This is a genomic window from Pseudomonas helleri (assembly GCF_001043025.1).
GTDB lineage: Bacteria > Pseudomonadota > Gammaproteobacteria > Pseudomonadales > Pseudomonadaceae > Aquipseudomonas > Aquipseudomonas helleri.
This window is the reverse complement of sequence record NZ_JYLD01000005.1, coordinates 345,416-388,921: the sequence shown is the minus strand read 5'-3', so window position 1 is coordinate 388,921 and position 43,506 is coordinate 345,416. Positions and strand designations below refer to the sequence as shown.

32 protein-coding genes are annotated in these 43,506 nt (G+C 51.3%); 27 read left to right on the top strand and 5 right to left on the bottom strand.

Annotated elements, in window-relative coordinates:
- Window positions 1-831: 831 nt before the first annotated feature.
- The 7 genes from TU84_RS11005 (at window position 832) to TU84_RS10975 (ending at window position 11,304) form a co-directional block, all read left to right on the top strand.
- Complete coding sequence (locus TU84_RS11005; protein ID WP_082148678.1) at window positions 832-3,471, top strand: LuxR C-terminal-related transcriptional regulator; 2,640 nt, start codon at window positions 832-834, stop codon at window positions 3,469-3,471.
- Between the two features lie 182 nt (window positions 3,472-3,653).
- Window positions 3,654-5,741: a hydantoinase/oxoprolinase family protein gene (locus TU84_RS11000; protein ID WP_048369078.1), complete on the top strand. Its 2,088-nt coding sequence runs from the start codon at window positions 3,654-3,656 to the stop codon at window positions 5,739-5,741.
- Window positions 5,742-5,743: 2 nt separating this feature from the next.
- Window positions 5,744-7,405, top strand: coding sequence for a hydantoinase B/oxoprolinase family protein (locus TU84_RS10995; RefSeq protein ID WP_048369077.1), 1,662 nt, complete (start codon window positions 5,744-5,746; stop codon window positions 7,403-7,405).
- A 52-nt stretch (window positions 7,406-7,457) separates the two neighbouring features.
- A complete protein-coding gene (locus tag TU84_RS10990; RefSeq protein WP_048369076.1) occupies window positions 7,458-8,348 on the top strand; it encodes a hypothetical protein in 891 nt (296 codons plus the stop codon).
- A gap of 18 nt (window positions 8,349-8,366) precedes the next feature.
- Complete coding sequence (locus tag TU84_RS10985) at window positions 8,367-9,188, top strand: aspartate/glutamate racemase family protein (protein ID WP_048369075.1); 822 nt, start codon at window positions 8,367-8,369, stop codon at window positions 9,186-9,188.
- A gap of 17 nt (window positions 9,189-9,205) precedes the next feature.
- Complete coding sequence (locus tag TU84_RS10980; protein ID WP_241486401.1) at window positions 9,206-10,531, top strand: MFS transporter; 1,326 nt, start codon at window positions 9,206-9,208, stop codon at window positions 10,529-10,531.
- Window positions 10,528-11,304 (top strand): avidin/streptavidin family protein, encoded by a 777-nt coding sequence (locus TU84_RS10975; RefSeq protein WP_053225212.1) that lies wholly within the window; start codon window positions 10,528-10,530, stop codon window positions 11,302-11,304. The genes TU84_RS10980 and TU84_RS10975 overlap by 4 nt, the downstream gene beginning before the upstream one ends.
- Before the next feature lie 455 nt (window positions 11,305-11,759).
- On the opposite strand, the gene TU84_RS10970 is transcribed toward TU84_RS10975, so the two are convergent.
- Window positions 11,760-13,550, bottom strand: coding sequence for a putative bifunctional diguanylate cyclase/phosphodiesterase (locus TU84_RS10970; protein WP_048369074.1), 1,791 nt, complete (start codon window positions 13,548-13,550; stop codon window positions 11,760-11,762).
- 612 nt (window positions 13,551-14,162) lie between these two features.
- Here TU84_RS10970 and TU84_RS10965 point away from each other — a divergent pair.
- Entirely contained in the window at window positions 14,163-14,513 is a 351-nt protein-coding gene (locus TU84_RS10965; protein ID WP_048369073.1) for a DUF6124 family protein, read from the top strand.
- A gap of 61 nt (window positions 14,514-14,574) precedes the next feature.
- Here TU84_RS10965 and umuC read toward each other — a convergent pair whose 3' ends face one another.
- Entirely contained in the window at window positions 14,575-15,849 is a 1,275-nt protein-coding gene (umuC, locus tag TU84_RS10960; protein ID WP_048369072.1) for a translesion error-prone DNA polymerase V subunit UmuC, read from the bottom strand.
- Complete coding sequence (locus TU84_RS10955) at window positions 15,839-16,267, bottom strand: LexA family protein (protein WP_048369071.1); 429 nt, start codon at window positions 16,265-16,267, stop codon at window positions 15,839-15,841. The genes umuC and TU84_RS10955 overlap by 11 nt, the downstream gene beginning before the upstream one ends.
- Before the next feature lie 998 nt (window positions 16,268-17,265).
- Here TU84_RS10955 and TU84_RS10950 point away from each other — a divergent pair.
- The 18 genes from TU84_RS10950 (at window position 17,266) to TU84_RS10885 (ending at window position 38,787) form a co-directional block, all read left to right on the top strand.
- Window positions 17,266-17,706, top strand: a complete 441-nt coding sequence (locus tag TU84_RS10950) for a low molecular weight protein-tyrosine-phosphatase (RefSeq protein WP_048369070.1) — start codon at window positions 17,266-17,268, stop codon at window positions 17,704-17,706.
- A 38-nt stretch (window positions 17,707-17,744) separates the two neighbouring features.
- Window positions 17,745-19,973, top strand: a complete 2,229-nt coding sequence (locus tag TU84_RS10945; protein ID WP_048369069.1) for a polysaccharide biosynthesis tyrosine autokinase — start codon at window positions 17,745-17,747, stop codon at window positions 19,971-19,973.
- 278 nt (window positions 19,974-20,251) lie between these two features.
- On the top strand, window positions 20,252-21,379 hold the full coding sequence (wecB, locus tag TU84_RS10940; RefSeq protein ID WP_048369068.1) for a non-hydrolyzing UDP-N-acetylglucosamine 2-epimerase: 1,128 nt from the start codon (window positions 20,252-20,254) through the stop codon (window positions 21,377-21,379).
- Between the two features lie 68 nt (window positions 21,380-21,447).
- On the top strand, window positions 21,448-22,725 hold the full coding sequence (gene wecC / locus TU84_RS10935; RefSeq protein WP_048369067.1) for a UDP-N-acetyl-D-mannosamine dehydrogenase: 1,278 nt from the start codon (window positions 21,448-21,450) through the stop codon (window positions 22,723-22,725).
- A 165-nt stretch (window positions 22,726-22,890) separates the two neighbouring features.
- Window positions 22,891-24,126, top strand: coding sequence for a flippase (locus tag TU84_RS25540; RefSeq protein ID WP_082148677.1), 1,236 nt, complete (start codon window positions 22,891-22,893; stop codon window positions 24,124-24,126).
- A 3-nt stretch (window positions 24,127-24,129) separates the two neighbouring features.
- Window positions 24,130-24,900, top strand: coding sequence for a glycosyltransferase family 25 protein (locus TU84_RS10925; protein ID WP_053225211.1), 771 nt, complete (start codon window positions 24,130-24,132; stop codon window positions 24,898-24,900).
- 78 nt (window positions 24,901-24,978) lie between these two features.
- Window positions 24,979-25,392, top strand: a complete 414-nt coding sequence (locus TU84_RS25535) for a serine O-acetyltransferase (protein ID WP_082148676.1) — start codon at window positions 24,979-24,981, stop codon at window positions 25,390-25,392.
- Window positions 25,393-25,532: 140 nt separating this feature from the next.
- On the top strand, window positions 25,533-26,873 hold the full coding sequence (locus TU84_RS10920; protein WP_082148675.1) for an O-antigen ligase family protein: 1,341 nt from the start codon (window positions 25,533-25,535) through the stop codon (window positions 26,871-26,873).
- Between the two features lie 11 nt (window positions 26,874-26,884).
- Window positions 26,885-27,883 (top strand): glycosyltransferase, encoded by a 999-nt coding sequence (locus tag TU84_RS26050; protein WP_157403795.1) that lies wholly within the window; start codon window positions 26,885-26,887, stop codon window positions 27,881-27,883.
- Between the two features lie 100 nt (window positions 27,884-27,983).
- Entirely contained in the window at window positions 27,984-29,165 is a 1,182-nt protein-coding gene (locus TU84_RS10915) for a hypothetical protein (RefSeq protein WP_048369064.1), read from the top strand.
- Window positions 29,166-29,196: 31 nt separating this feature from the next.
- Window positions 29,197-29,892 (top strand): WecB/TagA/CpsF family glycosyltransferase, encoded by a 696-nt coding sequence (locus tag TU84_RS10910; RefSeq protein WP_277620856.1) that lies wholly within the window; start codon window positions 29,197-29,199, stop codon window positions 29,890-29,892.
- Between the two features lie 848 nt (window positions 29,893-30,740).
- Complete coding sequence (locus TU84_RS10905; RefSeq protein WP_048369102.1) at window positions 30,741-31,856, top strand: polysaccharide biosynthesis/export family protein; 1,116 nt, start codon at window positions 30,741-30,743, stop codon at window positions 31,854-31,856.
- Window positions 31,857-31,869: 13 nt separating this feature from the next.
- Window positions 31,870-32,529 carry a YjbF family lipoprotein gene (locus tag TU84_RS10900; RefSeq protein ID WP_048369063.1) on the top strand — a complete coding sequence of 220 codons (660 nt, stop codon included), beginning with the start codon at window positions 31,870-31,872 and terminating at the stop codon, window positions 32,527-32,529.
- Window positions 32,526-33,308: a capsule biosynthesis GfcC family protein gene (locus tag TU84_RS10895; RefSeq protein ID WP_082148671.1), complete on the top strand. Its 783-nt coding sequence runs from the start codon at window positions 32,526-32,528 to the stop codon at window positions 33,306-33,308. The genes TU84_RS10900 and TU84_RS10895 overlap by 4 nt, the downstream gene beginning before the upstream one ends.
- The gene (locus TU84_RS10890; protein ID WP_048369062.1) at window positions 33,305-35,395 is read left to right on the top strand and encodes a YjbH domain-containing protein; all 2,091 of its coding nucleotides are present in this window, start codon (window positions 33,305-33,307) and stop codon (window positions 35,393-35,395) included. Before TU84_RS10895 ends, TU84_RS10890 begins: the two co-directional genes overlap by 4 nt.
- Window positions 35,396-35,707: 312 nt before the next feature.
- A complete protein-coding gene (locus tag TU84_RS25525; RefSeq protein WP_241486400.1) occupies window positions 35,708-36,565 on the top strand; it encodes a helix-turn-helix domain-containing protein in 858 nt (285 codons plus the stop codon).
- Between the two features lie 96 nt (window positions 36,566-36,661).
- Window positions 36,662-37,138, top strand: coding sequence for a winged helix-turn-helix domain-containing protein (locus TU84_RS26450; protein WP_241486399.1), 477 nt, complete (start codon window positions 36,662-36,664; stop codon window positions 37,136-37,138).
- Window positions 37,139-37,470: 332 nt separating this feature from the next.
- Window positions 37,471-38,787: an undecaprenyl-phosphate glucose phosphotransferase gene (locus tag TU84_RS10885; RefSeq protein WP_082148668.1), complete on the top strand. Its 1,317-nt coding sequence runs from the start codon at window positions 37,471-37,473 to the stop codon at window positions 38,785-38,787.
- A gap of 97 nt (window positions 38,788-38,884) precedes the next feature.
- Here the strand turns inward: TU84_RS10885 and TU84_RS10880 are convergent, their stop codons facing one another.
- Together TU84_RS10880 and TU84_RS10875 are read right to left on the bottom strand one after the other, a co-directional pair.
- Complete coding sequence (locus TU84_RS10880) at window positions 38,885-39,787, bottom strand: GGDEF domain-containing protein (RefSeq protein ID WP_048369060.1); 903 nt, start codon at window positions 39,785-39,787, stop codon at window positions 38,885-38,887.
- 305 nt (window positions 39,788-40,092) lie between these two features.
- Window positions 40,093-42,078 (bottom strand): FUSC family protein, encoded by a 1,986-nt coding sequence (locus TU84_RS10875; protein WP_048369059.1) that lies wholly within the window; start codon window positions 42,076-42,078, stop codon window positions 40,093-40,095.
- A gap of 337 nt (window positions 42,079-42,415) precedes the next feature.
- On the opposite strand from TU84_RS10875, the gene adhP reads away from it, so the two are divergent.
- Entirely contained in the window at window positions 42,416-43,432 is a 1,017-nt protein-coding gene (gene adhP / locus TU84_RS10870) for an alcohol dehydrogenase AdhP (RefSeq protein WP_048369058.1), read from the top strand.
- Window positions 43,433-43,506 lie beyond the last annotated feature (74 nt).

The window sequence follows — 43,506 nt, the reverse complement described above, 5'->3', positions numbered from 1 at the left end:
CGGCCGCTGCGCGCCCGGACGTAGCCTCGCAAGGCTCGTCAACTGCTACAGGTTGCACGCAAAACATCTGTAGGAGCGAGCTTGCTCGCGATCTTTTGATCTTTCGCAGCCTTCGTGCCTCGTCAGCGACTACAGGCGTACGCGGTAAAAGCGTAGGAGCTGCCGCAGGCTGCGATCTTTTGATCTTGGCCTTTTTGCGGCCGCTGCGCGCCCGGACGTAGCCTCGCAAAGCTCGTCAACTGCTACAGGTTGCACGCAAAACATCTGTAGGAGCGAGCTTGCTCGCGATCTTTTGATCTTTCGCAGCCTTCGTGCCTCGTCAGCGACTACAGGCGTACGCGGTAAAAGCGTAGGAGCCGCCGCAGGCTGCGATCTTTTGATCTTGGCCCTTTTACGGCCGCTGCGCGCCCGGACGTAGCCTCGCAAAGCTCGTCAACTGCTACAGGTTGCACGCAAAACATCTGTAGGAGCGAGCTTGCTCGCGATCTTTTGATCTTTCGCAGCCTTCGTGCCTCGTCAGCACTACAGGTGTACGCGGTAAAAGTGTAGGAGCCGCCGCAGGCTGCGATCTTTAGATCTTGGCCTTTTTGCGGCCGCTGCGCGCCCGGACGTAGCCTCGCAAAGCTCGTCAACTGCTACAGGTTGCACGCAAAACATCTGTAGGAGCGAGCTTGCCTCGCGATCTTTTGATCTTTCGCAGCCTCGTGCCTCGTCAGCGACTACGGGCTGTAGGGCAACTTCTTACGCGGAACTCGGCAATGGCCGACTTGGCGGTGCTGGCCGAGGGGGACAAGCTCTGGATGCTCAGCCCTTGAGATCGGCCTTCTCACCATGAGCATTCAGCCCACTTCATCCAGCACCTGGTGCTGGATCGGTAAATTGACCCCGCCGCATACTCTGCTGACGTCTAAGGTGCGCGAAACCCTGCTCGCGTCATTGCGCCAGCAACCTTCACCCCCTTTGCTGCTGGTCGTCGCACCCGCCGGCTACGGCAAAACCATTTTGTTGATGCAATGGCGCGAGGAACTGCTGGCTCGCCCTGCCCCTGCGCACCTCGCCTGGCTTTCGCTGGATGAAGCCGACGCCGAACCCAATCGCTTTTTGGCCTACCTTATTCTGGCCCTCGAACGCGCCGGGTTGGAGCTGGGGCCGCTGTCACACCTGGCCGCCACTCAATCGCTGGACGCCCAGCCGCTGCGAACCCTGTCTGCGTTGCTGCACGCGTTGTCTCACGCTGACCACCCTATCACGCTGCTGCTGGACGACTATCACTACGTGACCTGCAAAGAAGTCGATCACATTGTCTGCACGCTGCTTGAACAGGCAACACCCTGGCTGAATCTGGTGGTCGCCAGCCGCACCCGCCCGGCCTGGCCCCTGGCCCGCTGGAAAACCAAAGGCTGGGTGCAGGAAGTGTCTGCCCACCAACTGAGCCTGTCCGAGGACGAGACCCGCAGCATTCTCGGAGCACACGCCCAGACCAGCGATGTTCAGCACATCCATCGCACCACCGAAGGCTGGGCCGTCGCCGTGCAGTTGGCGCGCCTTTGGCGAGAAAGCCATGAAGGCAATGTGTACGGTTTGGGGGCGTTTTGCGGTTGTGTTACCGATGTGGCTGACTACCTGGCCGAGCAAGTGCTGGACAGCCTCTCGCCGCAATGCCAGCTTTTTTTGCTCGAAACGTCATTACTCGAACGCTTCAATGCCGAGCTGGCCGATGCCGTACGTGAACGCACGGACAGCGTGCAATTACTCAGCCAGCTCGGCCACCTCGATGCGCTGCTGATGCCACTGGACGCCGAGCGCCAATGGTTTCGTTATCACGGCCTGCTGCGTGATTTTTTGGGCCCGCGGGTGCGCCTGACGCAAGCCCGGCGCATCCACCGCGCCGCCGCTCATTGGTTGGCGCAAGCCAGCGATTGGGTACAAGCCGTGGCCCACGCCCTGAAAGCCAAGGACACCGCGCTGGCAATCAACCTGGTGGTGCAGGCGGGCGGCTGGGCGCTGGTACTGCGCCAGGGCATTCGCTACGCACAAAGCCTGGTGCAACAGTTTGATGAGCAGACCCGGCGCAATGCGCCCGACCTGTTGCTGCTGCAAGCCTATTTGCACGCCAAACTGGGTAAGCATGCCCTGTGTACGCAACGGCTGGAACTCGCGCAAAAGTCGCTGCAAGGAGAACCCCGCCTGCTGCGCGATTTTTATGTGATCCGCACCTTGTCCAATGCGTATCTGGACCGCTTTACGCATGACGAGCTGCCCCCTGGCCTGGGCGAGCACCCCGAAGAACTGCTCGCCCAAGCCACGCTTGAATGTGTAAACACCCTGCATCTGCTGACACATGGCGATATACCAAATGCTCTGCGCAGCATCCGCACAGCGCAGGTACAAATGCAGTTGGTGGCCAGCCCGCGCGGCGAAAGTTACTGCTGCCTGCACGAGGCGCAACTGCTGGCCCTGAGCGGGCAAATGCAGGCATCCAGCGCCTTGATCAACAGCACGCTGGCCTTTGTCCATAGCCACTTTGGTGGCGAAAGTTCGTTAAAAGCACTCATCGGCTGTTTAAAGGCCCGTCAGGATTATTGGCAAGGCCACTGGGAGCAAACGATGCCGTGGCTCAACGACGGCTGGGCGGCGCTGGAATATGCCGACGGCTGGCTGGAAGTCGTGGCAGGCACCGCCGAAGTCACGTGGCGCACCACCTTGCAGGCCAAGGGCTTGCACCCTGCTCTACTTGAGCTGGATCGCGTTTCACAACTGGCCAGCATCCGTAATTGGCCGCGATTGCAGCAGTTGATCAACGCCTGGCGGGTCGACGCGCTGGTACAGGGCGGGATGCTGACCCAAGCCCGCAAAGAGGCGCAGCAAGCGGACCTGCACACCCAAAGCCCCCAGCAAGACTGGCGCAACCTCGAAGCGGCCAGCCTGGCGCTGAGCCGCTTGCACATCGCCACCGGTGCCTCACAGGTTGCGTTCAATCGCCTGCAACGTGACGCTGCGCATTTACATGACAAAGGGTTGCTGCTGCCGAGTTGGCGCTTGAAATTGCTGGCTTTGGTGGCCTTGCACAAAGCGCAAATCCCCCAGCAGACAGACGACGTACTCACTACCCTGCTGCCGCTGTGTGAAAACGCGGTGCCCGGTTTGCTGCTGGAGGTCGGGCCGTGCCTGCTGCCCGTGCTGGAAGACTACACAGAGGCGCTGCCGGTGCTGCAACCCTTGATTAGCCGGCTGCGCAGTTGGCGTGCGCAGCCGTTGCGGGTAAAGATCCCGTTCAGCCCTAAAGAAACCCAAGTCCTGACACTGCTCGCCTGCGGCCAGCCCAACAAAGCCATTGCCCAGGCGCTGGACGTGTCTGAAAACACCGTGAAATTCCACCTAAAAAACATCTACACCAAGCTGTCGGTGGACAACCGCACCAGCGCCATCAACATGGCCCTGCGCCAAGGCCTGATTGCCCCACCGTTGTAATCGGTATTCAAACGCCAAACCTACCCGTTGGGGTAGCTCATGGCAGAACATGCGGCTGCCCTACCCTTCGGCTCCGTAGCCCCCCGCCCACACGCCCCCCTAGCATCGACCCCGGTACAACGCCGGGCAGGCCTTGCGCTGCCTCCAGCAAAAACAATCACAACAGGAGATGCCCTGTGGGTATGGACGGCAAAATCGTACGGGTTGCAACGGATGTCGGCGGCACGTTCACGGATCTGGTGTATTTCGAAACCGACACCGCCACTGGCCAACAACAGATTCGCACGGCCAAGGTCGACACCACCGCACCAAACTTCGCCGAAGGCGTGCTCAACGTGATTCAAAAAGCCGACGTGGCGCTGGAAAAGGTTGATTTTCTCGCTCACGGCACCACGGTGGTGATCAATGCCTTGACCGAGCGCCGGGGTGTCAAAACGGCGCTGATCACCACCAGCGGTTTTCGCGACATTCTGGAGATTGCCCGGGCCAATCGTCCGGATTACTTCAACCTCAAATGGGTCAAACCCGCCCCTTTCGTGCCGCGCTACCTGCGCCTGGAAGTTAATGGCCGCTTGCACACCGATGGCCGCGAGCGCGAGCCACTGGACCTGTCGACACTGCCCGACCTGCTCAATACCTTGCGCTGTGAAGGCGTCGAAGCAGTAGCCATCTGCCTGCTTCACGCCTACGCCAACCCCGTTCATGAACAAGCACTGCTGGCCGAAGTCCGCAGGCTCTGGCCCGACGTATCGGTGGTTGCTTCACACCAGATCACCCGCGAGTGGCGCGAATACGAGCGCTCCAGCACCACCGTACTGTCGGCATACGTACAGCCCATTGCGGCGCGCTATCTCGATGAATTACAGGCCGGTTTACGCAACGCGGGGTATCAGGCGCCGCTGTACATCATGCAGTCCAACTGCGGTGTCGACAGCCTGGCGCACGCCCGTGAAACCCCCATCACCATGGTCGAATCCGGGCCTGCCAGCGGTTTTTGGGCGGCAGCCGAACTCGGGCGTTTGATCGATGAACCCAACCTGCTTGGGCTGGACATTGGCGGCACCACCGCCAAGTGCGCCTTGATCCAGAACGGTCAGGTCAGCATCAAGACCGACTACTGGATTGAGCGTGACAGCACCCACGCGGGCTATCCGATCATGGTGCCGGTGGTGGATCTGGTAGAGATCGGCAACGGTGGCGGCTCGATTGCCTGGGTCGATGATTTTGACAAACTGCACGTAGGGCCACAGTCCGCAGGGGCTTTGCCCGGCCCGGCCGCCTATGGCAATGGCGGTGAACACATCACCACCACCGACGCCAACCTGGCCTTGGGCCGGATCAACCCGGACTATTTTTGCGGCGGCGAACTGACCGCCGACCAAGGCGCAGTCGCCCGCGGGCTGGACCGGCTCAGCGAGCGTTTACAGCTGCCGCCCATCGAGATCGCACGCGGCATCGTGCGGCTGGCCAATGACAACATGGTCAACGCGCTAAAGCTGGTCTCGCTAAGCCGTGGCCATGACCCGCGCGAACTCACCTTGATGGCGTTTGGTGGTGGCGGTGCCCTGCACGCCGTAGCCCTCGCGCAAGAGCTGGGGGTTAAAAAGGTCATCGTCCCGCGCAGCGCAGCGGTGTTTTCGGCGTGGGGCATGACCCTGTCTGACCTGCGCCGCGACCTGTTTATCAACCGCTTCGTGGACACCACCCAACCCGCCGCCCTGGCTGACACCCAATGTGCACTTGAAACGCTGATGCACGCGGCCCGCGAGCAATTCGCGGCCGAGAACATGGCGCCAGCTCAGGTGCAACTGCAGGTGTTCGCCAAGCTGCGTTATCAAAACCAGGAGCACTCGGTCGAGGTTGCGCTAAACAGCCATGAAGCCATCGCCGAACACTGGCCCGCTATCGAGCAGCGTTTTCACGCGTTATACGAGCAGCACTACACCTACCGGCTGCAGGCACCGGTTGAAATTGTCGGTTTTCACCTGATAGCCGTGGCCGAGATCGGCAAGTTAATCCCCCAGGCCCTGCCCGTCACCGGCCGCACCTTGCAAGCCGCCAGCAAAGGCCAGCGCAACGTCGACTTTGCCCTTCAGGGCGTGCATCAGGCCGCGCTCTACGACTACGCCTTGCTCGAGCCGAACATGACCTTCTGCGGCCCGGCCATCGTTGAAGACTCAGGCACCACGGTGGTGATCCACCCCGGCAATCACGTGCGGGTCGATCACCTCGGCAACTTGCATATCACCCTCGATGGCAACGGAGCGTAAACATGCACAGCCTCGATATTTTTACCCGCGACATCATCCAGAACGCTTTGCAGGCCATCGCTGACGAAATGTTTGCCGCCATGCGCAAGGCCGCGATGAGCCCGATTATTTATGAAGTGCTCGACATGGGCACCGGCATTACCGACGCACAGGGCGACATCGCCAGCTCAGGCGCCGGAATCCCGGCCTTTGTCGGTGTGCTCGACAAGGCCGTGAAGCAAATCCTCAAGCACCACCACGCCGATGAAATCGAAGACGGCGACGTGTTTATCAGCAACGACCCACACGACGGCGGCGCAGTCACACACCTCAATGACGTGGTGCTGGCCATGCCGGTGTTTGCTGACGGGCAACTGGTGGCCTGGACGGCCAACATCGCCCACTGGAATGACGTGGGCGGCATGGTGCCCGGCTCGTTATCGACCGAAGCCGTTGATATTTTTCAGGAGGGTTTGCGCCTGGCGTCGGTCAAGTTGATCAGCCGCGGGCAGCCGATTCGTTCGGTGCTGCAAATATTGCGCGCCAATTCGCGCATGCCGGACTTTATGGAGGGTGATTTGTGGGCCGGTATCGCCGCCGTGCGCGGTGGCGCTCTGCGCTTGCAACAACTGAACAGCAAATACGGCACCGATCTGTTTTTGCAGGCCATGCGCGACTTTATGGACCTGGGCGAAAAAATCTCGCTCAAGGCCCTCCAAACCTTGCCCGGCACAACCCTCAGCCTGAGCGAACCGCAAGACGACGGCAGCGTGTTCAAGGTCGGTATTACCATCAGCCACACACAACTGCTGATTGATCTGCGCGACAACCCCGACCAGTGCGCAGGCCCCGTCAACCTCAGCCGCGACGGAGCCGTGGTGGCAGCGCAAATGGCATTCAAGGCGCTGACGGCTCCGCAGGGCGTAACCAATGGCGGCACCTTTCGCCCGCTCAAGGTACTGACGCGCCCCGGTTCCTTGTTTGATGCGCAGGCACCCGCCGCCGAGGGCTTTTATTTCGAAAACATGATCCGGGTCTACGACCTGCTCCTGCGCTGTTTGGCCACAGCGTTCCCCGAGCGCCTGCCAGCCGGCAATTTCGCCTCGGTGTGCGCCACCATCATTGGCGGCGTGCACCCGGACACCGGGCGCCTGTTCACCCTGGTCGAACCCGAAATCGGCGGCTGGGGCGCCGAACCGGGTCGCGACGGCAATAACGCCATGTACTCAGGCCTGCATGGCGAAACCTACAACTGCCCGGTCGAGATCTGCGAAGCCCGCTACGGCCTGTATGTCGAGCGCATGGCACTCAACGACGAACCCGGCGGCCACGGCCAGTTTCGGGGTGGCCGGGGTATCTGCATCGACTATCGGGTGCGCTCCGACGCCAGCTTCATGACCTGCGGCTACACCCGCTCGGTCGTGCCGCCGTGGGGCCTGCAACAGGGGGAGCCCGGCTCGCTCAACTACGTAGAAGTGATCCGCCAGCACAGCGGCGCGCACGAACGCTACGCCATGGCCAGCAGCATCCCCCTGAATGCGGGTGACCTGGTGCGCGTACGCACCGGCGCGGGCGGCGGCTTTGGCCCACCCGGCAAACGCTGCAAGGACGCGGTGCGCGATGACCTGAAAAACGGCTATGTCGACGCCGCCACCGCCCACGCGGTGTATGGCGTTCAAGGCTGACCTGGGCTGAAACACGGCTTCAAACAAAAACAACAATAAAGAGAGCTCAACCATGCACACACACTTTGCACGGCGCCTCAGCGTCGGTCTTGCACTCGCTTGCACCCTGAGTTCCAGCCCGCTGGCTCTGGGCGAGCAATTTATCGGATTCGCCCAACCCGGAATCCCGGGCAGCTGGGCGGTGGAGTCATTTCCGATGCTCAACCGCACCACCGACGGCGACCTCAGCGTGGCCGCCAATACGGTGCTGGCGTACTTCTCCGAAACCGGCTTCACCGGCACCACCCGTGATCAACTGCAATTTTGGGTAGGCGCCATCCCCGGCTACGCCAGCAGCAACGGCGCCCGTGACAGCAGCGCGTGGGGCATTGCCTCGCCCAATGTCGGGTTTTCGTACTACTACAACGTGGTCGAGCCCACCAGCGACATGGGTTCAGATGACTACACCACGTTCTGGACCAACCCTACGCTGATGGTCGAATTCCCCAACGGCAATGACGACCTGACCGGCCACGGCGCCTTTGCCAATCGTTATGCCGTGAGTTTCAGCGTCGCCAATTACCTGCGCGTGGGTCGTTTCGCCGTCACCTTCACCCCCGCAGGCATCCATTATGCCGCCCGCAACCGCCATTCGACCGACTTGGGCGCGGGCGATCCCGCCCAACTGCGCGGCGGGGTCAGCCTGTGGCTGGGCGACATTGCCGCCGGGTATCTGGTGACCGAAGACCTGTGGCTGGGCGTGCACCACGTCTACCACATCAACAACACCACCGCCTCGGACTTCAACGTGTCGCGGGCCGGCAAGATCGGCCCGTCCATGACCTACACCGGGTTTGCCGAGGACGGCCTCTTCATCTCCGCCAACCTCAATGTTGACTACTACCACAGCGCCAATCTCAAGCATTCCAACGCCCTGACCATGGCGCTGGTGAAGTTCTTTTAACCTTGCGAGGACACGCCCATGGACACCCCGACATTCCCCACCCCGGCACACGACGTGCCGGTCACCGTGCGCTGGCTGAACCCGATTGGCCGCCCCACCTTCGATGCGCCGATCAGTGAGTTGCTGCACGCCATCAAACTGCCTTCGACCCGCGTTGAAGTGCTGTCGCTGGCCATGGCGGCCAGCTCCACGCATCTCGAATACCGCGCGTATGAAGCGCTGACCTACGCGCCCATCGTGCACATAGCCCGCGACAGCGCCCAGCACAACATCGACGCATTGGTGCTGGGCTGCTTCTACGACCCGGCCCTTGAAGATGCCCGAGAAATCTCTGGCCAGACAGTGGTCATCGGCCCTTGCCAGGCCAGCGTACAAGTGGCTGCCAATCTGGCCAACCGGTTCTCGATCATTGTGGGGCGCAACAAATGGATAGAACAGATGCACGGGCGCATCCGGGCTTACGGCGCGCAAGACCGGCTGGCCTCCATGCGCTCGCTGGGCATGGGCGTTGACGAGTTCCAGCGCGATCACGCCCTCACCCGCCGAACCATCATTGAACAGGCCCGGCGGGCTGTCGAAGAGGACGGCGCAGAAGCCATCATCCTCGGTTGCACCATCGAGTTCGGCTTCTTCGAAGAGGTACAGGCGCAAATCGGCGTACCGGTCATCGACCCGGTGGTCGCTGCGTTCAAAGTGGCCGAGGCCGCAGCGGGCATGAAACGCCGCTTTGGCTGGAGCCCCAGCCGGGTAGGCAGTTGTGAGCCGCCATCCGAAGCAGAGATCAAGGCCTTCGGGCTGTTTCAAGAACCGGTGCCAATTGGCAACCGCATCAACGCCTAATCCTGGATGCAGCCCTTATGAGCATGACGCCTGACACCACAACAACCCGGCAGGTCGGTGATGTATTTCGCACCGTCCCCTTGACCCGCGAACATTTAAAAAGCTGCCTGGCGCTGTTTTTTGTCTTCGCGATTGAAGCGTGGGAAATGATGATCATCGTCTACACCTCGCCACTGATCGCCAACGACTTCGGCCTCGACACCATCGCCGTCGGCAACCTGATTGGCGCCATGTTTATCGGCATGCTGCTGGGGTCGCTGGGCTGGGGCAAAGTGGCCGAACGCATTGGCCGCAAACGCGCCATCATATTGAGCCTGGCGACCTATGGCGTGATCTCGCTGGCCAGCGCCTTTGCCCCCGATTACGTCACCCTGTACAGCCTCAGACTGCTGTCGGGTGTGGCGGCGGTGGGCATGATGGTCGTCACCTTTGCCCACTTTCAGGAGTTGCTGCCACTGCGCTATCGCGGCGCGTTGTCGGTGTACCTCGCGGCAGGCTGGCCGGTCGGCATGTTATTGGCGCTGGGCGCGACCGTGTGGCTGCTGCCATGGGGCTGGCGGGCGATTATCGTGCTGAGCTCAATGGGCAGTTTATGGGCGTTGGTGGTTGCGTATTGGGTGCCGGAATCGCCTTATTGGCTGGCAGGTGCCGGTAAACAAACCCAGGCCCGCGCAGTGATTGCCCGGCTCAGCCGGGGCGCGGTGCAAGTCCCGGAGCATTGCCGGCTGCACATCGACCAGACCAGCCGCGGCCATCAGCGTGAACTGTTCAAAGCCGCGCTGTGCAAAGTCAGCGTGTTGCAAATTGCCGTCAACTTCACCTTCTCGTGGGGCTATTGGGGCTTGCAAACCTGGCTCCCGACCTTACTCCAGCAGCGCGGCCTCAACTTGCCGCAAAGCTATGGCTTTATTGCCCTGTCAGCCCTGTGCATGATCCCGGGCTACATGGCCGCCTCCTGGCTGACCCACCGTTTGGGCCGTAAAAAAGTCATCATCGCTTTCATCAGCGCCTCCGTGGTGGCCGGGTACGCCTTTGCCAACGTCCAGAGCCTGGAAATGCTCTACCTCAGCAACTTTGCCCTGGCCTTCTTCAGCCTCGGCGCCTGGGGCGTGTGGGGCACCTGGATCGCCGAACTCTACCCCACCCCACTGCGCACCATCGGCTATGGCTGGGCAGTCTTTGCCCAACGCGTGGCCAACATCCTGGCACCGTCCATCATCGGCGTGCTGGTGGCCTACGGATCATCCTTCAACCTGACCACCACCCTTATCAACGGATTCATGTTAGTCACCGTGCTGCTGGTGGTGTTTATTCCGGAGACGCAAGGGAAGGCGTTGCAATGAGCCCGGTTGCAGGCCTTTGGACCAATGAATACGGCTCGCTGATGAGCCTGGTCGTTGAGGGTAATAAAGTGTCGGGGGTTTACCAGTCTTCAACGGGCTCCACGGGGCAGTACGAAGTCAGCGGTTACCAACTGGGCACAGCCGCCACGGCGACACAGGGCCAACCCGTGGCGCTGGCCATCGACTGGCATTGCGTTGGCAAGGGCACGGCAGACCCCAGCTGGAACTGGTCATCCTCACTTTGCGGGCAAATCAGTTTGCAGGGTAAGGAAGAGGTGTTGACCCTCTCGCATTTACTGGTCGCCAGCAGTGACTTTGCGGGGCTTGCCACGCAGGGAACCTACGTCGACAAATTGGTGTATCGCAGGCCCGGCCGTATGCAACGCGGGGTGCCGACAGGGGCTACGGCCATAGCGTCGAGCGTCGACAACCCGCTGACAGGCACATGGATCGCGCCGGACGGCACGGGTTTAAACCTGTGGGTTGAAGCCACCAAAGAAGGTCGAGTGGGCCGCGTGCAGGGCTTTTTGATCAATGCCGAGGGTCAGACACAGATAGTGGGGTTTACCGACATCAAAGCCATGGCCAGCGGGTTAGTGCTGCAATCAGTGGCACTGAGCACTGCACACTCATCCCACGTACAGTCGTTATGTGGAACCTTACAGATGCAGGATCAAACATTGGCGTTAGCGGTAATGACCAGCGCACCGACAGCGCCAGGTCAGACCTACGTACAAACACGTCTGACGGCATTAGTGTTTAAACGCGGGTAGCTTTTGATCTTTCGCAGCCTCGTGCCTCGTCAGCGACTACAGGTGTGCGCAATACACCTGTAGGAGCGAGCTTGTCTCGCGATCTTTTGATCTACAGGTGTACGCGGTAATAGCGTAGGAGCCGCCGCAGGCTGCGATCTTTTGATCTTGGCCCCTTTTGCGGCCGCTGCGCGCCCGGACGTAGCCTCGCAAGGCTCGTCAACTGCTACAGGTGTATGCGCTTGTCTCGCGATCTTTTGATCTTTCGCAGCCTCGTGCCTCGTCAGCGACTACAGGTGTGCGCGGTAATAGCGTAGGAGCCGCCGCAGGCTGCGATCTTATGATTTTGGCTATTGCGTAGCCTCGCAAGGCTCGTCAACTGCTACAGGTGTATGCGCTTGCCTCGCGATCTTTTGATCTTTCGCAGCCTCGTGCCTCGTCAGCGACTACAAGCGGGCGCGGTACAACTGTGCGTCTCACGTAAAACATCTCTGTTCGCGCAATAACGTCTCCAGCTCTTTTGTCGGCAATGGCCGGCTCAACAGGTAACCCTGGACTTGATCACAGCCGTTCTCTGTCAAAAACGCCAGTTGCTCACAGTTTTCAACACCTTCTGCAATCACCTGCAAGTTGAGGCTGTGAGCCAGTTCGATGATGGTGCGGGTAATGGCCGCGTCCTGGACGTTGTGCGGGACTTCGCGGATAAAAGCGATGTCGATTTTCAATTTATCAATCGGGAAACGACTCAAGTAAGCAAGGCTCGAATACCCCGTGCCAAAGTCGTCTATGGAGATCTTCAACCCGATGTCTCGCAACGCCAACAAACTGGCTATGGTCTCGGGGGTGTTGAACATCAAGGAGCTTTCGGTCAACTCCAGCTCCAGCCATTTAGCCTCGATTTGATGTTCGTCCAGCGAGCGCTGGATGTCTTGCACAAAATCCCCCTCGGCTATCTGCTGCGCCGAGACGTTGACCGCCACTTGCGACACGCCTAAACCGGAACGCTGCCAATAGGCAATTTGCTTACAAACCCTGGCAATCACCCACTGCCCCACCATGGAGATAAGCCCCATTTCTTCCAGAATCGGCACAAATACCGACGGCGGCACGCTCGCCAGCCCCGGGCGATGCCAGCGCAACAGCGCTTCAACCCCGCACATGGTGCCGTCGCGCAGGCTTATCTTCGGCTGGTAATACAGCTCAAACGCCTGCTTGCGTACCGCATCACGCAACGCCGTTTCGAGCTCTTGGCGTGCCTGCACTTCGACGTTCATTTGCGCGGTGTAAAACCGGTAGGTATCCCTGCCCGCCTGTTTGGCGCGGTTCATCGCGGTGCTGGCCTGTTTGATCAGCCCCTCGGCGTCGGCGCCATCATCGGGGTACAGGGCAAGCCCCATGCTGGCAGTCATGGTCACGTCTTGCTCCTGAACCCTGAACGGCTCGCGCAGCACCTCTCGAATACGGTCCACGATCTGTTTGGGCCCCGTCTGGCCTTTGCGGATCATCAAGATCAAGGCCAATTCATGACCGTCCATACGGCCCAAGGTGTCGGTAACGTTAAGGCAGTTGGACAGCCGACGACAAAACTCGGCCAGCACCTGATCACCAATCAAATGCCCCCACACGTCGTTGAAGCTTTTAAAGTCATTCAGGTCGACCGTACACACCGCCAGTTGCCAGCCTCTAAGCTCGGCCTGGGTCAGGCCCATTTGCAAGGTGGTGTAGAACAGATTGCGGTTGGGCAAGCCAGTCAGCGGGTCGTAGTTGGCCATTTTCAACAGGCGCTCGTCGCTGCCCATGGCGGAACGAAACCGCTCAACGTCGATGGTGCGCTTTTGCAATTGCTGCTCGAGCATCAAGCTGTGCACCACCTGATGATCGCCAAAGGCCTTGAGCCTTAGCAGGTTGCGCACTTTGAGCCACAGTTCATCATTGACCACCGGTTTGCTGAGCACCTCTTCGGCGCCCGCCTCCAGCCCTGAAAGCCGCGCGCTTTGCTGGCTGAGGCCCGACAACATGATGATCGGGATATTCGCGGTCGCCACGTTCGCCTTGATGTGGCGGGCCACCTGGTAGCCGTCCATGCCCGGCATCATGGCATCGAGCAAGATCAAGTCGGGCGGTTGCCTGGCCACCATGGCCAGGGCCATTTCACCCGAAGGGGCGCTGAGCGTTTGATAGCCCTGATCCTCCAGCATGATCTCCAGCAACTTACGGATGCCTTCGTCATCATCAACAATTAAAAGTGTGGCCGGCGTTGTAGGCATGAAGAGTCCTTAATTCAGTCGGCCTGGGTTTCCAGCCTTGATCGGCCTTCGTTCAGTGTATTCACCGTGTTGAACCCCTTACCGCCGGAGCTCTCGCTTTAAGTGGGTTGGAGTAAAGCACCCTTCTCAGGGTTTCTCCACGCGGGCGCTCTACAAAATCTATGCCAGCCACCACCGGGCCAAGGCATGCTTCAAATAAAGGCAACATTCAAACGAAACCGTTGCAAATTTAAGCAATGGCAAACAGCCACAAACTGCGATGAAAAACGTCAGCAGCACTTAAAAATCAGCCATTTCGTACGACAGTTCGCTTTCAATTGCGCGAAACTTCCGAGAAAATCCCGTTCGCTTGCGCCTGTCCAGTTCGAGGCATAGTCTCGGCCCATCGCTGTCCATCAGCGGTTGGGTTTAGTCGCCCGGCAAGTGATCAGGCGCAAGGCGCCACCTGTGCGAGGCGTTTTTTTTCGGCCGCGTTTTATGGTGGCCGTGCGCAGGGCGCCTTCGGGCGCGCCGGGTTTCCTGATCACCGGTCGACTAACCTGCGTACGGCTGCCACCCACTCGTTTAGTCGCGACAGGTGACAGCTCCTTTAAGTGATTAGGAGTTGTACCCATGAAAAAGATTGTCCCCGATCCACCCACCCTTCCCTTGCTCGATGCTGCCCAGTGCAACGATGTGCTGTTAGACCGTGCGGCCGCCGAGCGCGCGCTGGATTTTTACCTGCTCGAACCCAAACCTCCACGACACGTGGACCTGGCCACGTATGTCATCCCGGACAGCGTCAATTTAGAAGCGGCTTTGGCCCAAGCGTCAGACTTGTTGCGCTGCGCGGGTGCCTCCGCGAGTGAGGCAGGAAATGGCATGAGCGGGCACGCGCGCAGTTTGGTGTTATCGACCGTGCACCTGGTGGAGCTGGCCAGGGCGTACGTCGATAAGTCGCTGGATGGTTTAACCACGCACTAAAGCAGCACGCGCCTGCTTGGCGACAGGCGCGTCAGCCCAACCGTGTATTCATACAAACACCTCACCCCACCCGCCACAGTTGGTCCAGCCGCGTGGTATAGCCCTGGCTCATCAAGTCACGGCGCATGGCCCACTCCGGATGGCTCGGCACACTGGCCGTGCGTAACGTGCCACGCCCCCAGCGCCCGTTGATCTCGTCCAGCACCGCCATCACCCGCGACGCCTCCGCAGGCTGGTTAATCGCAAACAGATCATCGGTAAACTCGCCCGGCTGGCGCAGATCCAGCAACAGCACCTCTGCCTTGCTGTATTTAAAACCCGGCCGAAACACCAACTCCACCGCATCAACCGCGGCCTTGGTGAGCAAGCGCACGTCGTCGGTCGGGTACGGCAACGTCACCACCACACCATTGGCGTACTTGGCCTCATCGGGGTTGAACATCCCCGTACGAATACTCACCCGCACCTTGCGGCAATAAGAACGCTGGGCCCGAAGCTTCTCGGACGCGCGCATCATATAAGTCGCGACCGCTTCTTTAATAGGTGCCATGGCGGTCAGGCGTTTGCCGAACATGCGGCTACAGCAGATCTCTTGCTTGGGCGGATCTGGCTCATCCAGCTCCAGGCACGACGTACCGGCCAGCTCGCGAGCGGTTTTCTCCATCACCACGCTAAACTTTTTGCGCAGCATCCATGGGTCAGCACTGGCCAGATCCATGGCCGTCATAATGCCCATGCCTTGCAAATGCAGCGTCATGCGCCGGCCCACGCCCCACACTTCAGCCACCGGCGTATTACGCAGCACCCAACTGCGCTCACGCTCGCCACACAAATTAACCACCCCGCCTGTACGCGCCTGCAACCGTTTGGCCGTGTAGTTGGCCAACTTGGCCAGGGTTTTGGTCGGGGCAATACCCACCCCTACCGGGATCCCTGTGCACTGCACAATTTTGCTGCGCAACTGGCGCCCCACCTCGCTGGGGTCGGTAATACCGGTCAAGTCAGCAAAACACTCATCAATGCTGTACACCTCGACGGCGGGCAGCTGAGACTCGATCAGGCTCATCACCCGCTCACTCATATCGCCGTACAGCGCATAGTTGGACGAGAACGCAACAATCCCCAATGCTTCCAGCCGATCCTTGATCTGAAAATACGGCTCACCCATTTTTATGTGCGGCTTGGCGTCATAACTGCGGGCAATCACGCAGCCATCGTTGTTGCTCAGCACCACAATCGGCACCTTGGCCAAGTCCGGACGAAACACCCGCTCGCAACTGGCATAAAAACTATTGCAGTCAATCAGCGCAAACACCGCTGGCAACTTAATGGCCATGGCTGCGCACGCTATACGTAATCACGCCCCAAATAGACAAGTCATCGCCCTCCAGCACATGGTGGTCGGGGTACTTGGGGTTCTCGGAGCAAAGCACCACGCGCTTGCCACGAATACACAGCCGCTTACAGATCGGCTCGTTATTAAGCAGAGCCACCACCACATCCCCGTCTGCCGCCTCAATAGAACGATCAACCACCGCAAGGTCACCCGAAAAAATCCCCACCCCCTGCATGCTGTCGCCATCAATCGTCACCAGATACACATGCGGGGCACGCAGGCTTAGCACCTCATCCAGCGAGATGGGCTGCTCCATATGGTCCGTCGCAGGCGACGGAAACCCCGCCGGGATCTTGAACGTACACAGCGGCAAGCGAACGCTGCCTTCAGCAAGAGGACCCAAGAGAGAGAAACCCATGACACGCGCCTTTCCATAAACTGTACATGCATACAGTAGACTGTGGCGTAAGAGCCCGGTCAATTTTTATGTCAGAAATTTCGACAGGTGGAGCCAGCCGCATCCGAAATTGCCAAAAACGCATGCCCGGCCTAAATGCTCTGCTTTATCGCTGTGCGATATCTGGAGCAATTGCACTAACTTGAAGCGAATTTCAGATTCGCCCTACACATTTAGGGCGCATAAGTACTGTCAAACTCAGTGACAAAAGCGCGTAATACATGGCTATTTACCGCTTATCGCTTAATTTGATGTTTTGATATCAACATCAATATCACCGTGCCACTACCACTAAGTTTAGGTGAATAGTCATGCAACTTCTGAAGAGCCAAGCGGCAGTTAGCGCCAGATATAACTAAACAGTTCTACCGCAAAATTGCCCGTGCACCCTGCCACCGGCACCCGTGCAGCCAGGGCGATGAGCGGGCACCACCTTGCACCAGAACCGGGCACAGGTTGCCATCTAAAAGGATGGGCACCCGCGAAAGCACACCCAAGTGGGTGAGCGCAAACCCCAACCCGCACAACGTGCCCTGGAAGCCGCATAAATACTCATCTGCACCCTGAAAACTGCCCCTTAGGCCTGCTTGCCAGCGCAACGCAACAGCGCCTAAGGGGTTGATTTGACCGAGAAAAAAGGCCCTAAAATGTTATTTTTTGTCAAACTAAAATCGTTGAAAAAGGCTATATATAGCCCCCTACGTTACATCTTGTACATAAAGGTTGATCTGAGAGACCCTTCGCCGTTAAAATTTTCGGCACCTCCAACTTCACACCGGCCTTATCTGTAATTAAAACAGAGGGAACTGTTGCCTTGTGAAGGCCATGTCCACTTAGCAATTGCTGCACATAGGCTTTTATAGACAGGTACAACCATTGCCCAAACGCGGGCATGGTGGTCGTGACGATTAGTTGAATGCTCTCGCCGGCTGAGCATATTTGGCACAAAGGAAGCTGCCTTGTTTAAACGAATCTTGATTGTCTGCGTCGGCAACATCTGTCGCAGTCCTACCGCAGAACATATGCTGCGGGTTGCCCTCGCCCCCTCCGGCATCGCCGTGAGCTCTGCGGGCTTGGGCGCCCTGAAAAACCACGCCATCGAAAAAAACGCTCGTGCTGTCCTTGAGAGCAAAGGTCATGTCCTGGGCGACCACAGCGGTACCCAATTGAACTCTTCTCTGATAAATGACTCGGATCTCATCCTTGTCATGGAGAAGAAACATATAGACGGTGTACTGAAAATCGCACCGGAAGCACGCGGCAAAGTGTTGTTGTTGGGTAAATGGCAAAACAACCGTGAAATCGACGACCCCTATCGCCAGGGGAAAGCCGCCTTCGACCATGCGTACGCGCTGATTGAAGAAGCTGTAAACGCATGGGCACAGCGCCTCAAGCGCTGAGCAAATTCTCGAATACTGTGAAGAAAAAGAATCGAATTATGCAGCAAGCTCCCGTGACAAAGTCCCATGAACACGAAGACGATAACGACGAAATCGACCTTATGGGGTTGCTGGGTACGCTGATCGATCACAAATGGTTGATCGCAGGCGTGACCGGCGCATTTATGGCTGCGGGCGTGGCGTATGCGCTCCTGGCCACTCCGGTGTACCAGGCGAATGCGTTGATTCAGGTTGAGCCGAAGAAGAATGACCCGCTGGGGTTTTCTGATGTCAGCAGCTTGCTGGGTAAAGAGTCGCCATCGACTACAGAAATTGAATTGATTAAGTCCCGTAAAAATATCGGGGCCACCGTTGATAATTTGCAATTGGATATTGATGTTCGGCCCAACCGATTCCCGCTAATTGGGGAGTTTATCGCTCGTCGCTTTAAACCAGAGATAGATGGGGAAATTGCAAGCCCACTTCTGGGCTTGAATAGCTATGGATGGGGCGGGGAAGAGCTCAAGCTTGCACAACTCGAAGTACCACGAGAACTACTGGGAAAAAGCCTGACACTTATTAGTGGCGATTCTGGCGCATTTAGCCTTATCGATGATGAAGATAATCTTTTGATCAAAGGCAATGCCGGCAAGGATATAAATGAGAATGGTGTCAAACTTCAAGTAGAAACTTTACACGCCAATCCTGGAACTAAATTTACTATTATTCGTAACCCGCGTTTTAACACTATCGCAGACTACCAAAAAGCACTGGATGTTGCTGAGCGCGGGAAAGACTCAGGAATGATAGCCCTTGCACTTGAGGATCAGGATCCTGCCAAGGCAATTCTTACGCTGAATGAAATCGCACGTTTGTATGTACTGCAAAACGTAGAGCGCACTTCTGCCGAAGCAGCACAAAGTCTTGGTTTTTTGAAAGATCAACTGCCACAAGTACGCAAAGACTTGGAAAAGGCTGAAAACGCTCTGAATGCCTTCCAGATACGTAGCAAATCCATTGATATCAGCCTAGAAGCAAAAGCTATTCTCGATCAAATTGTGGCGCTGGACACAAGTATCTCTGCACTTAAATTACAAAAAGCAGAAATGGACCGGAAATTCACCCCTCAACACCCAGCTTATCGCGCGTTGATGGGACAACTTGCAGAACTCACCGCAAAACAAAGTCGCTTAGCTAAGCAGGTTGAAGGTTTACCTACTACACAGCAAGAGGTACTAAGTCTGACTCGCGACCTGAAGGTCAGCACCGAGATTTACACTCAGTTACTTAACAAATCTCAAGAGCTGGATGTGATGCGTGCAGGTGCTGTAGGGAACGTACGTCTGATAGATACTGCCGACGTAGATCTGCTAAGTCCGGTTAAACCTAAAAAAGCACTGATCGTACTTATTGCAACCTTTTTAGGTGCTATTTTGGCTATCGGCTATGTGCTGTTTCGTAAAGCACTTAACCGCGGCGTACAAAACCCGGATGATATCGAGAAACTTGGTCTGCCAGTATATGCCTCGATTCCATTCAGCTCACTGCAAAAAGTTGAGGATGATAAAAGTAGTGGTGGGCGCGGTACTCGCGTGACACCACTACTTGCGAGCAGCCATCCTACCGATTTGGCGGTTGAAGCACTACGCAGCCTGCGTACAAGCTTGCACTTCGCCATGCTGGAAGCTGACAACAACCGGCTAATGATCTCTGGTCCGAGCCCCAAGGTAGGTAAATCTTTTGTATCCTCAAACCTGGCCGCAGTTATAGCGCAATCGGGCCAGCGTGTGCTGCTTGTCGATGTAGACATGCGTAAAGGCTACATCCACAAAATGTTTGATATCCCGGTGGAAAATGGCTTATCAGATGTACTGGCCAAACGCTGCGATCTAAGTACAGCAACTCACAGCACAGAAGTAGAAAATCTTTTTGTAATTGGTCGTGGTCAAGTTCCGCCAAACCCTTCTGAACTGCTGATGCACAAAAATTTCAGTGAGTTCCTTGATGAAATTAGCTCCCAATATGACATGGTCATCCTCGACACCCCACCATTCCTAGCCGTGACCGATGCAGCGATTGTTGGGCGCCAATCGGGCACCAACTTGATTGTCACCCGATTTGAGCTGAATCCGGCACGTGAAGTTGAACTGACCATGCGACGCTTCGCCCAAAATGGGATAGATCTTAAAGGAGCGATTTTCAATGGCGTTGAAAAACGTGCTTCTGCTAAATATGGTTATGGGGCATATGGCTATTACAACTATGAATACAAATCCGACAAAGCATAACAATATTACTGCTTAAATAATACTCAAGCGCCTTGAAAATTAAGGGCGCTTTTTTAGTTAATTATTTTCAGACTAGACAACAGATCTAAGTAAATCCGCTTTCAGGGAGCAGCTACTAATCCTGGGGCGGTAGCATGTCTAATCAATACTAAAAAAAGAAATAACAATCAGATCTATGCAGTAATCACAAAAATTTTCATATTTAAAACTCAACTGAGTACATAGTAGTTATTAACGATTTCAAACCTTCAACAAACGAGTACAACATGAAGCGTTCTATGAAAACCCTGTGTGTTTTTGGCACGCGACCAGAAGCTATCAAAATGGCACCGCTGGTACTTGCTTTGGCGGCAGACGAACGATTTGAAGCAAAAGTTTGCGTCACTGGCCAGCATCGTGAAATGCTTGATCAAGTACTGGGCTTGTTCAACATAACTCCAGATTTTGATCTGAATATTATGAAGCCTGGTCAGGACCTGACAGATGTAACCACAGCAATCTTGCAAGGCTTGAAAAGCGTACTCAGTGAGTTTAAGCCCGACATCGTATTAGTTCACGGTGATACCGCAACTACATTGGCCGCCAGCCTGGCAGCTTACTACCAGCAAATACCAGTTGGTCATGTTGAGGCAGGCTTACGCACGGGCAACCTGTATTCGCCTTGGCCCGAAGAAGGCAATCGGAAGTTGACTGGTGCACTGGCCAAATTAAATTTCGCACCCACAGATACTTCGCAGATTAACCTGCTCCGCGAAGGCATCAACCCTGATAGCATCATTGTAACGGGCAATACCGTAATCGATGCCCTTCTGGATGTCGTCAAACGTCTAGATGAAGACTCAGAACTACTGGCTCAAGCGGCAAAGCCTGCTGAATTTCTGGATCCTACACGTAAGCTTATTCTAGTAACCGGCCACCGTCGTGAAAGCTTTGGAGATGGTTTCGAGCGCATATGCTATGCATTGATAGAAGTTGCGCAACAGCACCCCGAGGTTGATATCGTTTACCCTGTACATCTCAACCCAAATGTTCGGGAGCCTGTAAATCGTCTGCTAAATGGAATTAGTAATATCCACCTAATCGCACCACTTGATTATCTTCCCTTCGTTCACATGATGAGCCGATCTCATATTATCTTGACTGACTCTGGTGGCATTCAAGAAGAGGCTCCATCGTTGGGGAAACCGGTACTAGTTATGCGTGAAACAACAGAGCGTCCAGAAGCAGTATCTGCAGGTACAGTTAAACTGGTAGGAACGAATACAGTCGATATAGTCCGGGAATTGAACCGATTGCTAAAGGACAAAGACGCTTATCAGACTATGAGCTATGCCCATAATCCCTATGGTGACGGTAATGCTTGCAAACGCATTCTTGAAGCGCTGCTCGAGAACTATCTGAAATAGAGCAGTATTTTTATTGATATGCACTCTATCTAAAATTTAAGTAACATATTTTCTGTCAAGGAAGTCATATGCCTTTCACCACAATATCCGTAATAGGCTTAGGTTATATTGGTCTGCCTACTGCTGCAGTATTTGCATCCCGTAAAAAGAAAGTTATTGGTGTTGATGTCAACCAAAAAGCAGTAGATATTATAAATCGCGGTCAAATTCATATTGTCGAACCTGATTTAGACATGGTTGTACATGCCGCAGTTACCGAAGGTTTTTTGCGTGCAACAACCAAACCAGAACCCGCTGATGCGTTTCTGATTGCTGTGCCAACACCGTTCAAAAATGATCATGAGCCCGACCTAACCTATATTGAAACCGCAAGCAAAAACATTGCACCAGTTTTGAAAAAAGGCGACCTAGTTATATTGGAGTCAACTTCTCCTGTCGGCGCTACGGAACAAATGTCTGCTTGGTTGGCTGAGGCGCGACCGGATTTAACCTTCCCGCAAACTCATGGTGAAGATTCTGATATCCGTATTGCTCACTGCCCTGAACGTGTATTGCCTGGCCATGTACTACGTGAGCTAGTCCAAAATGACCGCGTTATCGGTGGCATGACTCCAAAATGTTCCGAACTAGCCATCTCCCTATACAAAATATTTGTACAGGGAGAATGTATTGTCACCAATGCACGCACTGCTGAAATGTGCAAACTTACAGAAAACAGCTCCAGGGACGTGGGCATCGCTTTTGCGAACGAATTGTCAATGATCTGTAACGAGTTGGATATCAACGTCTGGGAGTTGATCAGTCTGGCCAACCGTCACCCACGAGTTAACATTTTGCAGCCAGGACCAGGTGTTGGCGGCCACTGCATTGCTGTCGATCCTTGGTTTATTGTCAGCAAAACACCTGAACAGGCACGTTTAATCCGCACTGCTCGTGAAGTCAATGACAGTAAACCGCAGTGGGTAATAGATAAAGTTAAGTTAGCTGTTGCTAATTTTCTACAATCTAATCCAGATAAAACATCAAAAGAAGTAACAATTGCATGTTTTGGATTAGCTTTCAAAGCAGATATTGATGATTTGCGAGAGAGTCCAGCTGTAGCGATCACACAAAAAATTGCATCTGAACATCCAGGAACCGTTCTGGCAGTAGAGCCAAATATAGAAACACTGCCTGATAAACTTTCTCAAAATATAAATTTGGTAGACATCGATACTGCGCTAGCAGAGTCTGATTTGATTGTTCTCTTGGTTGACCACAGAGAGTTTAAAGAAAGTCAAATTCGCATCAGCAAGAAAAATCATGTTATTGACACTCGAGGAATAAATAAAAATACACAAAGCTAATAAATAATTTTAATACTCAAACCAAAGAATCAAACCTGAACATGCTTTCTCAGACTAAAAAATGTGCACACCTAAAAGCACATCGCTCATATTAAAACTCAAATAGAGCAAGCATGTTCAGCGCACATATATTTATAAGTCCCATCGTATAAAGGCTATTTAATTATGGACTTAAGAATATATCGAAATTTTCTTTCCATGGTTGCGCTTCAAAGTGTCAATTACATAGCTCCTTTAGCAACATTACCCTACCTAACAAAAACATTAGGTCAAGATAATTTTGGGGCGCTAAGCTATTGCATTGCATTAATTGCTTTACTAACGGTTATAACAGATTGGGGATTCAACTTAAGCGCCACAAGAAAAATATCACTTCATAAAGATGATGAATATAAAACAGCACAGGTTTTTTGGGGCACTTTGGGGGCAAAAATATCTATAGCTGTCACAACACTTTTTTTCCTGATAATTGCAACAGCTTCAATTGATACTGTCAGAGGTCTAAGCCATATACTATTCATAACATGGCTCATGGTTCTGGGAAATGTAATAACAGTAAACTGGTATTTGCAGGGTGTAGAGAAATTTGGCTTAGTCGCAACTGCAGGAATAATTGCAAAACTTCTTACGATACCAGCAATCTTTATATTCGTATCAACACCTGAAGACACTTGGATTGCAGCGCTCATAAACTCCTCTAGCACTCTACTCGTTGGATTCATATCCATTTTTGCAGTATTTAAACTAGAGAAAATAAAATGGTGGCGCCCTACAATTAAAAACATGATAGAGCAGACAAAAGATGGATGGGATATATTTATATCAGCCTTATCTGTAAGTCTATTTACCAATATAAACACAATAATACTAGGGTCCATCTCAGGAATGGGACAAGTAGCAATCTACAATGCGGCCGACAAAATCAAAACAGCGTTAAACATGCCATCCTCACAACTAACAAATGTAATATACCCCCGAGTATCAGCCTCTTTTAATGACTCAACTGAAACTTCAAAAAAGCTCATAAAAAAAACGCTGGCTTTCAATATCACAATAACTACAATAACATTGATATTTCTTTTGTTTTTTTCAGATAATATTGTGTCACTGATCTTTCCAAAAGATTTTTCTGAATCCGGCAAAATTCTAATAGTTTTATTTTCAGCATACTTATTTGGAAACATCGCATACCCTATAGGTCTTCTAGTGATGTTAAATATAGGTATAACGCGCGCTAGAAGAAACATAATGTTGACGGCAGGATTGTTGAGCATTCCAGTTAGTTATGTTTTGTCGCTTAATTATGGCGCTATGGGCGCTGCGTACTCCATACTTATAAGCGAAAGCCTTATTCTTTTAGGCTTTCTAGTAGTTTTATATTTTAAAACCCGGACTCATTGAAAGATGAAGATTTATATTATTTCGCTTGAGACTTCACTCCGCCGAAGCAAAATAAAAGAACGATTAAACGAAGTTAATCTCGATTTCGAGTTTATCAGTGCAGTTGATAAAAATAGCATAACAGAAAATGAAATAAATGCACTATACAATGCCGAGGAATGCAAGAGAAGACATGGCCGGGATTTAGTAAAAGCAGAAATCGCATGCTTCATGAGTCACATTAAAGCTTGGCACAAGATCGCTGACCAAAACGAATGTGCAATCATCTTAGAGGACGATGCAATTCTTACTAGTGAATTTAAACTTGCTACTGACTTTCTGAGAAAAACACAACACGATAATGATGTTGTACTTCTGGGTCGTTCTAAACAAAGGATAGACGACGAAAAAAAACATTACTTCCACAATCCGATATTCAACAAAATAGGAACTAGAAAATTTGCCATAGGCGAAGTATTCAAACTCTGGACATCGGGTATGGTTGGCTACTATGTGACAAGTATAGGGGCTAAAAAACTAATTAAAATTAACAACAAAATTAAGTGCGTATCAGATGACTGGAGCTACCACGCAGAAAACGGCATAATTATTAACGAAGCTAGACCATATGTTGTCTGGGAAGATTTTGACAACATGCCCAGCAATATTGAATCAGAAAGAAGCTCCGTAACAAAAAAACGAAATATTATTATTTCAACTGCATTACCACCAGCACGAATGGTAAGAGCATTATATAGAAACCTCATGGCCAACTTTAAGCAACACAAGCAATAACAAAAGAATAACGGCTGCGCATAATTACACAATACATGACTTCAACCAAAAAAAGAAACATACTAAGCAAGGTGAATTATGATAGCAACTCAGCTATACAGAGCTGGCAATAAACTACATAGCCTTGGTATTCCAGGATCCGCTTTTTTGTTTAAAGTTTTAATTCGTCTCATCTGCAACTGCGCAATTGACCCGAAAACTTCAATCGGAAAAGGTAGCTTTTTTGCCTATGGCGGAATTGCTGTAGTAATTCATAAAAATGCCGTTATTGGTAGAAATGTAACCATTTCACAATGTGTGACAGTTGGCGGAAAATCTGGAATAGCCAAAGTGCCAAGACTAGGAAACAACATTCACATTGGCGCTGGTGCAATAATTTTAGGAGATATAACGATAGGTGATGGAGCAATTATTGGCGCCGGAGCGGTCGTGCTGTCGGACGTTGGTGAAAATGAAATCTGGGCAGGAGTTCCTGCACGAAAAGTAAGATAGCTATAGAATATAATTCACCACAATATAAAACTAAACAACTTGGAACTTATAAATTAAAACATCAATTAGACACGGATATCGCAGCAATATAAAAAACCACTTCAGAAAGCCCGACATACAAGTGTGCATAACACGGGAACATGTATACGCTAAATATTTTAGCAGCAAATAAAACAGAACTTATTATTCCGGAGCTCTTCTTGAGTAGCCATACAAAGAAATCGGATTTATTTAGACTAGCAGGATATGGCTTGATAATTTGTGTGGCTTTAATGCCATTAGCAGACTTTCTTACGATATATGCTAGGAGCATTGAATCTTCGACTTTCGAGCGAGTGTCGCTAGCATACCGTACAGCAATTGTTATATTTGCATGCATCGTCTGCATTTCAACTGCAAAAAGAAAAAAATCTTATATACTTAAATCTTTTGTGTTATTTCAAATTACAATATGGCTATACCCTTTATTCACTCAGCAAATTGATATCTCATCTACAATAGAGAGCTCAATGCTTCTCTTGAAATTCTATGTGATTTTTTTATTTTTTTATGGCTTTACAGCCTTGTTAAATAGCAGACTAATAAGCAATGAACAACTAACTAGAATCACAACTTTTTTAATATACGTATATTCTTTGGCGATAGTTTTCGGCGCAGTATTTGGTGTTGCACTGATGCGCTATTATGATACAGATCGCTGGGGGGTTAAGGGAATAATCATATCGGGCAACGAAGCCTCTGGAGTGCTACTAGTGTCTTTAGCATGGTCCATGCTCCAATTTAGTCGCTCACAGAGCAGAACATTACTACCTTTGGTGATAGCCGCATTACTATTGAGCGGTACGAAATCCTCAATAATAGGCATGCTAATACTTTTTGTTGGTTATTATATAGCCAAAGGAGGAATTTCTAGCATTATTAAAATGTGTTTTTCAGCTCTCCTATTGATACTGGCAAGTGGATATTTTTACTTATACTTTGACGCTGTACAAGAAGCCGTAGCTAAATCCGCAGACTACTTCGAATATCAGTACTATAACTTCGCAAACAAATCATTAATAACACTTGCTCTTTCCGGAAGAGACTTAAAACTCTACACCGTATACAACGAAATAATAAATGATTACCCTGTGGCATTATTTATCGGGGGATTCCCTGTTGGTTCATACTCAACTGAAATGGATTTCTTTGACTTGCTGGCGCTCTCGGGCATATTTGGAGTTTTGATATATACATATTACTGGCTACGTATTTGGAAAAAACAATTTATATATAATAAGTTTGAATCTAGATTTCGTCTTGCATTTGTAATCACTTTCATTGCACTTGGGTTCTTAGGGGGACACATGTTCTACTCTGCAGTGACAGCCCCTCTATTAGCTTCACTCGCAATAAGCTTTCGAGAAAATCAAATAAGAAATAAAAGAAAAACCCAAAGACCTCTCTACATAAGAAGAGAAAACCTGTCACCCAGTATTTAGTAAGAGTGAATATGAATAAAGACGTAGATATCATTGGTCCTTATCCACCGCCATTCGGAGGCGTTTCAATTCATATTAGTAGAATTATTCCTTTGATGCGTGAAAACGGTCTAAACCCGATCGTATACAATCAATACAACTACGAAAATGAAGATTTAAAAATTTTTGCAACAAGAAAAAGCATCAAATGGTGGCTCACATATTTTTTTAAAAACAAAAGCCCTGTAGTACACTTCCATCAATTTTCAATATTACACTTCCCTTACTTACTACTACTATCAAGACTCTCTAGTAATAAAATTATCCTAAGCATACATAATGAGAAAATCTTAACCTATCCTCGTGCATTAAGGCTTGCAATCTTAAATACGTTAAAGCTTTCACGTTTATCCTGCATCATCATCGTATCTAAAAGACTTTGCTCTACGATGAATGATCATAAAATAAAAAATGTAACATGGTTGCCAGCCTACGTTCCGCCTCCTAAAACACAATCTACTCCGCTCCCAAATGAGTATGGTATAAAGGTCGCATACAATGCGGCTCAGCTTTCAGACATTAATGCTATAGAAACCTATGGAGCGGACCTTTTGCTAAGACTTGCAAGAGATAACCCATCAATTGGATTCTATATATTCATTGGCGAGCCTTCCTCGAAATTATTTTTTGAGGATTACATCTCTCAATATAATATAAAAAACTGCATGGTTTTTTATGGTAAACCACTTGTTGAATACTTGGCCTCAGCAAACATTTTTTTACGACTTAATCGAAAAGATGCTTATGGAATCTCTATTGATGAAGCACTTGATTTAGGCGTAATAGCTATAGCTTCCGATGTCTGCACTAGGGCAAAAGGCTGCATCCTTTATAAAAACAACGATTATGACGATCTCTCAAGCGTTTTCTATAATACTATTAACAAACCTTCTGAAGATATTCAGATATCACGTGAACCTTCAAAATACCATCTGCAACTAATAGAAATATATAAAAACCTACTATCGTAATATAGCCAGATAAAAATCTACCGATAATCGGAAACTTTTAATAAACGAAATCGCTCACCAACTCAAGAGGTGTGCCAGGCCTAGAAGCCTGACTCTATTTATGGCTGATACAATTTCTTTAAATCACAAACTTTTAGATTCGATCCGTGCAGATGATTATTCTGGTTTCGATCCTTTTGATTCATTAAACAGCAAGATATTAAAAGCAACGCCTTTATATAAGAGCGCATGGATCCGTTTGGCTTGGCTCCAATTTGGAAAACGTTCCCCCGTAAATTTTCGCCAACTACTAAGAGTGCCTAAAAAGCGCAATCCAAAAGGGGTAGGCCTCTTCATCTCAGGCCTAATACAAGACTATCTAAGAACAGGTTCACTAGAGTATCTCGAAGAGGCTAAAAAGCTTGCTAACTGGCTGTTAACAGAACGAAGTGACCAAAAAAAATGGCAACATAGTTGCTGGGGCTATCACTTTGATTGGCAGGCACGAGCTTTTTATGTCCCTGCTGGAAAACCTAATATTATTACAACGTGCTATGTCGCACGCGCACTGTATGAACTTGGGACATTAACTGCGGATAAACATTTAATAGAAATAGCTCTCGACTCTGCTTACTTCATCTCAAAAACCCTATTTACAAAATCTTCAGGCCGAAGCTTCTACGCTTACATTCCCGGGGAGACTGCATTCGTGCACAACGCTAGCCTCTGGGGGGCTGCCTGGTGCGCATTTGCTGGAAAACAGTTAGGTGATGATCAACTCGTGATTCAATCGTGTGAAGTTGCGCGCCAATCTGTTCAAGAACAATCGATGAATGGGTCATGGGTTTATGGTGCCCTTCATCATCATCAGTTTATCGATGGATTCCATACAGGGTATAATCTCGAAGCTCTATTATTACTAAGAGATGCAACTTCCAATGGTGAATTTGACGACTGTATTCAAATGGGCTATGACTACTACGTAAATACTTTTTTTACAGAGGATGGCACAGTAAGTTACTACAATAATCAAGTTTACCCTATAGATATGCACAGTGTTGCTCAGGCAATATTCACACTTCTCAAGGTAGGTGGAACTAAGAAAGACCTTGAGCTGTGCGAAAAAATAATAACTCGTGCCAAAGAAACTTTATACCTGCCTAACAAAGGGCAGTTCATTTATCAAAAAACGCGCAGATTTAAAAACAAAATAAACTATACCCGATGGACACAAGCTTGGGCTTATAGCTCTTTGGCTTTTTATAACCGATATCGCGCAGAGAAAAACCATGCAGAGAATTGATTTTTTGGGTTGCCCTATGGATGTAGCATCCATGAGCGATACTGTCGAAACAATCCGACATGCAATTTCAAAGGGTGATTTCACCCAGCATGTGGTTGTAAACGTGGCTAAACTTGTCAACATGCGCAATGACTCTCAACTTAGAGAATCAGTACATTCTTGCGACATTATCAATATTGATGGCATGGGTGTTGTTTTAGGAGCGCGCTTTTTAGGTCACTCCGTTCCCGAGCGTGTAGCTGGAGTAGATTTGTTTCATGAGCTATTAAAAATGAGCACTGTTAACAAACTTCCTGTATTTTTACTGGGCGCTGAACAAGAAGTATTAACTCGCACTGTTAACAATGTACTTGATTTATATCCAGAACTTATTCTCGCAGGTTATCACCATGGTTATTTTTGGGATGACGAACAAGCTATCGTAGATAAAATTCGAGCATCTGGTGCACAGTTGTTGTTTGTTGCTATTACATCCCCTAAAAAAGAGAACTTTATAAACCGTTGGAAGGATCAGCTAGGAGTTAACTTTGTCATGGGTGTTGGCGGCACTTTTGATGTAGTAGCTGGCAAGGTAAAACGTGCTCCTAAATGGATGCAACAATATGGCTTAGAATGGCTTTATAGAGTGATCCAGGAACCCGGCCGAATGTGGAAGCGCTACCTTACCACTAACGTCCGATTTGCCTATTTACTAATTATTGAAAAATTGAAAAAAAAGGAAAGTTAACCCAGCGCCATTTAAACATCACATATTATTAGCGAATCAGTCATTAGGGCGCCTACCCAAACACAATTTTAACTATCTTCAAGCAGCAAAATCATCCATACATGTAACTTTTCAGAACATGCATTACAACTTACAAACATTATTTGTACTTTCTCTTAGGTTTCAATAGTTGCTATTTTTATCTAGTCATCCCAAATCAAGACAATAAAACTCCTGCGTTTGCAAGATCTACTTGCCGGTCAAGTCTTGAAATGTTACAAAAGGTCAGCAATAATCAGGCCTTGACGCGGGTACTATTAGCAGGTTTTCGTGGCCTAAATGCCTAATTAGGAGTTCCACTCCAATCCAGACTCAGGTAATTTAATGCTCCTACCTCGAGTTAGGAACCGTGCAACCACGTCAATATCGACGATTTTTCAAAAGGATTTCTCAATGAACAAATTTCTTATCTCCGCACTCGCACTGGCTTTGAGTGCATCGGCATTCGCAGCTGAGACTCCTTCATCCGCATCGGCGCCGTCTGACGCAACCACAAGCGCAGAAGCAGGTACTGCAGGTTCAGCTTCAGGCACATCCCTCGCTACTTCTACTGGTGTATTGGGCGGCGTCAGCACCGCTACCGCCGTAGGCGTGGGTGTTGCGGTTGCAGCAGGCGCAGCAGCCATCTCTTCTGGCGGTGGCGGCGGTGGCGGCAGCAACGGCGGTACTACTGGTACCACAGGCACTACAGGAACCACTGGCACCACCGGTACTACTCGTTAAGTACCCGCCAGGTTGATCGAACTAAACCACCTGGCTCGCGCCAGGTTTTTGATTTTGATGTGTTTCTTTTACAAGTGTCCCCAATGATGATTCGTAGTTTGTCGCTCGCGGTACTTGCAGGGCTTGCCCTGCAAGGTTGTATGTTTTCGCCTGGTCAATACCTGGATACCAGTGAGATTGGCACAGAAGGCTCACCAGAAAGCAGTCGGGTTGAGTTGATACCCATCACCCCCAAGCTGATTGCTCAAAACGCAGCGACCTACGTTTCAAGCTCGGTGCCAGCAGAATTGTTGGCATTCAAGCCACAGGCTTACAGAATTGGCGCAAATGATGTGTTGTACATCACGGTGTGGGATCACCCCGAATTGACAGCGCCCTCTGGCCCGCAACAACAAATTGATGCAAACGGCCGTCTTGTAAGGCCTGACGGCACTATTTTCTATCCCTATATAGGCAATGTTGATGCCGCGGGCAAAAGCATTGAAGAGTTGCGCGCGATTATAGCCCAGCGCTTGGCTCAATACGTTGATAGCCCGCAAGTGGATTTAAGCGTTTTACGTTTTGCCAGCCAAAAGGCCACACTATCTGGCGCAGTTGTAAAAGCTGGCCCCATGCCCATTACCACCACGCCTGTGAGCGTTGTTGAAGCTTTGGGTGCAGCCGAAGTTGACCCTTTAAATGCAGACTTATCAGGTCTGACGCTGACCCGCGATGGACATGAGTATGTTCTAAACATGGACGCGCTCAATACAGCCAAAGGATCGCAACTGCATAACATCTACCTGAAAGATGGTGATCAGTTGTACTTGCCGTACAACGACCGTAAAAAAATATATGTCATGGGCGAAGTGCTAGCACCGCAAGCAATTAGGTTCAAGACCAAAAATATGAACCTTGCCGATGTAATCGGTTCGGTCGGCGGGATGAACCAAAGCACCTCCAACGGCAATGCACTGTATGTGATTCGTGGGGCGGAAAATCTTGAAACAGAGCCGGCCAAGGTCTACCAACTGGACGCCCAATCTCCGGTAGCGTTTGCCGTTGCCACGCACTTTGAACTGAAGCCCCAAGATATTGTTTACGTGGGCCCGGCACAGGTTACTCGTTGGAACCGCTTGATCAGCCAATTGCTGCCTTCAGCGACTATTTTGGGCACTGGTGCCTCTGCAACCAATAACCTCAGTGAAGCTAACAGCCGATAAGGTTTGAGCCGTTTTGAAAATTCTTCGTAACCGCTCTTGGCTATTGGTGGGCTTGCTGCTGTGTGGCTGCAGCCCACTGATGAAAGGCTCTATCGATACCTTCAAGGCTGCTGTTCAAGGCGTTCAACCTCTGCAAATAACAGAGGCAGACGTTGCAGCAGTCCCTTATGCGCAAATCAAGGTCACTACCCGCTCCAGTGAAGGGATTATGGCCAGGCTGCGCCAAGAGAGCGACCTGCAGTACTGGGTCGCCTCCGGCAAGCAAGTGTTGATTACCCGTGACGGCCTTGTTGAACGCACTGTCGGCCTGCCACCCAACCTTGAGAGCACCCGTTTTGACGGTCCCTCTCCGTTCAAACAAGGCTTACAGCACATCACTGATGGCGCTACCAGTACTCGACAGATTGATATCTATGACGGTCAGCGTGTCGGTGTAACAGTGCACAGCCGTTTTCGCCGTAAAGGCCTGGAGACGGTCAAGATCCTTGATAAACCCTATGCACTGCAACGTATTGACGAAGAGATCGTTATGCCGGCATTGGGGTTCAGTGGAACCAACCGTTACTGGGTGAGGCCGGATGACGGCGTGATTTTGCAGAGCGAACAATATGCAACGCCAGAGATTTTATTGCAGATCGTGCACCTGCGCCCAGACTGGGAGCCTGCAAGGTGAGTGAGTTAAAAAAACTGACCGCTGGACTGTTGTTAGGCGCATCTATATTTGGCTTCATTCAGCATAGCCAAGCAGCCGTGACTGTTAGCGGAGAGGTACGTAACCCGGTGAGTGTTGCCTACACACCGGGCATGCGTCTGCTGGATGTCATCAGCCAAGCCCAACCCAACCATAATGATTATTGGCTAGCGGCTGGGTGGCTGCATCAACCTCTGATTGAACAGCAAACGCGCTTGAAAGTCGGTGTACTGTTCGATTTGAAAATGCTGCAACGCGGGTCTTTGCTTAATAACAATGTCGCCCTAGCCTCTCTAGCTGAACGCTTGCATGAATATGTGAGCGGCTTACCTGTGACCGGACGTAAAGTTGCCAACCTGGACCCAGTCGCATTGGAAGTAAACTTTAGCCATAACTATTTGCTCAGCGATGGTGATCAGGTGATCTATCCGCCTCGAATCAACCGAGTAAGGGTTGTCGGGGCGGTGGCTGAACCTTGCAACCTGCCCTATCAGGCCATGCAAGAGGCGCGCGACTATCTGGACAAATGCCCCCCCTTGAAAGAGGCAGATGTGGACTTTCTGTGGTTGATACACCCAGACGGGACCTATAAGCAGGTACCCACTGCTGCATGGAACCGTAAAGACGGTGTTTATGCGGTAGCTGGCAGCACGATCCTGGTACCTGTACACAATGACAACCCGGATTTACCCACGCCTGATTTAAATGAGCAGCTGGCGCAGTTCCTCGCCACTCAACTGTTGGCTGAGGTTGCACCTTGAAGTTACGTTTTTTTATTGTAATTCTATTGCCATATGGCTTTGTCCATGCGGAGCCACGCTATACGCAGAATGATTTCGGCGGTGTTGGATTGTTGCAAACGCCAACAGCTCGTATGGCTCCTGCAGGTGAACTGAGTCTAAACGCTAACCGCACGGATCCATATTCTCGTTATAGCTTATCCTTGCAACCACTGGATTGGCTTGAAGGTACTTTTCGCTATACCACAATTAGTAATATCAAATACGGCCCAGAATCTTTTAGTGGCGACCAAAGCTATAAAGACAAGGCCGTTGATGTTAAAGCACGTTTATTACAAGAAACACATTGGGTTCCAGAAGTCGCGCTAGGCTTTCGGGACGTAGGTGGCACCGGGCTATTCTCAAGTGAATACTTTGTTGCTAATAAACGCTATAAAAATTTCGATTTTAGCTTAGGCATCGCTTGGGGCTATCTAGGAAATCGAGGGGACTTCGCAAACCCGCTGGGTTATTTAGACGATGGATTCAAGGACCGCCCATTTGAGACCAGCCAATCCACTCCCGGCGAAGTAAATACGACTTCATACTTTAGAGGTTCACCGTCACTATTTGGTGGAATTCTTTATCAAACACCTTTACCCTCGCTAAGTTTAAAAATCGAACTTGATGGTAACGACTACAAACAAGAACCACAAGGCAATAGATTCAAACAAGACTCGCCAATAAACATTGGAGTTGTATATCAACTCAATGAAAATGTCGACCTAACTGCTGGCTGGGAGCGCGGAAATACAGCCCTATTTGGTATAACACTTCATACAAATTTTGTAAGTCGCAAAGCCCCGACCAAAACTTTCGATCCGCCTGCTCAGCCGCTACCGACTCAAGAACCGGTCACCCCGTTAACTGAGGTCGATTGGGCTGAGGTTTCCAAGCAGTTGGATAAAAATGCTGGTTACAAAGTTGAACGTATTTCACAGCGCGACTCGGAGCTTACGGTATACGGCGAGCAGTCTAAATATTTTTACTCAGCCAAAGCCGTCGGCCGAGCCAGCCGGATCCTGGACAACAATGCGAATAGCGATATTCAGTGGTTCAATCTGGTTAACAAGCGATACAACATGCCTATCGAAGAAACCAGTGTTCCGCGCTCGACCTTTCGAGATGTTATCAACAATGAACAAGATCTGGTTAATCTTCACCGTACAACTGAGGTCAATCGCGCGACCCCGCGTATTGAGAAAACCCTGTTTCAACAGAAACCAGACCCTTTCACTTATGGTTTCGGCTTAGGTTACCAACAGAATATCGGCGGCCCTGATGGGTTCTTGCTCTACCAAATCAGCGCCTATGCCGAAGGGCAATATCGTTTCACCCCTGGAACTTGGGCAAGTGGCGGCATCAGTGCAAACTTGCTGAACAATTACGATAAGTTTAAATACGATGCACCTAGCGGCTTGCCACGTGTGCGTACCGATGTGCGTAAATACGTCACGACTTCAGATGTAACGATGCCTGCTCTGCAACTTAACCAAGCTCGCCAGTTGGATCAGGACCTTTACGGCATGGTTTATGGCGGTTACCTGGAGCCTATGTACGCAGGGGTTGGCGGTGAACTGCTGTACCGTCCAATGGGCGAACGCTGGTCGATTGGTGCAGACTTGAACTATGTACGCCAACGTGACTTCGAGCAAGATTTTGGTCTGCGTGATTACCGGACAATCACCGGCCATATCACCGCTTATACAAAACTGCCGTTTGATCTGGATGCCGCGGTAAGCGTTGGCCGCTATTTGGCGCGCGATTGGGGCACCACTATTGATATCTCCAGAGAGTTTTCCAATGGCGTAAAATTTGGCGGCTGGGTCACTCGTACCAACGTCTCATCTGAAGAATTTGGTGAAGGCAGTTTTGACAAAGGGATTTATATCTCGATTCCATTTGACGAAATGATGAGCGTCTCGACCATGAGCCGCGCCGGCATTGCTTGGGCCCCGCTAACACGTGACGGTGGCGCCATGCTGCATCGACAGTACTCTCTGCATACCATGACAGATGGCCGCAACCAGGATGCGTTTTATGAAAACTTTGGCAAGATTACGGAGTGAGTCAACTGGTTCAGCGCTGGTTTGAGCAAATCGTTACTCAAAGCAACGCGACTCAATGGTGGGAGCGGGCCTGCTCGCGATGGCATTCAGAGTGCCTCATTTAAAAGGCAAACACGCTAGATCGTTAGCGAGCATCGCGAGCAAGCCCGCTCCCACAGAAGCAGAAATCACTTAAGTGAATAGCATTGCAGTCAGGCGCTGATTTTTTGAGCTTTGTAAGCAGACAAGGGTTGTTCGAAGGGCTGCATTTGCAGCCCATGCCGAAGCCCTTTTCAGAAGATAGGCCACTCGGTGTGCACTTAGACGGCGATGATGCTCGACGAAGGCGATCGTTTTTTTGATCACCCAACGCTGTCAAAAATCCAATTTAAAAAATCAATACGGCCGCGCCGTTATAAAAAGTCGGCTTCCATACGGGCGGCTATGGCAAAATCTAGCCGCCTCTACGTACTTGGGTTAGGTGATATGCTTTTCGCAGGATACAAAGCAGACGCGCTGAGTTTTTCAGTGTTAAATTTTGCGCACACACCGGTGTTAATTGCCGATATAAATACTGTGGTCTCATCTGAGGTTTTGCATCTTGATTCCTTCAGTCCAGCATTGAGCCACAACCTTAACCTCTCTAAGCTTGAAGCAGTTTTTTTTGAAATTAATAGCCCTGATATAACAAATGATAGCCTCGAAGTTTTAAAAAAAATCCGCCAAACCAATCAGACTGCCTGTGTTTTCATACTAGTGACACACAGCAAGTCATTTTCCGGTACACATTTTTATATTTCGGGCGCCGACCATTGTTTAAAACTGTCCAGCGACACACAAGAAAGAAAAAAAAATCTATCTAAAACATTAGAAGATTCACATTGGAAATCACCGACACAGTTATACCTAGACCGTACACGACTACTTCTGTGCAGCACCACCTATAAACTTGATATTTCATATACCGAAATGACAATTATAGATGCACTTATAAAAGCACCTGAGCATGTCATGAGCCAAGATAGCATTGCCAAAACATTGGACCCCAATATTATTTTCTATGACCCTAGAGCACTAGAGAAAACTATCAGCCGCTTAAGAACTAAAATAAGAAAAGCCTACAATATTGAGCTTATCATTAGTGTCCGCGCCTATGGGTATCGTTTGCGCCGAGGGACTATCTCGAGATAAGTAGGTCGTTCAGCACACATACACTCTAAAACTTTTTATTTAAGCATATCTGTAGCTGCGCAAAAAATCACAGGAAATCCATGGAGGAACCTAATCATGAAGGCAGCGTTCAGCATCACTAACAGTTTCACATCTAAAACCACCAGCTTTAATTTATACGCTTCGCCAAAATGTTGCGTATCACGACCAAATACAATTAAAGCCCCAACCTCAAATAGAGTGTCGATTACCTACGTGCCAACCTCTACATCTCCAGACCCAGCCTACTCACCACTTTCGCAGACCTGGTTCTTTGATTTGGCTGCTAGAGAGCTGTGTAACACTACAGCCCGCATTCAACTCACGGCTATTGAATCGCTGCTTATTAATACGCTAGTACTCAGTACCGAGCGGATTTGTAGCAAACAAGAGCTGATTGCCGGCATCAATAAAGACCCCTTGGCTTACAGTGGGCTTGAAATGTGCTTGAGCCGTCTGCAACAAAAATTTCGAGCTGTCTTTGACGAACGTTTGTTTCGCTCAGTGCGCAATCGGGGCTATTGCTTGGTGCAAGACGTAAAGATCACGCACTGACACCCAGTTACGCGACTTCAAAGAGGTCTGCTGTGCTATCACGCCTGATAGAACCTAGTAGATTAAAAAAACATCAAACAGCATGCTCAGGACCGTTATAAATCGTCGAGCTCTAACGAACAATTTTCCTTATTATCGACATCTAGCTCAATATCGACAGCATTACCGCTGTGCGTCACACAGATATGAAGTGCGCCTAATTTAATCTTTCCATCATTAGCCACTTCTATATAATCAGAGACTTTTACAAGGCTGATACCTTGATACATACTCGCATAGATCGAAAATCCGTCGCCAGAGGGCTCACGTTTTGGGGACAGTGGTTCATCTCTATGAGCCTTGTCATTTCGACATTACTGATACTGGTGTACACCAAAAACGGCAGCATCGACTTCCACTACCGCATTGCTGGCATTTTAACATTATTTATTTCAGTACCCGCCTACTCTGCGACCAATACCTATTACAAAAGGCATGGGTATTTGAATGGATTGTTGCGTCTATTTATTGCTTGGACATTCACACTAACGTGCTTAAGCACTGTCGCATTTATAACAAAATCCAGCGAGTTGTTTTCACGAGAAGTTATCATTACTTGGGCATTAGTTAGCTATGCTATCCAAGTGCCACCCTACTTACTGCTCCATTACCTGTCGCGCCGCTATCATGAACGCAACAGCCATCATTACAACAGTCTTATTATTGGTTCTGACGGGGTTGCACTAAAACTGGCTGACAGTTTTATACAGCAAAATCAATTTCCATTGGTGGGCGTTGTTAGTGCCTCTCCGTTCGAAGATGCTGAAAACTCCCCCCTTGTTGTCGGAGAGTTGACACAGCTGCGAGCACTTATCACCGAGCACAATATACGCCGCCTGTATCTCGCTCTATCTCTGCAAGATGCGCAGCGGATTGAAGCTCTATATATTGATTTACTGGATTTGAATGTCGATGTTGTCTGGATCCCTGACTTGGACAGCATGCTGCTATTGAATCACTCCGTCAGCGAAGTGGGTGGACGCCCAGCCATTCATTTGAACGAGAGCCCGCTTACCAGCTATCCAACAGCTGCATTTAGCAAGGCTCTGATGGACCGTTCCCTTGCATTGCTGGCCATTATCGGATTTAGCCCCGTACTGCTTGTTGTTGCATTAGCAGTTAAGCTCTCTTCTCCTGGGCCGATCCTTTTCAAACAACAGCGCCACGGTTGGAACGGCAAAGTCATACAAGTTTTAAAGTTCCGATCAATGAAGGTGCATGATGACAAGCATGTACAACAGGCCAGCAAAAATGATTCTCGTGTAACGGCGGTAGGCCGATTTATCCGGCGTACATCGCTTGACGAATTGCCTCAACTGTTCAACGTGCTGCACGGGGATATGTCTCTGGTTGGTCCACGACCTCACGCGGTTGCTCATAACGACTATTACACCGACAAGATTCACGCCTACATGGCTCGTCACCGCATCAAACCCGGCATTACTGGCCTTGCACAGATTAGTGGTTGCCGTGGCGAAACAGACACTATAGATAAGATGCAAAAGCGTGTGGAAATTGATCTTGATTACATCAATAACTGGTCATTGTGGCTTGATGTCAAAATCATCATCAAAACGCCGTTCACCTTAATATCCAAGGATATTTATTGAATTAAGTACACCCAGGCAAGTCACTCAGAATATTGCAGCCCTTACATCGCCCTCATCATGAGGGCGATTTTGTTTGTAGCTACACCATTATCGAAGCTCACCCCCACACAATCCTGTTCTTGCCCGCCTTCTTGGCCTCATACAACGCCCGATCTGCACGTTTGAGTGTGTCTTCATGGGTGGTGTCTTCCGGCACCATGCTGGTTATGCCAATGCTCGCGGTGACGACAATATTGCCCACTGAAAAATGATCCAGCTCTTGTTTGAAGTAGCCATGCAAGCGTTCGGCAAACTGCATGGCCTGCTCACGCGCGGTATTGGGCAGGGCAATCACAAACTCGTCCCCGCCAAAGCGGCAGGCCGTGTCATTTTTGCGCAATGCCGTGCGGCAGATGTTGGCGGCGGCCTGGATCATCTGGTCGCCGACGTGGTGGCCTTGGGTGTCGTTGATTATTTTGAGGTTGTCGAGGTCGAACATGCAGACCGACGTTGGCACGGCATATCGGGTTAATGCCTGGTGGTGCAGCGTGAGGTCATGCTCAAGCCTTCTTCGGTTGTAGAGGCCGGTCAGTTGGTCGGTGTCGCTCAGTTCCCTGAGTTTGACTTCGAGGTGGTGGCGCTCAGAGATGTTGCTGGCGACCCAGAGTACGACATCGTCTTCGTCCACTTGAAAGCTCAGGGCCTGGATGCGGCCTTCAAACCATATGGGGTCTGCGGGGCCTTCATCGAGCAGCCCTTTTACATCCCGGTTGCTTAGCTCGTATTCCACAACCATAAGCTTTTGCGTGTCCAGTGCCTTGGCAATCTGTTCCAGAAACCAGTTGGCTTTTTCGGGTTTGATCAGGTCCTGGATGTACAACCCGATCAAGCCGGTGCCGTCGTGGTAATAGCGCGTATCGCGCCCGCCAAACACTGCAACGTATTTGCCGCTGCGCGTAAAAATAAACGCCGGGTCTGGCAGCGCTTCGAGAATTAAAGCCAACTGTTTAGAGTCAATCATGACGCGTGTCTTCTCAGCCGCTTGATGTGTGGCAGCTTGTCGTTTGAAAGCAGCAAACTTTTGTTATTTCAGCGCTATGGGCTGCGGCGTAACGCGGCATCTTGTGGCTGCCAACAAGGTGCCTGGCTGCCATGCAGTACCGCCGCTCTAGTGGTCACTCGACTCCCATCGCCGCCTCGTGCTTCGGCAACGACTACAGGTGCTTGCAACGCCCTGGCATTATCAGGCCAGCGCAATCCCGGCCGATGATACTATTGCGCCACCACCTATTGAATGAATGTTTTTTATACGTTGGTCGCGCAGACTTATTCGGTACTTGGCTGGCAGGCTTTGCGCCATGTGTACTGCAGTTGCAAGATCGCCGCTTTGGCCATCTCTTGTTCCGCCAACCTCGAGGGATGCTCCAGTGCCTCGAGCAATACCTGACTGGGTGCGTCCATAAGCGTGAGGCTTTGCTCGCTTGGCCCGCCTTGTTTAAAAGCACCCGCCAGGCAACGCAAATAGCGGTCACGCGCAAGCGCCAGGGCTCCCTGGCTGTTTGCGAGGCAGGCGCGCAGTTCGAGCAACTCATCGCCAAGGTCCAAACCTTGCAGGCCACGCGACCAATGGCTGGTGCCGTTGGTAAACGCTGCGGTGTAGCGTGACAGCCGGATCAAGCGGTCTGCCATGCGTCCGCCAAACCAGCTTTCGGCTTGCTCCAGCGGGCGTACGGTCAGTTGAGCAAGGTCGAACAGCAGGGCTTTGTACATGCGCCGATAATGGCGCTCGCCGGGGTTGAGTTGTATCAGGCGGAACACCAGCACGGCGATGCCGCTGCCCATCAGGGTGGCTACGGCGCTATTGAGGAAGGCGGCGAAGTCGTAGGTCATCAGGTTGCTGGGCCCGATGTTGTTGACAAAGAAGATGCAGAACGCCGAAGCGGTGGCCGCCAATGCTGGCCGGCTCATGCATAACGAGGCCAGAAACAACGGTATGCCCAGGCACAGGCCAAGCATGGCGAAGCTGTCAAAGGCGGGCAGCAGGCCAAAATGCACCACCCCGGCCACCGGAATTGACAGTGCAATGCCTTTTAAAAAGTTAAGGCTGGATTCAGAAGGGTTTTCTCTGGCGGCAAACAGGCTCAATACCACGCCGCAGATTGATATCGCGCCCAGGCCCGACGGCCAGGCCGTGTACATCCAGAACGCCGCCACAGCCAAAAACGCCACAGCGCAGCGCAACCCGGCGAGCACGCCCTGTTCAATGTCTTTGTGCCACGACATGGCGCCCGGTGCACCTGGCGGCACTCTCCCCTGCTCCAGGGCCTGAAGTGTCAGCGCGCTCTGCTCAATCAAGCGCAACAACTGAGCCAGCGCCATCAGGCAAAAATGCGCCTCCTGGCCCAAGGTCTGATCCTCGAGCGCCAGCCTGATGTGCTGGGCCAGCGCGGGCAAGTCCTGTAGGTGCGCTTGCTGCAATGCCGCCGCCACTTGCTCGATCAACGGCATGACACGCGCAGCCTCATCGAGCATCAACCGTTGGCGTGCCACCGCCCTGGCTGCACGCAACACACTGAGCAGGTCTCGACTGAGCACACGCAATGCTTGAGAGCGGCGCCGCCCTGCCGGGCCTTCAAAGCGGGCGCTGGCATGTTGATTATCGACCGCTACCAGTCGCCCCAAGGCAACCAGCATGCCTTTACGTTGATCCGTGCCCAGCAGTTCTGCCGCCGCGGCTTCAAACCCGGCCAGCCAGGCCGCTCGCCCTTGAGCCGATAGCGCCTGCTCGGCGTGACGGGGCCACAAAACGGTACTCGCCACGGACGCGCAAATAATCCCCAAGCTGATCTCAATGCACCGCGCAGTCGCATGGTCGAACACCGCCAGCGGGTCCGAGACCGCTGGGAGTGCAATGATCGCGGTGGTGTAGCCTGCCAATACAAAGCCATAGGCGGCATGGCTGCGTAACAGTGAGGCGCCAGTGGTGCACAGCGCCAACCACGTTGCCATGGCCAATAGAAACAACAAGGGCGACTGGCCAAACACGGCAATCAGCGCAACCGAAGCCACGCCCCCTACCAGCGTGCCGACCAAGCGGTATGCGCCCTTGCCCAACACCATCCCGCTGGTGAACTGACCCACGATAAACACCGTCGTCAGCGCCCATTGCGGTTGTTCCAGATCGAAGATCAACGCCAGGTACAGCGCCACCGCGCCGGCGATGATATTGCGCAGGGCGAACAGTAAGTCGCTGCGCGAAGGTGCGAGGATGGCCTGCCAAAAATCTGATAACGCGATGGAAGGTGGCTTCATGGCTATGCAATAGGTAGCAGGCTAATCGATAGGATAGTATCTATCTCCATTAGAAAATCCAATTCTGATCTTGGGCTGCGTACTGTCTGCGACTTGGCCATGACAGCTTAGCCCAAGGTCTGAACAGCCCGTTTTAGCCTGGCTAAGGTTTTAATTCGGGGCAAAACTGCCCTCAACCGGGGCCCCACCGCAGCGATCACTCACAGTCGGAATGGGCAGAAATCGCAATGGATCCTAAAAGACAACGGTTTTGAAAATCGCAGCTAGACTACAGCCGCTCATTTTTAGTTATGCAGTCAACATGAGCCTTCAGACATACCACACGTGGGGGTTGACTATGAAAGCAGCTGTTGTCGCAAAGAATAAGACCGTCGTCATTGAAGACAAAAAATTACGCCCTTTAGAATATGGAGAGGCCTTATTAAAAATGGAATGCTGCGGTGTATGCCACACCGACCTGCATGTAAAGAATGCAGATTTCGGTGATGTATCCGGCATAACGCTTGGGCATGAAGGCATCGGTGTTGTGACTGAAGTAGCGGATGGTGTTACATCACTTAAAGTTGGCGATCGCGCCAGTGTCGCGTGGTTTTTCCGCGGCTGTGGCAACTGCGAATACTGTAACAGCGGCAAAGAAACTTTCTGCCGCACAGCCAAGAATGCGGGTTATACCGTCGACGGCGGTATGGCTGAAGAATGCATTGTCAGTGCTGATTACGCGGTCAAAGTTCCGGACGGTCTTGATTCGGCTGAAGCCAGTAGTATTACCTGCGCTGGCGTGACTACTTATAAGGCCATTAAAGTTTCAGGTATAAAACCAGGCCAATGGCTGGCGATTTACGGCCTGGGCGGGCTGGGAAACCTGGCCCTGCAATATGCCAAGAATGTATTCAATGCCAAAGTGATCGCCATTGATGTTAATGACAAGCAACTGGCATTGGCGAAAGAGATGGGGGCAGATTTAACCCTTAATCCAAAGACAGACAATGTCGATGAGATCATTCAGAAAGAGTTGGGCGGCGCCCATGCAGCGGTCGTGACAGCCGTCGCCAAATCAGCCTTTAACTCTGCCGTCGCCAGTGTCCGCGCCGCAGGGCGTGTTGTGGCAGTGGGCCTGCCAGTTGAAACGATGGACCTGAGCATTCCGCGCCTGGTCCTGGACGGTATTGAGGTCGTTGGCTCACTGGTGGGGACTCGTGAAGACCTGAAAGAGGCCTTCCGTTTCGGCGCCGAAGGTAAAGTCGTACCAAAAGTGCAGATGCGTCCACTCGAAGATATCAATACGATTTTTGAAGAAATGGAGCAGGGTAAATTTACCGGCCGCATGGTCATTGATTTCAGCAAGAAGCATTAACCTGATGATCTTGCCCTTTTGGATTTCTTAGCGTGCTGCTTAATCCATGCCGTAAAAGGGCAAAATCTTTTTTT

Bases quoted from the DNA above. Each gene is read 5' to 3' on its own strand.
- TU84_RS10955 (WP_048369071.1), bottom strand. From the start codon at position 16,267: ATGGGTTTCTCTCTCTTGGGTCCTCTTGCTGAAGGCAGCGTTCGCTTG.
- TU84_RS26450 (WP_241486399.1), top strand. From the start codon at position 36,662: ATGAAGGCAGCGTTCAGCATCACTAACAGTTTCACATCTAAAACCACC.
- TU84_RS10910 (WP_277620856.1), top strand. From the start codon at position 29,197: ATGAGCGATACTGTCGAAACAATCCGACATGCAATTTCAAAGGGTGAT.
- TU84_RS10915 (WP_048369064.1), top strand. From the start codon at position 27,984: ATGGCTGATACAATTTCTTTAAATCACAAACTTTTAGATTCGATCCGT.
- TU84_RS25525 (WP_241486400.1), top strand. From the start codon at position 35,708: ATGCTCGACGAAGGCGATCGTTTTTTTGATCACCCAACGCTGTCAAAA.
- TU84_RS10905 (WP_048369102.1), top strand. From the start codon at position 30,741: ATGATTCGTAGTTTGTCGCTCGCGGTACTTGCAGGGCTTGCCCTGCAA.
- TU84_RS10980 (WP_241486401.1), top strand. From the start codon at position 9,206: ATGAGCATGACGCCTGACACCACAACAACCCGGCAGGTCGGTGATGTA.
- wecB (WP_048369068.1), top strand. From the start codon at position 20,252: ATGAAAACCCTGTGTGTTTTTGGCACGCGACCAGAAGCTATCAAAATG.
- TU84_RS10880 (WP_048369060.1), bottom strand. From the start codon at position 39,787: ATGATTGACTCTAAACAGTTGGCTTTAATTCTCGAAGCGCTGCCAGAC.
- TU84_RS10970 (WP_048369074.1), bottom strand. From the start codon at position 13,550: ATGCCTACAACGCCGGCCACACTTTTAATTGTTGATGATGACGAAGGC.
- TU84_RS10885 (WP_082148668.1), top strand. From the start codon at position 37,471: ATGAGCCTTGTCATTTCGACATTACTGATACTGGTGTACACCAAAAAC.
- TU84_RS10925 (WP_053225211.1), top strand. From the start codon at position 24,130: ATGAAGATTTATATTATTTCGCTTGAGACTTCACTCCGCCGAAGCAAA.
- TU84_RS10875 (WP_048369059.1), bottom strand. From the start codon at position 42,078: ATGAAGCCACCTTCCATCGCGTTATCAGATTTTTGGCAGGCCATCCTC.
- TU84_RS10985 (WP_048369075.1), top strand. From the start codon at position 8,367: ATGGACACCCCGACATTCCCCACCCCGGCACACGACGTGCCGGTCACC.
- TU84_RS11000 (WP_048369078.1), top strand. From the start codon at position 3,654: ATGGACGGCAAAATCGTACGGGTTGCAACGGATGTCGGCGGCACGTTC.
- TU84_RS10995 (WP_048369077.1), top strand. From the start codon at position 5,744: ATGCACAGCCTCGATATTTTTACCCGCGACATCATCCAGAACGCTTTG.
- TU84_RS10975 (WP_053225212.1), top strand. From the start codon at position 10,528: ATGAGCCCGGTTGCAGGCCTTTGGACCAATGAATACGGCTCGCTGATG.
- TU84_RS10990 (WP_048369076.1), top strand. From the start codon at position 7,458: ATGCACACACACTTTGCACGGCGCCTCAGCGTCGGTCTTGCACTCGCT.
- TU84_RS11005 (WP_082148678.1), top strand. From the start codon at position 832: ATGAGCATTCAGCCCACTTCATCCAGCACCTGGTGCTGGATCGGTAAA.
- TU84_RS25540 (WP_082148677.1), top strand. From the start codon at position 22,891: ATGGACTTAAGAATATATCGAAATTTTCTTTCCATGGTTGCGCTTCAA.
- TU84_RS10965 (WP_048369073.1), top strand. From the start codon at position 14,163: ATGAAAAAGATTGTCCCCGATCCACCCACCCTTCCCTTGCTCGATGCT.
- umuC (WP_048369072.1), bottom strand. From the start codon at position 15,849: ATGGCCATTAAGTTGCCAGCGGTGTTTGCGCTGATTGACTGCAATAGT.
- TU84_RS10920 (WP_082148675.1), top strand. From the start codon at position 25,533: ATGTATACGCTAAATATTTTAGCAGCAAATAAAACAGAACTTATTATT.
- TU84_RS26050 (WP_157403795.1), top strand. From the start codon at position 26,885: ATGAATAAAGACGTAGATATCATTGGTCCTTATCCACCGCCATTCGGA.
- TU84_RS10945 (WP_048369069.1), top strand. From the start codon at position 17,745: ATGCAGCAAGCTCCCGTGACAAAGTCCCATGAACACGAAGACGATAAC.
- wecC (WP_048369067.1), top strand. From the start codon at position 21,448: ATGCCTTTCACCACAATATCCGTAATAGGCTTAGGTTATATTGGTCTG.
- TU84_RS25535 (WP_082148676.1), top strand. From the start codon at position 24,979: ATGATAGCAACTCAGCTATACAGAGCTGGCAATAAACTACATAGCCTT.
- adhP (WP_048369058.1), top strand. From the start codon at position 42,416: ATGAAAGCAGCTGTTGTCGCAAAGAATAAGACCGTCGTCATTGAAGAC.